This is a genomic window from Salipaludibacillus keqinensis, from assembly GCF_003226325.1.
Lineage (GTDB): Bacteria > Bacillota > Bacilli > Bacillales > Salisediminibacteriaceae > Salipaludibacillus > Salipaludibacillus keqinensis.
In genome coordinates this window covers 807,401-865,071 of sequence record NZ_PDOD01000001.1, presented here as the reverse complement: position 1 = coordinate 865,071, position 57,671 = coordinate 807,401, and the positions used below count along the sequence as shown (strand labels likewise).

60 protein-coding genes, 2 pseudogenes and 1 riboswitch (1 of these 63 cut by a window edge) are annotated in these 57,671 nt (G+C 41.2%); of the genes and pseudogenes, 9 read left to right on the top strand and 53 right to left on the bottom strand.

Features of this window, described 5'->3' with window-relative positions; genetic code table 11:
• Positions 1 to 706, top strand: the 3' portion of a protein-coding gene (gene cobA / locus CR194_RS04480) for a uroporphyrinogen-III C-methyltransferase (RefSeq protein WP_110608422.1). The gene continues 83 nt to the left of window position 1, outside the view; 706 of the gene's 789 nt are visible here — the last part of the coding sequence; its start codon lies off the left edge, out of view; its stop codon occupies positions 704 to 706.
• 80 nt (positions 707 to 786) lie between these two features.
• Here cobA and CR194_RS04475 read toward each other — a convergent pair whose 3' ends face one another.
• The 10 genes from CR194_RS04475 to CR194_RS04430 form a co-directional block, all read right to left on the bottom strand.
• Positions 787 to 1,638, bottom strand: a complete 852-nt coding sequence (locus CR194_RS04475) for an AraC family transcriptional regulator (RefSeq protein ID WP_110608421.1) — start codon at positions 1,636 to 1,638, stop codon at positions 787 to 789.
• 155 nt (positions 1,639 to 1,793) lie between these two features.
• On the bottom strand, positions 1,794 to 2,498 hold the full coding sequence (locus CR194_RS04470) for a DUF5694 domain-containing protein (protein ID WP_146035907.1): 705 nt from the start codon (positions 2,496 to 2,498) through the stop codon (positions 1,794 to 1,796).
• A 69-nt stretch (positions 2,499 to 2,567) separates the two neighbouring features.
• Positions 2,568 to 2,906, bottom strand: a complete 339-nt coding sequence (locus CR194_RS04465; protein WP_110608419.1) for an ASCH domain-containing protein — start codon at positions 2,904 to 2,906, stop codon at positions 2,568 to 2,570.
• Between the two features lie 394 nt (positions 2,907 to 3,300).
• Positions 3,301 to 3,612: a DNA-binding protein gene (locus CR194_RS04460; RefSeq protein WP_110608418.1), complete on the bottom strand. Its 312-nt coding sequence runs from the start codon at positions 3,610 to 3,612 to the stop codon at positions 3,301 to 3,303.
• Positions 3,613 to 3,748: 136 nt separating this feature from the next.
• Positions 3,749 to 4,504, bottom strand: a complete 756-nt coding sequence (locus CR194_RS04455; protein WP_110608417.1) for a phosphotransferase family protein — start codon at positions 4,502 to 4,504, stop codon at positions 3,749 to 3,751.
• Between the two features lie 103 nt (positions 4,505 to 4,607).
• A complete protein-coding gene (locus CR194_RS04450; protein WP_110608416.1) occupies positions 4,608 to 5,069 on the bottom strand; it encodes a GNAT family N-acetyltransferase in 462 nt (153 codons plus the stop codon).
• A gap of 41 nt (positions 5,070 to 5,110) precedes the next feature.
• Complete coding sequence (locus tag CR194_RS04445) at positions 5,111 to 6,373, bottom strand: MFS transporter (protein WP_110608415.1); 1,263 nt, start codon at positions 6,371 to 6,373, stop codon at positions 5,111 to 5,113.
• Positions 6,370 to 6,858 carry an ArsR/SmtB family transcription factor gene (locus CR194_RS04440; RefSeq protein WP_110608414.1) on the bottom strand — a complete coding sequence of 163 codons (489 nt, stop codon included), beginning with the start codon at positions 6,856 to 6,858 and terminating at the stop codon, positions 6,370 to 6,372. The genes CR194_RS04445 and CR194_RS04440 overlap by 4 nt, the downstream gene beginning before the upstream one ends.
• A 169-nt stretch (positions 6,859 to 7,027) precedes the next feature.
• On the bottom strand, positions 7,028 to 7,897 hold the full coding sequence (locus tag CR194_RS04435) for a DMT family transporter (protein ID WP_110608413.1): 870 nt from the start codon (positions 7,895 to 7,897) through the stop codon (positions 7,028 to 7,030).
• A gap of 362 nt (positions 7,898 to 8,259) precedes the next feature.
• The gene (locus CR194_RS04430; RefSeq protein ID WP_110608412.1) at positions 8,260 to 9,129 is read right to left on the bottom strand and encodes a DMT family transporter; all 870 of its coding nucleotides are present in this window, start codon (positions 9,127 to 9,129) and stop codon (positions 8,260 to 8,262) included.
• 384 nt (positions 9,130 to 9,513) lie between these two features.
• On the opposite strand from CR194_RS04430, the gene CR194_RS04425 reads away from it, so the two are divergent.
• A complete protein-coding gene (locus tag CR194_RS04425) occupies positions 9,514 to 9,999 on the top strand; it encodes a GNAT family N-acetyltransferase (protein WP_110608411.1) in 486 nt (161 codons plus the stop codon).
• A 218-nt stretch (positions 10,000 to 10,217) separates the two neighbouring features.
• Here CR194_RS04425 and CR194_RS04420 read toward each other — a convergent pair whose 3' ends face one another.
• The 9 genes from CR194_RS04420 to CR194_RS04375 all read right to left on the bottom strand — a co-directional run bounded on the left by CR194_RS04420 (position 10,218) and on the right by CR194_RS04375 (position 14,967).
• A complete protein-coding gene (locus CR194_RS04420) occupies positions 10,218 to 10,409 on the bottom strand; it encodes a hypothetical protein (protein ID WP_110608410.1) in 192 nt (63 codons plus the stop codon).
• Positions 10,387 to 10,611 carry a DnaB-like helicase N-terminal domain-containing protein gene (locus CR194_RS04415; RefSeq protein WP_110608409.1) on the bottom strand — a complete coding sequence of 75 codons (225 nt, stop codon included), beginning with the start codon at positions 10,609 to 10,611 and terminating at the stop codon, positions 10,387 to 10,389. The genes CR194_RS04420 and CR194_RS04415 overlap by 23 nt, the downstream gene beginning before the upstream one ends.
• Complete coding sequence (locus tag CR194_RS04410) at positions 10,589 to 10,870, bottom strand: hypothetical protein (RefSeq protein ID WP_110608408.1); 282 nt, start codon at positions 10,868 to 10,870, stop codon at positions 10,589 to 10,591. The genes CR194_RS04415 and CR194_RS04410 overlap by 23 nt, the downstream gene beginning before the upstream one ends.
• Entirely contained in the window at positions 10,867 to 11,736 is an 870-nt protein-coding gene (locus CR194_RS04405; protein ID WP_158282165.1) for a conserved phage C-terminal domain-containing protein, read from the bottom strand. The genes CR194_RS04410 and CR194_RS04405 overlap by 4 nt, the downstream gene beginning before the upstream one ends.
• A gap of 719 nt (positions 11,737 to 12,455) precedes the next feature.
• Positions 12,456 to 12,791: a hypothetical protein gene (locus CR194_RS04400; RefSeq protein ID WP_110608406.1), complete on the bottom strand. Its 336-nt coding sequence runs from the start codon at positions 12,789 to 12,791 to the stop codon at positions 12,456 to 12,458.
• 163 nt (positions 12,792 to 12,954) lie between these two features.
• Positions 12,955 to 13,275 carry a hypothetical protein gene (locus CR194_RS04395; RefSeq protein WP_233254222.1) on the bottom strand — a complete coding sequence of 107 codons (321 nt, stop codon included), beginning with the start codon at positions 13,273 to 13,275 and terminating at the stop codon, positions 12,955 to 12,957.
• A gap of 108 nt (positions 13,276 to 13,383) precedes the next feature.
• Positions 13,384 to 13,698, bottom strand: coding sequence for an inner-membrane translocator (locus CR194_RS04390; protein WP_110608405.1), 315 nt, complete (start codon positions 13,696 to 13,698; stop codon positions 13,384 to 13,386).
• A gap of 17 nt (positions 13,699 to 13,715) precedes the next feature.
• Positions 13,716 to 14,138 (bottom strand): hypothetical protein, encoded by a 423-nt coding sequence (locus CR194_RS04385; RefSeq protein WP_110608404.1) that lies wholly within the window; start codon positions 14,136 to 14,138, stop codon positions 13,716 to 13,718.
• A gap of 511 nt (positions 14,139 to 14,649) precedes the next feature.
• Positions 14,650 to 14,967, bottom strand: coding sequence for a hypothetical protein (locus CR194_RS04375; RefSeq protein WP_110608402.1), 318 nt, complete (start codon positions 14,965 to 14,967; stop codon positions 14,650 to 14,652).
• Between the two features lie 578 nt (positions 14,968 to 15,545).
• Between CR194_RS04375 and CR194_RS04370 the strand changes: the two genes are divergently transcribed.
• Positions 15,546 to 15,818: a DUF3243 domain-containing protein gene (locus CR194_RS04370; RefSeq protein WP_110608973.1), complete on the top strand. Its 273-nt coding sequence runs from the start codon at positions 15,546 to 15,548 to the stop codon at positions 15,816 to 15,818.
• A gap of 130 nt (positions 15,819 to 15,948) precedes the next feature.
• Here CR194_RS04370 and CR194_RS04365 read toward each other — a convergent pair whose 3' ends face one another.
• The 10 genes and pseudogenes from CR194_RS04365 to CR194_RS04320 form a co-directional block, all read right to left on the bottom strand.
• Positions 15,949 to 16,356, bottom strand: coding sequence for an NUDIX hydrolase (locus CR194_RS04365; protein WP_110608401.1), 408 nt, complete (start codon positions 16,354 to 16,356; stop codon positions 15,949 to 15,951).
• A gap of 16 nt (positions 16,357 to 16,372) precedes the next feature.
• The gene (locus CR194_RS04360) at positions 16,373 to 16,690 is read right to left on the bottom strand and encodes a YfjL-like protein (RefSeq protein WP_110608400.1); all 318 of its coding nucleotides are present in this window, start codon (positions 16,688 to 16,690) and stop codon (positions 16,373 to 16,375) included.
• A 352-nt stretch (positions 16,691 to 17,042) separates the two neighbouring features.
• Positions 17,043 to 17,936 carry a macrolide 2'-phosphotransferase gene (locus tag CR194_RS04355; protein WP_110608399.1) on the bottom strand — a complete coding sequence of 298 codons (894 nt, stop codon included), beginning with the start codon at positions 17,934 to 17,936 and terminating at the stop codon, positions 17,043 to 17,045.
• 453 nt (positions 17,937 to 18,389) lie between these two features.
• Positions 18,390 to 19,286: an alpha/beta hydrolase family protein gene (locus tag CR194_RS04350; RefSeq protein WP_110608398.1), complete on the bottom strand. Its 897-nt coding sequence runs from the start codon at positions 19,284 to 19,286 to the stop codon at positions 18,390 to 18,392.
• Positions 19,287 to 19,480: 194 nt separating this feature from the next.
• Positions 19,481 to 19,882: a DUF4181 domain-containing protein gene (locus tag CR194_RS04345; protein WP_110608397.1), complete on the bottom strand. Its 402-nt coding sequence runs from the start codon at positions 19,880 to 19,882 to the stop codon at positions 19,481 to 19,483.
• A gap of 166 nt (positions 19,883 to 20,048) precedes the next feature.
• A pseudogene (locus CR194_RS04340) lies at positions 20,049 to 20,553 on the bottom strand (GNAT family N-acetyltransferase).
• 75 nt (positions 20,554 to 20,628) lie between these two features.
• The gene (locus CR194_RS04335) at positions 20,629 to 21,018 is read right to left on the bottom strand and encodes a hypothetical protein (RefSeq protein ID WP_110608396.1); all 390 of its coding nucleotides are present in this window, start codon (positions 21,016 to 21,018) and stop codon (positions 20,629 to 20,631) included.
• A 270-nt stretch (positions 21,019 to 21,288) separates the two neighbouring features.
• Positions 21,289 to 21,597 (bottom strand): hypothetical protein, encoded by a 309-nt coding sequence (locus tag CR194_RS04330; RefSeq protein WP_110608395.1) that lies wholly within the window; start codon positions 21,595 to 21,597, stop codon positions 21,289 to 21,291.
• 246 nt (positions 21,598 to 21,843) lie between these two features.
• On the bottom strand, positions 21,844 to 22,053 hold the full coding sequence (locus CR194_RS04325; protein ID WP_110608394.1) for a hypothetical protein: 210 nt from the start codon (positions 22,051 to 22,053) through the stop codon (positions 21,844 to 21,846).
• A 142-nt stretch (positions 22,054 to 22,195) separates the two neighbouring features.
• A pseudogene (locus CR194_RS04320) lies at positions 22,196 to 22,318 on the bottom strand (short-chain dehydrogenase); the annotation flags it as partial.
• Between the two features lie 132 nt (positions 22,319 to 22,450).
• Here CR194_RS04320 and CR194_RS04315 point away from each other — a divergent pair.
• Positions 22,451 to 23,155, top strand: a complete 705-nt coding sequence (locus tag CR194_RS04315; RefSeq protein ID WP_110608972.1) for a DUF1287 domain-containing protein — start codon at positions 22,451 to 22,453, stop codon at positions 23,153 to 23,155.
• A gap of 604 nt (positions 23,156 to 23,759) precedes the next feature.
• Here the strand turns inward: CR194_RS04315 and CR194_RS04310 are convergent.
• The 20 genes from CR194_RS04310 to CR194_RS04215 all read right to left on the bottom strand — a co-directional run bounded on the left by CR194_RS04310 (position 23,760) and on the right by CR194_RS04215 (position 48,103).
• On the bottom strand, positions 23,760 to 25,373 hold the full coding sequence (locus CR194_RS04310) for an ABC1 kinase family protein (RefSeq protein ID WP_110608393.1): 1,614 nt from the start codon (positions 25,371 to 25,373) through the stop codon (positions 23,760 to 23,762).
• A 283-nt stretch (positions 25,374 to 25,656) separates the two neighbouring features.
• The gene (locus CR194_RS04305; RefSeq protein WP_110608392.1) at positions 25,657 to 26,946 is read right to left on the bottom strand and encodes a pyridoxal-phosphate-dependent aminotransferase family protein; all 1,290 of its coding nucleotides are present in this window, start codon (positions 26,944 to 26,946) and stop codon (positions 25,657 to 25,659) included.
• Between the two features lie 19 nt (positions 26,947 to 26,965).
• Positions 26,966 to 28,216 (bottom strand): Zn-dependent hydrolase, encoded by a 1,251-nt coding sequence (locus CR194_RS04300; protein WP_233254221.1) that lies wholly within the window; start codon positions 28,214 to 28,216, stop codon positions 26,966 to 26,968.
• Positions 28,217 to 28,446: 230 nt separating this feature from the next.
• Positions 28,447 to 29,253, bottom strand: a complete 807-nt coding sequence (locus CR194_RS04295) for a creatininase family protein (protein WP_110608390.1) — start codon at positions 29,251 to 29,253, stop codon at positions 28,447 to 28,449.
• A 154-nt stretch (positions 29,254 to 29,407) separates the two neighbouring features.
• The gene (locus tag CR194_RS04290; protein WP_110608389.1) at positions 29,408 to 30,469 is read right to left on the bottom strand and encodes an ABC transporter substrate-binding protein; all 1,062 of its coding nucleotides are present in this window, start codon (positions 30,467 to 30,469) and stop codon (positions 29,408 to 29,410) included.
• A gap of 28 nt (positions 30,470 to 30,497) precedes the next feature.
• Positions 30,498 to 31,802 (bottom strand): amidohydrolase family protein, encoded by a 1,305-nt coding sequence (locus CR194_RS04285; protein WP_233254220.1) that lies wholly within the window; start codon positions 31,800 to 31,802, stop codon positions 30,498 to 30,500.
• A 20-nt stretch (positions 31,803 to 31,822) separates the two neighbouring features.
• Positions 31,823 to 32,680 carry an ABC transporter permease gene (locus CR194_RS04280; RefSeq protein WP_110608388.1) on the bottom strand — a complete coding sequence of 286 codons (858 nt, stop codon included), beginning with the start codon at positions 32,678 to 32,680 and terminating at the stop codon, positions 31,823 to 31,825.
• Between the two features lie 109 nt (positions 32,681 to 32,789).
• Complete coding sequence (locus CR194_RS04275; protein ID WP_110608387.1) at positions 32,790 to 34,121, bottom strand: FAD-binding oxidoreductase; 1,332 nt, start codon at positions 34,119 to 34,121, stop codon at positions 32,790 to 32,792.
• Positions 34,122 to 34,136: 15 nt separating this feature from the next.
• Positions 34,137 to 34,907 (bottom strand): ABC transporter ATP-binding protein, encoded by a 771-nt coding sequence (locus CR194_RS04270; RefSeq protein WP_110608386.1) that lies wholly within the window; start codon positions 34,905 to 34,907, stop codon positions 34,137 to 34,139.
• A 26-nt stretch (positions 34,908 to 34,933) separates the two neighbouring features.
• Positions 34,934 to 36,184 carry an amidohydrolase family protein gene (locus CR194_RS04265; protein ID WP_110608385.1) on the bottom strand — a complete coding sequence of 417 codons (1,251 nt, stop codon included), beginning with the start codon at positions 36,182 to 36,184 and terminating at the stop codon, positions 34,934 to 34,936.
• A gap of 45 nt (positions 36,185 to 36,229) precedes the next feature.
• The gene (gene uraH / locus CR194_RS04260) at positions 36,230 to 36,592 is read right to left on the bottom strand and encodes a hydroxyisourate hydrolase (RefSeq protein WP_110608384.1); all 363 of its coding nucleotides are present in this window, start codon (positions 36,590 to 36,592) and stop codon (positions 36,230 to 36,232) included.
• 1 nt (position 36,593) lies between these two features.
• On the bottom strand, positions 36,594 to 37,571 hold the full coding sequence (pucL, locus tag CR194_RS04255) for a factor-independent urate hydroxylase (protein ID WP_233254219.1): 978 nt from the start codon (positions 37,569 to 37,571) through the stop codon (positions 36,594 to 36,596).
• A 30-nt stretch (positions 37,572 to 37,601) separates the two neighbouring features.
• Positions 37,602 to 38,120, bottom strand: coding sequence for a 2-oxo-4-hydroxy-4-carboxy-5-ureidoimidazoline decarboxylase (gene uraD, locus CR194_RS04250; protein WP_110608383.1), 519 nt, complete (start codon positions 38,118 to 38,120; stop codon positions 37,602 to 37,604).
• A 477-nt stretch (positions 38,121 to 38,597) separates the two neighbouring features.
• Positions 38,598 to 39,935, bottom strand: a complete 1,338-nt coding sequence (locus CR194_RS04245; RefSeq protein WP_110608382.1) for a 5'-deoxyadenosine deaminase — start codon at positions 39,933 to 39,935, stop codon at positions 38,598 to 38,600.
• 677 nt (positions 39,936 to 40,612) lie between these two features.
• A riboswitch (purine riboswitch) is annotated at positions 40,613 to 40,712 on the bottom strand.
• Between the two features lie 38 nt (positions 40,713 to 40,750).
• The gene (locus CR194_RS04240) at positions 40,751 to 41,368 is read right to left on the bottom strand and encodes a nucleotidyltransferase family protein (protein ID WP_110608381.1); all 618 of its coding nucleotides are present in this window, start codon (positions 41,366 to 41,368) and stop codon (positions 40,751 to 40,753) included.
• Positions 41,369 to 41,413: 45 nt separating this feature from the next.
• Complete coding sequence (locus CR194_RS04235) at positions 41,414 to 42,490, bottom strand: XdhC family protein (RefSeq protein WP_110608380.1); 1,077 nt, start codon at positions 42,488 to 42,490, stop codon at positions 41,414 to 41,416.
• A gap of 96 nt (positions 42,491 to 42,586) precedes the next feature.
• A complete protein-coding gene (locus CR194_RS04230; protein WP_110608379.1) occupies positions 42,587 to 43,084 on the bottom strand; it encodes a 2Fe-2S iron-sulfur cluster-binding protein in 498 nt (165 codons plus the stop codon).
• Positions 43,081 to 45,393, bottom strand: a complete 2,313-nt coding sequence (pucD, locus tag CR194_RS04225) for a xanthine dehydrogenase subunit D (RefSeq protein WP_110608378.1) — start codon at positions 45,391 to 45,393, stop codon at positions 43,081 to 43,083. The genes CR194_RS04230 and pucD overlap by 4 nt, the downstream gene beginning before the upstream one ends.
• Positions 45,380 to 46,270, bottom strand: coding sequence for an FAD binding domain-containing protein (locus tag CR194_RS04220; RefSeq protein WP_110608377.1), 891 nt, complete (start codon positions 46,268 to 46,270; stop codon positions 45,380 to 45,382). The genes pucD and CR194_RS04220 overlap by 14 nt, the downstream gene beginning before the upstream one ends.
• Positions 46,271 to 46,456: 186 nt before the next feature.
• Entirely contained in the window at positions 46,457 to 48,103 is a 1,647-nt protein-coding gene (locus CR194_RS04215) for a PucR family transcriptional regulator (protein WP_110608376.1), read from the bottom strand.
• A gap of 220 nt (positions 48,104 to 48,323) precedes the next feature.
• Between CR194_RS04215 and allB the strand changes: the two genes are divergently transcribed.
• From allB to CR194_RS04195, 4 genes are all read left to right on the top strand, one after another.
• Positions 48,324 to 49,700, top strand: coding sequence for an allantoinase AllB (gene allB, locus CR194_RS04210; RefSeq protein WP_110608375.1), 1,377 nt, complete (start codon positions 48,324 to 48,326; stop codon positions 49,698 to 49,700).
• 32 nt (positions 49,701 to 49,732) lie between these two features.
• Complete coding sequence (locus CR194_RS04205) at positions 49,733 to 50,914, top strand: amidase (RefSeq protein ID WP_110608374.1); 1,182 nt, start codon at positions 49,733 to 49,735, stop codon at positions 50,912 to 50,914.
• Entirely contained in the window at positions 50,911 to 51,777 is an 867-nt protein-coding gene (locus CR194_RS04200) for a fumarylacetoacetate hydrolase family protein (protein WP_110608373.1), read from the top strand. Before CR194_RS04205 ends, CR194_RS04200 begins: the two co-directional genes overlap by 4 nt.
• Before the next feature lie 227 nt (positions 51,778 to 52,004).
• Positions 52,005 to 52,862: an esterase/lipase family protein gene (locus tag CR194_RS04195; protein WP_110608372.1), complete on the top strand. Its 858-nt coding sequence runs from the start codon at positions 52,005 to 52,007 to the stop codon at positions 52,860 to 52,862.
• A gap of 72 nt (positions 52,863 to 52,934) precedes the next feature.
• Here the strand turns inward: CR194_RS04195 and CR194_RS04190 are convergent, their stop codons facing one another.
• From CR194_RS04190 to CR194_RS04175, 4 genes are all read right to left on the bottom strand, one after another.
• Positions 52,935 to 54,671, bottom strand: coding sequence for a methyl-accepting chemotaxis protein (locus tag CR194_RS04190; protein ID WP_233254218.1), 1,737 nt, complete (start codon positions 54,669 to 54,671; stop codon positions 52,935 to 52,937).
• Positions 54,672 to 55,267: 596 nt separating this feature from the next.
• Positions 55,268 to 55,501, bottom strand: a complete 234-nt coding sequence (locus CR194_RS04185) for a hypothetical protein (protein WP_110608370.1) — start codon at positions 55,499 to 55,501, stop codon at positions 55,268 to 55,270.
• A gap of 140 nt (positions 55,502 to 55,641) precedes the next feature.
• Positions 55,642 to 56,292, bottom strand: a complete 651-nt coding sequence (locus tag CR194_RS04180) for a cell wall hydrolase (protein ID WP_110608369.1) — start codon at positions 56,290 to 56,292, stop codon at positions 55,642 to 55,644.
• Between the two features lie 23 nt (positions 56,293 to 56,315).
• Complete coding sequence (locus CR194_RS04175) at positions 56,316 to 56,957, bottom strand: CAP domain-containing protein (protein WP_110608368.1); 642 nt, start codon at positions 56,955 to 56,957, stop codon at positions 56,316 to 56,318.
• Positions 56,958 to 57,372: 415 nt separating this feature from the next.
• On the opposite strand from CR194_RS04175, the gene CR194_RS04170 reads away from it, so the two are divergent.
• Positions 57,373 to 57,570, top strand: a complete 198-nt coding sequence (locus CR194_RS04170) for a hypothetical protein (protein WP_110608367.1) — start codon at positions 57,373 to 57,375, stop codon at positions 57,568 to 57,570.
• Positions 57,571 to 57,671: the final 101 nt, after the last annotated feature.

Below are 57,671 nucleotides of genomic sequence, written 5' to 3'. Positions count from 1 at the left end.
GAAACAAGCGGACGTGATTGTTTACGACAGACTGGTAAATAAAGACCTGCTTGACTATGCCAAACCGCTCGTTGAACTGATCTATTGCGGCAAATTGCCTAACCGTCATATCATTCCTCAAGAGCAGATTAACGACATTCTCGTTCACCATGCGCTTAAAGGGAAAACCGTAGTTCGTTTAAAAGGGGGCGACCCTGCTATTTTTGGGAGAGTAGGTGAAGAAGCTTCCTGCTGTGCAGAAAAACATATCTCTTTTGAAATGATTCCTGGTATTACTTCCGGTATGGCTGCGCCTCTATTTGCCGGAATTCCATTGACACACCGTGACTTCAGTTCATCATGTGCGTTTATTACTGGTCATAAACGCACAGACATAGACCGCCCCGATATAGAATGGGAAAAACTTGCAACCTCAGTTGACACGTTGGTTTTTTATATGGGTGTTGGTAACATAAACATGATACAAGAGGAACTTATGAAACATGGACGATCTCCAGAAACACCAGTGGCACTGGTCCGCTGGGGAACGACGAGCAATCAAGAAACACTGACGGGTACTCTCACCACCATCGCCGAAGATGTGGAGCGAGCTGAATTCAAGTCTCCTGCTGTCATTGTCGTAGGAAACGTAGTAAAGTTAAGGGAAAAACTGGCTTGGTTTGAGGAGAAAAAACAAGAAGAGTTCCCCTTAGCACAAGTAAAATAAGAGGATATAAGGTTATCATCATGTCCGGTACAGGCACCATATACGAAGTTAAGGGCAGAGATCCCCCTCCGCCCGTCAGATTATTTTACCGGAATCCATACTTCTGAATACAGATCCTTACTGAATGGATCATCTTGAGTGTACTTCTCAAAGTCCGCTGTGCCTGCGTGCTCGTAGGCACTTGATGGGAACCATTCTGAAAAGATCTGTTCCCAAGCGTTTTGCATAGCATCTGGCATAGGTCCGTGCACTTCAAATACTGCCCATTTTGAAGCAGGAATGGTTATTTCTTCATACTCTTCCGGTGTTGCCCCATTGTATTCGGTTGCGACCCAGTAGTCTATTTTCTCATTTCCTTTGTCGAGGCAAATGCCAAGAACCCCATCGATTTTTCCGTTATTCAATCTAAAAAGTTGATCGGATGTACCATTTTCATTTACCTCTCCCCACAGTTTAGGGATCTCATTGCTGTGAGAGTTATTCACAACGGAGAACTCTTTATGAATCCCCACTGCGGTAAATGACTCCCTCTCCTCAATTCTGTACTTCATCGCCTTTTCCCCTTTCAAGGTGACATGGATTTTCAGCGGGTTGTAACAGGCAAGCCTGGCACCTGGATTTCGTGCTTCCTTTGGGCTGATGCCATGTTGTTTCCGAAACGCTTTAGAAAAGGATTCAGGCGTTTCATATCCGTACTTCATAGCTACCTCAATGACCTTTGCACTACCCTTGGTAAGTTCCTCAGCGGCAAGGGTTAATCTGCGCCTGCGAATATATTCTCCTATCGACATCCCTGTCAGAACCGCAAACCCTTTTTGAAGGTGCGCCGATGAAAAATGGGCAGCTTTGGCTGCTTCATCAACGGATACAGCCGCTGGTAATTGGTCCTCAATATAGTCAATCGTCTTTCTTAACGACTCAACCCACGTCATGTTGTCACCTCCTAAGACCGATTATAATCGACAGATCCCTTGTCTTCCTTTCATATCTGAACTGATTAGGACTGGTTTTAAATTATTAATTTCAACGAACACTCTCCATTTGTTTAACTGTATAACTTCACATTTTCCGTCATTACAGCTATGAATTATAAATAATTATCTAATTTGATAACTTCAACTTGTCTACTTTCAGTTAAAAACTGACTAACCAAGTGAACGTGTGCACATCCAATCAATAACAAAATTCGTTCATCATGTTTGTCGATTAGTTTGAGGATGTTGTTGAATATAATAAGATTTCTCTGGTACCACCACCTGACCCATTCTATCCCTACGTAATCAGTACCTTCACCAATTTGAGCTACGGTTAAATATAACTCGTGTTCTACTTGTATTCTCTCTTTATTGTTAAGATTTTTTAACACTTCTAAAATAGAAAATCCTTTTATTTTTGGCTCTATTTTCGGTATGTAACATTTGGTGATTAAATCATACATTTCTGTTTGATTTGTTTTTGCCCACTCTAGAACTTCGCCTATACTTCTACTACCTATATTATCCATCCAATCAACTGCGTATATCTTCTGATGATCTAGTGCTTCACCTATTCTAAATCCTAATTGGTCAACCTCATTTGATGTTAACTTAAAATTATTATTCCTATACTCATCATACCTTTTATTAAGAGCATCTTCGTTTACCTTTTCTATTTCTACAGCAACCTTTGTTGGTTTGTAATTCACTAATTTCTCAACAACTTCTAATACTTCTTTTTGTTTATTCTTCGCTAACATATCACCTGCATTTGCTTGAATCGTATCTGGTGAACTACCAAAATGGAAGAGTTCCAACGATTAAAACTTTAGGTTTCACTTCTTTCATTTATAATCCCCTCTGTAACTAGCAAAGTACCAATTGGTTTAATTTTTTATTGTAATTGCTAATGTTCCCCATCTTTTTTCTTGATCTGGTGTATATATTTCAAATGTTCCATCTATCATTTCTTGCATTGTCCAACCTTCACAATCAAAATCTAGAAAAGAAATATCCTCATACATCGCTTGAAACGTTTCATATATCTTAAGGTTAGTTACTTGAACTTGGATCGTTTCATCTTGTTGAGGAACTTTTATAAATTCAATGAAATCTCCAACATCTATCTTTCTTCTCTTTTCATCATTTAAGCGAATTTCAACCTTTTTCTTACCTTCTTTAATCGAATCAAAATACTCGCCATATAAGCCCATATGATGGATCAATTGTGTTTCACCTCTATGTATGTTCATCAATTTAAACGTTATCTTATTATGTTAAACTCCACGGTAGCAGCCCCAAATGAGCAAAAATATATTTAATTTGTAGAATAAGGCAATCGCTTACAATAAGTATAAAAAATATAATTTATTCTTTTTTACTTTTCACAAACTGAATAAGCCAATATAAAGCGATCCAAGGTAATATATATCGAGTTGACCACTCAATGGTACTAACCATAATATAAAAAGCATTGTAACCCATTGAATTTAAAATAATATATAACACTACTAATCCTGTTATTCCATATACATAACGCAATATCTCCCCTCCTAATAATCCTAAATTCCCATTAGCCCTACAACAGAGGCTACACCACCTGCACGACTCCGAATTTTATTAGATTTTGGACCTTTCCTTCCCGATCTCCTCTACCCATTCAAGTAGTCTCTTTTTAGGATAATAGACATTGGAGTTAATCACGATGTGGGGAATATCAGGGTGATCCTTCGTCAGTTGCTGTGCGTCTTTTTGGTCAATTCCCAGAATATCATGGACATATTTTTCATGAACAAGTCCCATGTCACCATATCCAGACCACACTTCAACCATGCTTTTGCCGTTCGGATTTTTAAAATTCTTCAATCCGTCACCAATAAAATAGGCGGCAACAGCCAGTCCGGCTGCGAGCCAGAAAAAGTCTAGTTCCATTGTTAATTCCCCTTTTTTTCAATGTATTTTATTTTCCATTTTAACATAAATAACCAGATTTCTCGTTGTGAGTTCGTGAAAATCGAGCGGAGTTTGTCGATTCACTTTTAATGTATACAATTCCTCGTGATCAATTTCATACTGTACTATCGTTATTAATAATCTTCATAAGTCGTTCAGAATTCTCCGTAGAGACACTTTCAGATAATCTTGCTCCAGCAATCACTGGAGCCCATTGAAAAACGTCTGACTTTGAAACCCCGCTTTTTTCACAATAAAGTCGTAAGTACATATCCGCTAATTCAGTTGAGAGGTGGGAATATAAAAGATAGGTTCGATAGACATCAGCACAGATATCTCCTGCACTCGAATCAACCCAATCGATCACTACCACTTCATCCCCTGTCTTAATTAAATTAAATATATGAAAGTCTCCATGACAGAGCCTACTCTCGTAAGAAAGTGATTCCAATTTCTTTACCAAATCAGACTTTTGATTTTTATCGAATTCATTCACAGACTCTATTTGACGTAATAATTTATCATGCATTGGTTCGATTGCTTCCGGATTAGGATTTATGCTATGAATCTTCAATTGCACGTCGACTGACATATTCAAAAAATATTCTGTTTGGTCTTTCTCCTTGGCCATTAAATCTCCTAATGTTTCTCCCTTAAAATATTCCATTATGATTGCTTGTTTTCCGTTTATGTTGGTAACATCTAAAATCTCAGGTACAGGAAGTCCACATGAATAAGCATACTTTTGTTTATTTGCTTCTTTTATAGATTCCGTGTCTGGCAAAAAATCGTTAAATAGTTTAACAATTTTGTTGTCGGAAAGATAAATTTTTGCCGTATTTCCTTTTGCTATTGGTTTACCTAAATTCATGGAGTTCTCTCCCTAGTAAGAAAATATATAATATTAGTAACATCCTCGTTCACTTTAATTAAAGTTACAGCTTCCTTCACTAACGTTCTCAATTGGTTAAGTATTACAGTTTCAATTTCAACCCTTCATGCGTTGCCTTGAAACCTAGTTTTTCGTAAAATCTCAAAGCATCTGGACGCTCTTTATCTGTTGTAAGTTGTATTAAGTGGCAGCCACGTTCTTTGGCACGTTGAATTCCCCATTTGATGAGTTTCGTGCCAACGCCTTTACTGCGAGAAGAGGAAGTTGTTCTTACACCTTCAATGGTAGCTCTCCAACCACCCTGATGTGTTATATATGGAGTAAAGGTGATTTGTTGAACACCGATAATTTCCTCTCCTTGACATGCGACGACCAATTCATTGTTTGGATCAGATTCAATCGCTTGAAAGGCTTTTAAGTAACTATCTGGAAGTGGGTGCTCATACTTCTCCCTCTTCCTTCCCAAAACATCATCCGCAAGCATCTTAACGATTTGATCCAAATCTTGTTCCGTTGCCATTCTAAACTGAATGTCTTGTTCCATATAAACACTCCCCTTTTTTAACGCACTGTTCATTGATCTAACTAACTAGCCTCACTGTGCTTAAATAGATTCACATGATTAATATCTGGTAGTTTACGTAAGACAGAATTACTTAACCATAATAGACTGAAAATCATCATGGATATACCACAGATCAGGACAGGGATTTCTGGTGAGAGTATTTCACCTAAAAAACCTCCTAATAAAGCGCCTACAGGCATTCCAAGAGATGCAGCACTAGTTATCAAAGTGACGACTCTTCCTATATATACTGTCTCCACCTGTTGCTGTATGGTTGAAAAAACAAGGATGTTTAGGATCCCAATTGAAATGGCCCCTGTACAAAACAAAATCATGGAGGCGACTAATGGTAAAATGGCGGTGCCCATCCACATCACACCTGTACCAATAAACATAATAATGACTAGTTTGCCAAAATTAATGTGTTTAAGTTTAGGAGAAATCATTGTACCAATCATTACCCCTAACGACATGGCTGCTAAATAAAAGCCATACACAGCTTCTACACCATTCCCTTTTATTAAGGAGAAGGCAGGTAAATTTGTGGTCATGATAATCAGAGCTATGTTAATAAAGACGATTGAAGCAATCATTTTAGGAATTAATGAATGTCTAACATAGGTAAAACCAGCTTTAAGATCTTCAAAATAATAAGTAGCGGCCGATCCAATCGTTTGAGGTTTATCTCTGGACATTTCCGGTTGTTCGAAATTGAAAAATGAATACGAAATGGTTACCAATACTAAACAGACTGCAGTAATCAGTATAGCCGGAACCGTACCAATGAACGTAATGATAATTCCCGCTCCTGCAATAAAAACAATATCCATGGACTCACGAATCGTTTGTATATATGAATTCGCTTCAACCACATGATCTTTCCCTACGATGATTGGTAATATAGTGGATTCGATTGGATACGTGTATTGTGTTAATAGCGCGGTGATAAACAGCAAGATAATGACATACCAAACATGTAATCCAACCGTGTAGTGTAATAACGGGATGGTAAATAAAATACTCGCTTTTACGAGGTTGCTATAAACCAACCCACTTTTATACTTTGCATAATTAGCTAGTGGAGCTATTAAAAAAGCGAGTGTACTTGCTGAAGTGATCGCAAAAAAAGCAAATCCCGAATAAAGAACACTTCCACTTAAGTTAAAAACAAGCAACATGGCCGCGACTGAGTAAATTCCACTCCCCAACCCATTAGTAAAAACACCTGTTAATAAGATTAAAAAATTTCTTTCTAACACAAATGGTTTTATTTTATTTGTCATTCTCCCTCCTCCTCATTGGATTCTTTAATAAGAAATTCTATAAGATAAGGTGATTGTTCCTCATGATCCTTTTCTTTAAAAGATAAATCACCATATTTAAAGAAAAGGTCCTCGATTTCTTCACTTAACTGGTCCATCAGTTTTTTAGACAAATACACATTTGCAGATAGACCATCAACGTGTCCTGCTGGAGGCACTTTTTCTGGATTCTTAAACAGCATAGCCTTGGCTTTGTAGTATTTCTCTACAATTCCTTTTTCCGTATCAACCCGTTCAACTTCTAGAATATCGTGTTTTAAAAGCTGTTGGATATGATAGTAAACAGTCCCGGGGTTTTTTCCCACTACATCGGCGGCTTGTTTCGGTGTCATCGGTTTTTCGTAAAGCATAGCGATCAACCTTGAACGTAAAGGATTCGATAACACTTTCTGTTGATCCCAATTAACCTCCATCACTTCGCGTCTGTTTTTATTTTTCCGTTCCATACAATCACCTTTCTTCATTTGTATTTGCAAATCGATTTGTAATTATAAATTAGTGTATGATTTAACTATACGATTTGGAAACCCAAATCGCAAGTGTTATTTAAAAAAAGGTGCCTGACCCCAGTGTAGTAGCTCGTTAACGCATTGGGGGTCAGGCACCTAAAACTATTTATTTGACCTTCTTAACAGTAAGAACGGTGATCGTAAGCAAGATGACGAACATTCCTAGAAGTTCAATGAGGGTTAAATGATCTCCGAGAAGGAAAACACCGAATAATGAAGCTGTGACCAGCTCTACCATCGCAACCATCCAAGCAGTGGTCGGAGCGACTTTCCGAATACCAATGACATAAAAAATAAACGAAATGCCAGCTCCCACAATCCCCAATAGAAGAAACCATCCTAGGTCGCCTGAGGTTATCACGTTGGCTGCTTCCTCATTGTCCGCAAGAAATAGAAGGATGAGACAAAATGTAAAAAAGGAGATAGTTAAGGTGGCAGGCGGCTTGCCTATATATGAAGCATTTTTAAAGCCAAATATAAACAAAGCATAGCAAAGCCCGGCACCAAGGCCTGTTGCCGCCCCAAGAAAGTTCACTGAAACCGTTTCAGGGTTGTAAACACCTGTAAGAAGCGAAATTCCAATGAGCACTCCGACAACACACCCCCATTTAAACCAAGACGAACGCTCTATTCGTAATAAAAAGGCGATTAATAGGACGAACACAGGGGCGGTGTACATTAAAGTAGCGGCAACGGCAACGCTAGAGGCTTCAATACTTAGAAAATAAAAAGTGAAATTTCCAGCGACCCCTATTCCTGCCAATATTGACCACATAAATAACTGTTTAGAGACGATCCAGTTTTGTTTAAAGCGCAAGAGAAACCATGTGAGAAAACATATAAACCCAACAGCCCCTCGGTAAAGGGAAATAACAATAGGATCCCAGCCTTTGTTCATTAAAATACCGCCAATTCCTCCACTAATGCCCCAGCATATAGCGGCTAACAAAATTAAGCCTATACCCGCAAATTTCATAAGTACCTCCTGATGATAAGTCATCGTGCAATGTTTTCATCTAGCCATCGACAACCTAATGCCACCACATTAAAGTAAATTCACGGGCTAAATACTTCTCTTTCCTCTCCCCCATAAATATATGAGAGAGGAAAGGAATTATTTGGGATTCCTTTCATTTATTACTATCAAACTTACATTTTTTCAAATGGAACAAAAAAACAGGTTTCATTTTGAAACTGTGTGAAAAAGACATTCCTTAGCTCCTTCACAAGAGTGAACCGAATCGCTACTAAAAAAAGAACCCTCTTTTTATAAGCAAAAAGAGGGTTCCTTTGTAAGCACGTGGTATAAACTTTCCTTAAATCAGTGAATCGCAATAATTATTTTCCTTGCTTTACACTAAGAACGGTGACAGTCATTAAAATAAGGCCCATTCCAAGATATTGAATCATGTCCAGCTGGTCTCCGAGAAGTAGAAGCCCAAATAATGAAGCTGTGACAGGCTCTACCATCGCAACCATCGATGCAGTGGTCGGCGCAGTTTTTCGAATCCCAATCACATAAAAAATAAAGGAGATTCCAGCCCCCACGAGTCCTAATAGCACAAACCATCCTATGTCACTTGAAGTCAGAACACTGACTGTTTCCTCACTATCTGCAAGGAAAATAAGAACTAGACAGAATGCAAAAAAAGCGATGGTTAAGACGGTCTGCGGCTTACCAATGGAAGAGGATTTTTTAAACCCAAATATAAATAGCGCATAACACAGCCCTGCAGAGAGTCCTGCCGCTGCGCCAAAGAAACTCACTGAAAGCTCATCAGTGTTGTAGGCACCTGTAAGCAGGATGATTCCCATGAGTACACCGAAAATGCATCCCCATTTAAACCATGACGAACGTTCTATTTTTAATATAAAAGAGATGAGAAGCACGAACACAGGAGCGGTGTACATCAAAGTAGCCGCAACCGCAACGCTAGAAGCTTCGATACTTAGATAATAAAAAGAGAAATTCCCTGCGACTCCAATCCCCGCCAATAGGGACCACAGGAATAATCGTAGGGAGAAGTTCCAGTTTTCTCTAAAACGCAAGAGAAACCAAGTAAAAAAACATATAAATCCAATAGCCCCTCGGTAAAGGGAAATCACTATAGGATCCCAACCCTTGTCCATTAAAATATCGCCAATTCCTCCACTAATGCCCCAGAATATAGCAGCTAATATAACTAAGCCTACACCCGCATATTTCATAAGTACCTCCAAAAGATAAGTCATCTTGCAATTTTTGATCCAGTCATTGGAAACCTAACGAGACCAAATAACGTAAATTCACGGGCTAAGCAGTTCTCTTTACGCTCTTAATCAAACAGTTGTGACATGGATACTACTTGGCATTCCTTTTATATCTCACACATAAACTTACATTTATTCATAGAAGTTTGAAAGAATGTGTGCCTTTGTGGGCCTTGTATAAGAGCGCCACAAATCTCGTGCGGAGCGCAACATATTATGGGGGGAGCGCCACAAATCTCGCGACTTATTCTAGATTCACAACTATTTCCCTTAGTCCTTCTGGTAAAATGATTAATAAAGCATTTTTTTCCTACTCAGTGAAATGATGAACGGAGTGAACCAATGGAAGATTTAAAGATCTACCCTGTGGACTCATCGAACTGGCGACAAGTCGTTTCTTTAAAAATGGATGAGAGCCAGGAATCATTTATTGAAAGCAATGAAATTTCCCTGCTGGAATCGATCTACGATACGGAAAATCAGTGGACATGCTACGGCTTGTTTTTCAAAGATGAAGCTGTTGGGTTTATGATGATCGGGGCAGAAAACAAAGAAGAACAGTACATTTGGCTGGACCGGTTCATGATTGACCGAGCCTATCAAGGGAAAGGGTTAGGAAGCGCATTTATCCCTGTTGTGAAAAATTTCATTTTCAATCATTATGATGTAAATGAAATCGTCTTAAGTGTCACTAAAGATAATCTGCATGGGAAAGCCTTTTATGAGAAGCACGGATTTAAAAATACTGGCCTCATCGATCCGGAATTTGATGAAGAGATTTTCACTTATGAAAAAAAAGGAGAGGGATACCTGAATAGGTCTAGATAACTTTTTTTCTGTTTCGCCTTTCGTTCCTCCTTTTGAAAATAAAAATTACTCAACACAAAACTAAGTATAAGTAGGTTCATTACAGGGATTTCAAACATTGTTGTTTCCTCATTTCGGACATTAACACCTTATTATAATAGTAATCTATTTAAATAACTTCTTGAAGTTATCTCCAGCAATGATAACCTCTAGAGGTTATTACAAATAGTAAACATCTGTTATTCCCATCGACCTTCTAAGAAGGCTTTAATACTTTCCCTGCTATAGTAATCGGTTTTCTGTATGAAGCTTTCCGCCGTTTGTCTAAGTTGGTTCTTCTGCCACGTGTGAATGATGATTTGCTCGTAATTTTTAATTCCGGAAGCAGAAGGTACGGCAGCCATCCATTCACCTACGTTCACCTGGCTCATGTACCTGGCCCCCAGTCGATCGAACAGCGTTGGCCGGTTGATCTCCTCGCCGTCGTTGAATCGTGATCATCGCTTGAAAAATCGGTCCGAACTCATAAGAAAACTGATTCGGCTTCACTTTTAGTTCGTTGACTAACGATGATTCAAGCAAGAGACACCCAAGCAGCATTTTCTCCGCTTCATGATTGTATCGGTCCCCCACTGGCCTCCGCCTCCCATTTATCAATTTGACTTAGACCGAATTTCTTCCGCTCCGGACGTGGCTTTTCATACAAATCGTAGATGAGCGGCGGATACTTGTTACTCACTGCATACTCATCCAGACGGGCAACCACCTCTTCATACGCCTGCGATTCCAACAGACGATGCCAAGATTTCGCCATGTCTTTGTCCAAGTTCAACCTCTCCGGAAAAAATCGATCAATCTCTTTTAATAATAAGGCTGTTTCTTTTAACGTCATGATTCATCCAACCCCTCTAGAAAGGCATCAAATTCAGACTTTCTATTCGTAGGCTCAGGCTCATTCAAGTACGCTTCAAATTTCGTTCCAAATAAGGTTTCTGGTCGTAAATATTTGTTCATTTCAGGGACGTCCAACCACTGCGTTGTTTTCTGATCAATCACTTTCTTGAAATCTTCTAGACGATGTTTTTCAAGCCACCTCGTTCGGATCATCCTGTTCGTTTCTCGCACCGAATCTTTGAATTTCTTACCCGTCTGTTCGTTCAAATAGTCAATGATTTCTGCATAAGGGATCTTTTCTGCAAGGGTGGTATCGCCCATCTCGTCGTCTGATTTCTCTTGTTTAGGTTTCGTGGCATCTACATTTTTCAAGTGTATATCTTGATCGCCATTTGCTTCTTGACGCTTGTCCTCGACCGTACTTTTTTCTTCAGTAGTTGTTTCAGAGAAAGTTGGGACTTCCACTTTATAGCCTTGTAACTGCAAGCCGAGCTTGTTGAGATCCCTCTGAATATTCACTAAGCTAACTCTGTATTGCTTCGTTTTATCCCACTTAATCTTCGGATTGCTTCGCTCGTTTAACCAACCTGCTTCAACAAGCTTAATTAAGCAACGTCTAATCAACGTTTCGGACCAGAGTGTGAATGTTTCTTTCGACAGATCTGCGGCCTTTTTGTAAAACCATCCCTCAGTCAATTCTAGTCTCGAGTTTTGGTCTCTCATTTTCTCTTCCTCTATGTACGCATCAACGTCTCTAACCCGTTGGGACCAATAAATCATTTGATTCAAGATGAGTGCTAATTTATAGTCTCCCGTCAGCAAAAACAGCTCTTCTCTAATCACCGAACATTTATATTGATTCATTCTGTGCATCCTCCTTTTTTTGTCTCTCTAAGAAATAAGTACACTCCTTCGACGAAAAAGGAGGAGACGTTTTGAAATATTTTTAGAGGTTGGTTGGAATACTTCTCTTGTTTCGTTGACCTTGTGGTGAGAATGGCTAAGCTCAAGATTTTCGTTGGAGGACGTTTCGAGGAAATGGGGATGAACTTATCTGCTATTTTTTTCAAAAGTAATGTTCACGTTTGTTGTTAGAAAATACTTTTACTAGAGTTCTCGCAGTGATCTTAATCTTTTGAGTCTTGTAAAAATTTATTCAAAAAAGAAAGAGAAAAAAAGGCGAGCGCGAATGCGTAAAGGGTCTTTGGTTTATTTTCTGTTAGTAATCTCTGAAGTACTCTCTGGTAATGCTCCAACCGTGCGAACCTTTGAACACGATCGCTCATGCTACGAACGGACCAACAGATGGTGCGAACCGTCCAGGTGTTGCTTCGAATTCAATACTAGAATCCTGGTAGTTTTCCCAAAAAAACATCTTACCTCCAAACAGCTGAAGGTAAGATGGTTTATAAATTTAGAAGATTCTCATTCAATAGAAGCAGCCGGATTAGTTCTTCCTCTCCAAAATCAAATAATCTCTCGTTTTAACTGTCTTTACATCGAACCTTTAACCCTCGCCTCCTTTTTAGCGATCCAAGTTCAGTAACAGTTTGTTCCAAGAAGCATCCCGCAAGTTGGAAATCCTACCCCGCATAGTGGGAAATGATCTGATAGATTGCTAAGCAAAATCCTAGAATACTCGCTTTCATTTTGGAAGGATGATAACTTTTACCTAACAACAAATATGAGAAAACAGCGATAAATCCTATGGGAATCCATAACTCAAAGAGACCTTCTTCCGTATTCCACGAGGCCATCGGAGCTGCGTAAGTACTTATTAGAAAGTAAAAGAAAACTTTATACCCACCAGTCTCTAACTGCTTGCTCCACCTTACTAAAAAGAAGATCATCACTATTAAAGCCATTGTAATATGCAAAGGCGGGAGAAAAATGCCAAAGTTCCCAAATTCAAATTCCATCCTATAAAGTCCTCCCTTTTTCTGAAATTCTTACGGATACTCCCTTAGTTTTATGTTGCGCTCCGCTCCAGATGTGTGGCGCTATCTATTTTTTTTTGCGTTCAGCACGTGCTTATCTTTCAAATCTTATCCGTAAAGTTTAGTACAAGTGATCACAATGACATTAGTCCTCATCATGACCGATAATTTGAAAACCACCTTGAAAAGTTATAATATCGACTTTTTCCCCGTTTTTCTCAAATGTTTTCAACCCGCCCATTTGGTCAATTTCTTTCCAACCTCTAAGGGTGATTTGCTGAAGGTATAACCTATTCATCCCTCTATAACGATATGAAATGCTCTGCTCAGAATGAAATTCTTCTACTTTAGCATAGAGTGGAACTGGAAAGTCATTAACTTCTGAAGTCTTTAATCCGCCGAACCCGACTCCTATAGCTAAAATGACAATCGCCGTCAAAACCAAGATGATTGATTTCTTTTTCACTAAGTGCTCCCCCTCATTTGTTTTTGACGAAGAATTTGCTAATCGTTTCCGGTATGACGGCGACACCTTCATACACTAAAGTCACTGCTTACTAATTATGTAAAGAGATTAAGTTCCTTTTGTAATGAAAGTTGTGATGATCCATCTGATGATTCCAATTCCCAGAATGAGCAAGCCATTACCTAATGCGAGAAACCCTAAAAGTGCTCCGCCGTATCCCGCACCTTCACCAGTCCCACCAGCACTCCAATCATAAAAATATAAAAGGGACGCTCCGCTTAAATAACCAAGAACAGGAGCAAGCAGCATCATCATGATGCCTGCGATCATTAGGTTTAATTTTCCTTTTCCAAATAGAATAAAGATCATGATCTTAAGTGAAATTAGGACTAAGAAGAATAAAATTAAAATTAGACTATCCATAACCACTCTCCTTATAATTAAACGGTATAACGAACATTCCAGCTTTTTGGAAATGCGAATTTGTTAGCATACGCATAACGAATCAACTGGCCATGATGCTGAACCTCATGCTCTAACAAGTCCATTACCAGATTCATGTTTATTTCTGAAGAACTTTCCTGAAGGAACCTCTCTATATCTGACTGAGTTTCTTCCAGCTTGCTCACAATTAATGGTTTGTTATGACTCTCAAGGAGACTACACTTAAAGCCAGCCCACTCTCCGATCTTCAAGGCTTCCAAGTAACTTTCTCTCGCACCGACTATACAATAAGCTTGTTCACCTATCGTATTCGATGGGACGTCTGAAATTTTCAATTTTAGATCCTCTTCGCTGATATGATTAAAAAAATCTTTTGTCAGATTTAATGTCTTTATTAGTCTTTCTTTTAGTACATCCATGTTTCGTTCCTCCCATGTATAAAGCTGATTATAATAAAAAAACAGAACTTTCCTAAAATAGAAAGTTCTGTTTTTTGTTTAATCAATTAAATGTAGCTCTGTAATCAAAGTTTTTCAAAAAGCTCTATCAATCAACAATCGCACCCTCTTGGTGACTAATCTTCTTGTATCTCAACCTCTGGTTTTTCCTTTTTATAACGTTTATAGAAAAATAACGATATGAATAGGCTGGCGATAAAAGGTCCGATCTGAACTGCGCTAGGGAGTAGGATAGAGAGTAATAGAAAAGAAACACATACAAATAACATCACTAACGATAAAATGAGATTTGGACTGGTCAATTTCACACCTCCACTATGAACCCTGTTATTTTTAACGCAGCAACTGCCAGATCACAGTAATTAGAAACCCTTTAGAAACTACATCGAAAGGAACGAAAAGAGGCTATTTTTAAAAGATAATACTTTAGTTCAAGTATACACTAAATTACAGATTATAGGATAATAGCTATTTACGAATACCCCTCTTCTTGTTTGCTATAAATTTCATAAGCAACATATCCAAGTAAAAACCCTATTCCAGGCCCCCAGCCAATGGCAGACACCATGGATATTGGAAAAAATAAGCTGAGGAGGATAGCAACAATACAACCAATCATCATTCCGAATGGGATTGAACTATCTAATATCATTTGAGCGCCTTCTGTTTTTTTCTTACCAAGGGTGCCCTTGTTATATTTATGTTTCATTCTAAAAATCACAAATATGACAATCGCACCTACTATAACAAGGGGATATAGAGCACCAGCAATGTCCAAGAACGTACTCATGTTTGAATCTCCTCCCTCCGTTTCTTTATAGGTTCATTCCGAAAATTAGAGCTTAAACTATTTGACCATAAACGCGCTTAAACCATCTTGTTTATTATGTGTTTTTAGATATTTTAATTGTATCATAACCTTCTAAATTTTCTGATAAACTTTTATTACTCAACACTTTAACTTTAAAAGTAACTCACACAAGCCCCCAACGAGCAATTCATGCTATCCCTTTCTTACCCACCATTTTTACATAACATATGCATTTGTTTATTCGTTTAAAACGGTATCAAAATAAGCCGTATTCAAAAATGACAATAATCTGCATCGTCCCCATCCTTTTTCAACCTGGGAATGATCGTGTCTAATGTCCATCTATTCATCTCCTCACTTCGTTGTATTAAGCTAAAAAATCCATTAACTTTGATTCACATTGATCATTTCCCTATACATAATTTACAAAAAAGTTATACAATTTTCCTGATTATTGTTTATATAGTTGAAATAGGGGGAAGTGCCAGAATATAACTTACTAGGAGGGATTTATTGTGGCAGATCCAAAGCAACAAGCTGAAGACAAACTTGAAAATATGTCTCAAGATAAGAAGCAAGATATTTTAGATAGTTTCGACGAGTTCCAAAACTATTTAAATGATAAGATTCAAAAAGGTGAAAAACTAGGTTTAAGTGAAGACCAACTGGCCAAAGGGGCAGAACGTGTGGCAGAGTACCTTAAAAACCACGAAGAGCCTAAAAATACTGAAGAAAAACTTCTTCAAGAAATGTGGAAAGTCAGCGATGACGATGAGAAGCACAAAATGGCTCATACTCTCGTGAAACTTGCAAAAAAAGAAGGCAATTAAATTAGAGGTCACCGTGTAAATCGTGCCTTAATTTTGAAGAAACCCACACTTTTTCTAAAAGTGCTGGGTTCTTTTTTTACGTATCACCAAACTCTATGATCATTGAGTTCTCATAGACTACCATTTTCAATCAGAATGTAATACAAAAGGGGTGTAGTTGCTCATTTAAACAACAATCAATTCTCTGACTGAAATTTTTCCAAGTGACCATTTCCAGTGCCTTTTCAACAGGAAAATAACCTACTTCTAAACTCTCAGAACTTATTGAGCATGCTCCACCTACAGGCTTACCTAAAAACAACGTATTACATATGGAATCCTCTACATTTTGGAAGATGCCGCAAAACTTAATGATTTCAATATCTATACCTGACTCTTCTTTCGTTTCTCTTATGGCATCATCCGTCAGCGACTCACCCTCTTCAACTTGCCCTCCAGGTAGTTCCCAACCTCTTTCAGGTCCTTTGATGAGCAAAATTTCCTTTTTGTCATTGAGCACAATGGTTGCTGCTGACACGATATGTTTTGGTGGTATCATAAATAGCCCTCTTTCTTTACGATGAACTAGGTTCTTCTCGATCACTTAGAGGTCTGTACGTTTCATCTATTTCATGATTCCTTAACTGCCCTATGTAAAATAAATAATCAGGGCGCTCTTTCGGATAGACCCAGGCATGATAAGTCCCATTAGTGAAAAAGTCATAATAAATGTCGTCTACTACAAATTCTTCATCATATTTCTCTTCAAGATACTCTACGAACTCCTGACTGGCGTTGCTCTTGCCTCCAGGAGGTCCGTGGTAAAACACATATGTAAAAAAGAGTGCCCCACTAATGACAATAGACGAAATGATCCAAAAAGCTTTGAACATGTGAATCCTCCTGAGGGAAAGTATATAACATAAATTTTACCTAGTTAGAAGTGGATTATTTAGAGGATGAAGAGGTTTCAGTTATCTATATATGAATACATTGGTACACGCTTCGGGTAGGATCATTGAATTAATAAAAAATTGCATTAATGTATGTAAATCTCTAATCGCCTACTTATACGTTGGTTTTTATAAATACTTAATTTGGAATTATATGTTAATATTTAAGGTGAAGTATTTTAAATTAGTTAATGGTGCCAGATCTCAAGAGTAACCGCAGGGACGGTTCTTTTGGTTAGCTACTCCTTTGAACCGCAAGAACCGTCCCTGTAGTTACCTTTACCTGGTTTCACTAGCTTTTAGCAAGCATACTCTTAGCTGCCTCGTGCATTTCTTTTAGACCTGATGCTTGAGCGTATTCGGCAACCGTGATGCCGCTTGTTGTTAGAAGTTCTTCAATATGCTCTTCCATCCTTGGCCACGTTGTACCCCCAGCATTGTCATAAGCATCAATCAATTTTTTCAGTCCGTCGCTACCAAATAATAATTGGTAGGACAAGAAATCTACAGATACATCACCAATGCCCACTTCTGTCCAGTCAATGAAGCCCGTCACGTGATTGTTCTTATCAATTAGGGTGTGACCTGGGTGTAGGTCTCCATGTTTTACCCCTACTTGTGTGGGCCAAAGAGAGTCATCTGCCAGCCATGCTTGCCAGCGCTCCCATAAATCCTGGTTCACGTCGTATTGACCTTTCACCCGATCCATTCTTTGTTTCATAACGGCTCTTAACTCACTCGCACCAACAACTTCTACACCGGTATTTTTGAGTGCATCGGGAGGTATGGCGTGTAGATCTGCCAGAGCTTCACCTAAAGATTCGTAATAAGTGGCAGGAACCTTCTCTTTATTAAAACGCCACACATAGTCTTGCTTCTCAACATCGATCGTCGCTGCTGGAGCTCCACTAAGTTGCTTGTAAGCAATGAGGTCTTCGGAAAAGATCGACCATTCAGGAACTTGGAAGTTTACATAGGTCTTCAAAATATCTAACGCTTTCTTCTCTTGTTGGGCATGTCTCATAGACTCTGGCCTCCGTGCCATCCTCAGTATCCATTTATCGCCCCTTTGATCTTCAGCATAGGCGACTTGAAAGTCAACGCCAGACTCATTGATTTTGATCGACTCTTCTAAGACGTCTAGTCCTCGGCTATATGCTAATTGTTTTACTTTATGTGTATTCATGGGTAGATCCTCCTCATGGTCATTTCATTTTTTTCTAGCACAAAAAAACAGACAGGCCTCTGTCTGCGGTTATGAGTAAACAAGGATGGCGCAAGACTCCCGTTGCATGTATGCCTAAAGACGCGCGAAAAAAAGACACATTTCCATCTGCCTGTCTTCAAGTAAAAAAGTATAGACTTCTCCGTTGAAGATAATTAAAAATGTGCAGACGACTCCCCTTTACTCTGCTTAATGAAAACAGAGCCTTTGAACATATTCAGTTACTTGTTGTTCAAAGATTGCTGCCGAAGTCTCCCTGAAAGCATCATTTTTAACAACCCTCCTTGTGATAATATAAGTAAACTATACTTTAATTTTACGTTGATATCAATTAAGAAGTTCATGAACCTTATAGCAGCTGAGTAGCCACAGACCAGAGGTTTCCTGCATAGTCTTTGAAGGTTCCTCTTCTTCCTAAACCTCTTCCCGTGTCCATCTGGTAAAATTCCGGATCAGCTTTGCCAATTCTGGACTTGGCTTTGATTCTATCTCATCCCATGACTGGTATTTTTCCGACTTGGCAAAGCCGTGGTTCACTCCTGGTGCTATCATTATTTTATGAGGAACCTTGACTCTTGATAGTAATTCGCGGGCTAAGGGTTCATTTTTCTCCAAAGGCACCAAATTATCATTCCCAGCAAACGCCAAATAAGTGGGAACCTTTATGTGAGAAATGGTATCTCTCGCATCGTAATCAAGAATGTAACTTAAGTAGCCTAATTTCCAGACTTTGGAGATCGTTTTATAAGAAGTAAGGTAACTTTTATACAAGGGAAGGATCCATTTCGCTAAACGGCGGTAGCCTCTCATAATCAAGTCCGTTTCCATGTTATCTGTCATTTGTTCTATCACACTATAGGCAGGCCCGGCGATGCTGAGGGAAGATTTAATGAGATCCTGATGATGGGATGCAAGCAGTTGAACGATCCACCCTCCCTGACTATGACCTACCACACTGATCTGATTGGCCAAAATGTCAGTGCGTTGCCTCATAGACTTCAACACATCGGCCATGTCATCTGCTCTATCGTAAAAACTCTGTTTTTTCCAATTCCCATCCGAACGACCAGCTCCGCGCTTATCAACTAACAGCATCGCGAATCCTTCTTCAAGACAAATATCTACAAGCGTGCGACAAAAATAGAAATTTTCCTCTTGCCAATCAAGTTCGTATGTTGACCCTCCAGACCCTGTCACGAAAACAATTAACGGATACGACGCAAGTCCCTCCGGCTTAAATAAATGACCACTCAAAGTCATCCCGTCTGACATTTTTAGTTCTACTGCTTCCGCCTGCTCCAGTCCAATCATTGACTTTTCTCCTTACTAGGGGTCTCCTTACCAGGGGGACGGTTCTTCCGTTTGCTCTGAGTTTCTTCATCCCCCATAACCTATATATAAATTTTTAGAATTAGAGTGTTTCATGCATAGGGAAACCGAATAAGGTTGTGAGTGGTTCTCTGATTTAACCAAATCCGAACCACAAGAACTCCTCTGGTCACCTTCTATGCATATTGTTCAACCATCACGATCATTGCGTAAAGAGACAAAATCACCACTACAAGTTCAACTACTGTAATGATCGCTTGCTTAGGTATTTGGGTATGTTTCCATTGGAAGTAAGCATCCACCAAATGATGCGCCGCGACTTGTATCATAAGTCCAAGAAAAATAATATGGTATGGATAGTCATAATAGGTCACAGCCGTTAGCAATCCTATCGTAATAAGAGCAGACCCAATCTTAATGCTCCAATCGATTTTTCTATGTAAATTGTTAACACGATAGTCGATGAAAAAATGTTTGTACTTTTTTGGTAAATCAAGTGATTTTCTTAAAAAGACTCGTGCTAGTGTGATAAGAGCATACATAACTAATAATGCTATGACTAGTTGAATCTCAATCATGGTGAACCTCCAAAATGTGGTTTAGGTAACCAGGGGGACAGTTCCTCCGGTTACCCTGAGTCACAAATATCCCCCTAAACTATGTTTAAATCCGCCTTAGTAAAAACGAAAAAAGTTTATTAGATAGGCAAAAGACTAAACCCAATTCTAACCACAAGAACCGCCCCTATGGTCTGGTCCATTCATAATAAACAAACCTTAACTTGTTGCCATTCATTTCAATTTCTTCATCACTTGTTGATATACGCTCAAATTCGTTTTTCTCCAAGATTTTCTGTGAGGCTATGTTGTTCGTCGTTGTCTTCGCTGAAATTTGATGAATATCTTGCTGTTCTTAACAACAGCTTTAATGCTTTACTTGCTATTCCTTTCCCAGTATATGCCTCTCCCACTCTGTAACCGAGATAACCCAAATACCTAGATTTATCTATATCTACTAAGTTCATCCGTCCAAGAATGAAACCATTTTCATTCTTAATTAAATAATAATATGATTGCCCTTTAGTTTGTTCATCCAGTAAGGCTTCGTTCCGTATTTTAAAGGTTTCAAAATCATAATAATCTTTCCCACGACTTGGGACCATTTTTTCAAAAAAATCTCTGTTTTCAAGTTCAAATTCATACAGCTTCTCAGCATCGGCTCGTTGTAATTTTTCCAATGAGATTTCCATCATCGTTTCCTCTCAAATGATTTGTTAAATTTCCGTTCAATTTGCTATAACATTAAAGGGCTCGCATGCTAAACATCAAGCCTCATTCAGTTCTCTACGCTTTAAAAATCGGTTGCTCATTTTACTTAACAAACGAAGAATGAAATAAATGATGAGGTAATTAACCACAAATCCAACTAAGTTAAAACTTAAGTACCCAAAGCTAGTAGAATAATCCACCCATTGAGTAGGAAACCCATAAGAACGGATACTACCATCGACATAAACACCTATTACAGGTACAAACGCAAATCCTACCGTCATCACATAACTAATGAATGGTAGACTTTTATATAGCTTCATGTCTTTTCCAAATACATAGACACCGGCGATGCCAATTCCTAGTGCAATGAAAATAGTAGGAATTAGAAACCTAAGCTCTAATAGATTGTAAGTTCCATTGCTAAAAATAGCCAGAATGATCAAAACACTAACAACATAGAATACTTTAAGTTTATTATTTTTATTCTAATCCCACCCAACTTTTAAGAATTTATAACCAAGGGGACGGTTCTCCCGGTTATCCTGAGTCACATTAATCCCTCATAACCTATGTTCAAATTTGCTAAGAAAAACTTCCACCATTCTTTAGAAAAAGTTTGCTCCCTTTCATACATAGAACCTTATAAAGGTTATAAAATTTCCAATAAACTTAACCCCCTTCAAGCCACAAGAACCGTCCCTCTGGTCACGTGGTCAACGATCCTTCCGATCCTCTAGAAATAAATAAACGAAGAAATTAACAAAAGACAATCCCACAACAACAAAAAACATATAAAAGGACGCTGGATCTCCCGCTAAGTTATACTCGTCGGCAATATATCCGATCGAAATAAGGGTTAAAGCAGATACGCTTGAGGCCATAAACGATATGAATATAACTGTAAATAAATTTACGAACTTCTTTCTCTGAAAAATGATAATGAACAATAATGCAATCAAAAACACAATAAAGGCTATAAGAATAGGTCTTATAAAAATCAAATCTGGAACTTGATATTCCATTTGCCACCTCTCACTCCTAGGTATAATTGATGTGTTTAGTTGAGCTACGCCACTTTGATCATTTACATTCAAGGTTTCACCATTCACACTAATGACCGATTTTCCTAGTTTAATTTTAACATTAATTACCTTTTACTTGGATAAAAACAGCCAAATTCTTGAAACTCTTATCATTTGTTATATGCTCCAAACAAAAATAAAAGGACTCCTTAAATCGGAATCCTGTTAGCTACTGTGTATATATTCTCATTCATCTTTTGCAACATTCATAGAAAACAACGCCATCATAAATATGATTAAAAACCCTATAGAAGAAACCACTGTGAGTAGTTGAGCGACAATCGAATCACTGGTTAGAAAAACATAGATATTAAAAACAATAAACATTGATATGATCACTATTGGAATGATTAAATTCTTCTTTTTACGGGGATTCATTAACGAGACCTTTTTCATCACTCGCACCTCCTAAACTCTAACAACTATAGTGTAACATAATTGTTTCTTTACACTATAGGAGCTCAGTAGGCTCATAAATTTCATCGCTATTTGCCTCTAAATGTCTTATAAAATAAGCATCTTCCAATCTTGTCTCATTCAATAGTTTCTTCATTCGTTCAAGATTTCGAGCAATGATGGACACGTGATAGTCGTTTTCTACTAACCAAAGGGACACCTTTGAAAGCATCCCAGTTCCACCTACTACCAATGCGTGCTTCATTACATATCACCCTTTCAAGCTATGCAAATTTCTTTCGCTCAGAAAAAATAAGCTAGATTACATCTCCATTTTGACATATAATCCACTTAATAGTTGGAAAAAATTTCAATGAATTCGAGGGGGATACCTATGATGAAACGTAAAAGAGTCCGCTATATTTTTCCAGTCTTCCTATCTATCCTTCTCGTATTCTTGTTCTTCTTCAAAGATGGCATTGTCTTTGATTCTTTAGGCATTCATGTGGAACTACCTTTTGGAAAAACGGTTGAAGTGCCAGATACGTATTCCTTAGAAGACGGAAATCAAAATGGGATTTCCGATCCAATTGATATCGTCCACGCTGCCAGGCAAGAAGCCGAACAGAGAACTACTTATAAAAGCGCCTACTATGCAGGTGGATATCCCCCGGAAGACGAAGGAGTATGTACGGATGTGATCTGGCGAGGACTGATGGGTGCCGGGATCTCTCTTAAAGAGTTGATGGATGAGGATATACAAGCAAACACCGATTTGTATCCAAGAGTGAATGGGAACCCAGACCATAATATAGATTTTCGTCGGGTGCCCAATCAATATGTATATTTTGAGCGTTTTGCAGAGTCGTTAACGAAAGAATTAATCCCAGGAGACATCGAGAACCTTAAAGAGTGGCAACCTGGTGATATCGTTGTTTATTTGGATGGATTCCACCACGTCGGTATTATTTCAGATCAACGTGCGAAAGACGGTACGCCTTATTTAATCCACAACACACGCCCTTTTGCAGCGGAAATCAAATTAACGTCCATCAGTACCCCCATTGCCGGTCACTACCGATGGGACTACGCCTCTCAGTGATAGATAAGATACTGCGAAGATCAGCTGACAATCGTTAGCTGATTTTAAAATCGTTCTGTCAATTAAAACCAGCGACGTTCAGACTTCGCTCCGGACGCTGAACGTCGGCAACTTCAGCGTTTAGCGACGTTCAGACTTCGCTCACAACGCTGAACGTCGACAACTTCAGCGTTTAGCGACGTTCAGACTTCACTCCAACGCTGAACGTCGACAACTTCAGAGATTAGCGACGTTCAGACTTCGCTCCGGACACTGAACGTCGACAACTTCAGAGATTGGCGACGTTCAGACTCTGCTCACAACGCTGAACGTCGACAACTTCAGAGATTGGCGACGTTCAGACTTCGCTCCGGACACTGAACGTCGACAACTTCAGAGATTGGCGACGTTCAGACTCTGCTCACAACGCTGAACGTCGGCAACTTCAGCGTTTAGCGACGTTCAGACTTCACTCCGGCCACTGAACGTCGACAACTTCAGAGTTTAGCGACGTTCAGACTTCGCTCCGGCCACTGAACGTCGGCAACTTCAGAGTTTAGCGACGTTCAGACTTCGCTCCGGACGCTGAACGTCGACAACTCCCGAGATCAAGTTTTTATAAATGTCACTTACCATGCATGTATTTCATCCATTTTTTTACCTTCACACTAAAAATGAAATATCCTATACTAGAAACGATTGTCAGGCCTATGGACATCTGTAAAATCAGCTGATGCGATGTATAAAGACCTCCGCCTAGTCCGATCAATCCTAGTAAGCTTAAACTAAAAAATTTAGTTTTATTATTCTCATAAATCGTAAATTGAAACTGTCTTCGCTGCTCTTTTTCCTTTAAGTCCTCCAGTTTTTCAGGTAACTTAAGAAATTCAGTAAAAGAGTGAATCGTTTTAAATAAAGGGTGTGACTGCAGCCAATACCACACAAAGGACCATTTGTTATTCCCTTGTTCGGACAGCCACTCCATAAACACAGGCCTGAGAATTTCATTGAATTCATCTGCAGGTACTAACCGGCGAACCATCCCTTCCATGGTGACGAATGAACGCCCTAGAAATACAAACTTCGTTGGTACTTGAATAGGGAGCGCTTGGATCATATCATTCAGCTCTAATTTCACCTGCATCAGGTCCATTTCTTTCAGTTGTGACGTCTGGAAAGACATCAGCTCAGCTAACAATTTTTCGATCGTTTTTGGATCGGCTTCCGGAAGCAGAAAACCAAGGTCGGTTAAGCATTCTACGCCTTTTGCATAGTTTTTCGATAGGACACTCTCAATGAGCTCTTGAAAATAGGCGGCATCCTTTTTAGTCATTTCCCCTACCATCCCAAAGTCCAGCAAAATGACCTTTCCTTCGTTTGAAACGAGCACATTCCCGGAGTGAGGATCGGCATGAAACTTTCCTGGTTCTAGCCATTGAGGAAGAAACAGTTGAATGAGCTTTTGTGACAGCTCTTTAGGACTAATCCCCGCTTCCGTTAATCCCTTGTCATCTGTTAGCCTAATACCTTCCATCCATTCCATCACAAGCACCTTTGACGTACTGATGTCGGCATACACTTTTGGAATTTCCACAAACTCTTGCTTCTTGAACCGCTCTTGAAAAAACAGCAAATTGTCCTTTTCACGAGTAAAATCAAGTTCTTGTTCAATCACATGCTTTAGCTCTTCATATAACAGTTTGAGATTGATGAACCTTTTTGGAATAGGCGCAAAATGATTAGCAAACCAAATAATGATTTTTAACGTACGGAAATCGGTTTGGATGATCGATTCAATATTGGGTCGCAGAACCTTGATCGCCACCCCTTCCCCATCATTTAAAACACCTTTATACACTTCTCCAATAGAGGCAGAGGCAACGGCTTTTTTTTCAATAGTTTGAAGGTGCTGTTCAAGTGGCCCATTCCATTCCCCTTCAATCAATGCTTCTATCTCTTTCCATTCCGACGGAGGGACTTGATCGGTTAAATCTTGTATTTGATGGATGAACCCATTGGGCAGGATGTCTGAACGGATGCTTAGCAACTGTCCAATTTTAATGAGAAGTCCTTCAAGCTCAAATGCTGTTTCTCGAAACCTTTTACCTATTTTTGCCCACAGTTTTTCCCAATCGGCCTCAGATTTCTTGCTGATTTTGTACCAATAAATTTGTATAAATATAACAAAAGCCATGGAAAGCACCTTTGACATCCGCTTCAACTTACTATTAGAAGTCATCTCGCACCACTCTTTTCTTTTCAACTTTTGGGCAAAATTATCCCGAGGAGTCGCAAAGGAAACTTGAGCTATGTCACCACTAATTGAAAACCTTCCTCTTAGCTGAAGTATACCACTGTGTCAGCACTTCAGTAAGTTCCTTTTATATACTCGTGCTGCTAGTCGTGCTAACTATAACTACATTCCATTCCAACTATTAAAAACCCCCATGAAAGCTCACACCTTCATGCAGGTTCAAAAATCTAATTTCTATTGTGTATCTTACGTTAAAAGAAGTACTCCCTTACTTAGCTGTGACCTCGTGATTAGGTTTCGCCGCTTCCTCATACACATCCATCGCCGCTTGTACACCAGAACCGACATATAATTTCGCGCCGTGACGGAGAAGCACCGCTTCAAAGGCACCTAAAGTAAGTAAGATATTTCGTTTCTGACAGCTATATCCCATCGTACCGATCCGCCAAATCTTGCCGTGCAGAGGACCGAACGAGCTGGCAATCTCGATACCAAATTCCTCAAGTAGCATGGCTCTCACGGAGTCTCCGTGAATATTGGCGGGAATATTTACACAGGTCACTGTTGGCAACTTGCTCGCAGGATCGCCGAACAGTGAAAGACCCATCGCTTCTAGTCCAGCTACTAGCGCTTTTTCATTGAGCCGATGACGATCAAACCTTGCTGGCAAACCTTCTTGCAAGATGACTCGAAGCCCCTCATACAAACCATAAATCATGGAAGTCGCTTCTGTATGATGGTTTAACCTTGCTGGGCTCCAATAATCTTGCAGTTGGCTCAGATCCAAGTAATTACTGCGAATGCGCCTTCCGATACCCCCGGATCGACCACCTTGGGGAGACATCCCACCTTTATTTTCTCCCGGAGGAATTAATCCTTTTTCAATGGATTTACGCTCGTTCAATATCTGTTCAATACGATCGTTATAAGTAAGTGGTGCTAAACCAGAGGGAACAGATAAGCATTTTTGTGTACCGGTGATCAGGCCATCGATGTTCCATTCGTCTGTTTTCACATCGGTTCCTCCGACGGTAGCGACAGCATCGACAATGAGCAACATGTCCAGATCCCGGCAAGCTTGGCCGATGTCCTTTAACGGCTGCATCCGCCCAGTAGATGTATCACCATGAACCATCGCAACAACTTTAGGCTTCACACGTTCCATTTCTGCAATAACCTGTGCAGGTTCAAACACCTTTCCCCATTCACATGCCATGAGGTGAACTTCTGCACCGCTCCGTTCAGCAATTTCTGTAAGTAAATAACCAAACCTTCCGAAGCACGGGATCAACACGCGATCCCCTTCTTCAATGACACTGCAAAGCATGGCTTCAATGCCTGCTCGGGAAGTCCCATCAACGGGAAATGCCCAATGATTGTCTGTTTGAAGTACTTTACGCAACGAAACCATCGTGTCGTTCATAATCTGAGTGAACCCAGGATCGAACTGGCCTAAAATGGACGAAGACATGGCCTTTAGGACACTCGGTTCTGCTTCCACAGGACCCGGGGTCATGATCGTTCGAGGCGGAATATGGAGTATAGGTGGTTGTGACATGGTGTTGCCTCCTTTTTGTTCATTTCGCAAGCTTAATTAATGATTGAAAGAGTACCTCTGTCCCAGCGGCACAATCCCCTTTGCTCGTCCATTCTTTCGGATTATGACTGATGCCATCTTTCGACCGGACGAAAATCATACCCATATTAGTCAACTTAGACATAATGAGTGAGTCATGCCCCGCTCCACATGGCAACTTAGCTACCGGAAACTGCAATTCTTGAAAAGATTCTTCCAATATCTTTACTATTTCAGGTGAACAAGAAGCTGGATCGACTTCTTTTTTCACTTCAATAGTCCAGGTTATCCCTCGTTTTTCACTAGCTTTTGCAACGGACAAGTACACATCTTTTACCATCAATTGTCGCTCATGGCTATCAACGTGACGAAGATCAACGGTGAAAACCGCCTTCCCCGGGATAATATTCACGCCTCCTGGTTCTACCTTTAACGATCCTACGGTTCCAACTCCCTGATGAGAAATCGCTGTCTTTTCTACGTCAAGCATGACCTCTGCCATCACTAAGGAAGCATCTTTTCTCATGTTCATCGGTGTCGCTCCCGCATGATCGGCACTCCCTTCTAACTGAACTTCCAACCAGACGGGGCCTTGGATATCTGTGACAATACCCACAGACAAGTCCATCTCTTCTAGCACTTTCCCTTGTTCGATATGCATTTCAATATACGCTTTCATTTCTTCTGGTTTACGCACTGCTTCTTTATATTTAGTCGGATCGAGTTTCGCCTTGATAAAGGCTTCCCGGTAAGAGATGCCATTCTGATCTGTTAGTTCAAAGGCGTCTTCTTTTAAAACACCGGCCATGGCCTTGCTTCCGATGTAGCCTGTTCCAAATCTGGAACCTTCTTCGTCGGTAAAGGAAATGACCTCAATCGAATGAGTTAACGTTACATTCGCTTCTTTCATGGAGCGAACGGCTTCAATAGCCCCGAGAACGCCTAGAGCACCATCAAATCCGCCACCATGATTCACAGTATCCGTATGGGACCCAACGATCACCGATGGGGCTAGAGGATCTGTCCCATTTAATTTCCCGATCACATTTCCTACAGCGTCCATTCGAACCTCAAGTCCCACTTCTTTCATTAATTGAATTACATACTGTTTTGCTTCCAGTTCTTCTTCACTTAGTGAGAGTCTCGTGATCCCTTGGTCTCTATTCGGACTGGCACCAATTTCAGCCAACTCCATTAAAGTTTGCCAAAGCCTTTGTTCATTGATGTTCGACGTCTTGATCAATATAGACACCCCTTCCGTGTTTTCTCTCAGTCTCTTTCTATGATTCATCCTATTTCTGACACTTCAATAATCGTATTGTATGATTTTGGAGGAAAAAATTCATTATGAACATGAACCAATAATCAGGCTTATTATTGTACAAAGTAACTAAAATAGAGCTTCTCATTTTCCTGCCCATGTAAGAGCCATTAGACAAGAGAGAAGCTCTATTTCTTCTATGGGCAGTTGCCCTTGATTCTCTATTTTTCGAGTAAATGGCTAATCTCAAATGTGGCCATTTCCTCTAAGGCTTCTGCCATCTCTTCCGCTGATCGCAGCAACACGATCTCCCCTTTTTCAGCAGTGGCTTTCGTGGCGTCTCCCGCCGTGCCGCCTTTAGAGAGGTCATTGATTTTCCAAGCGACACGAACCTTGTTTTTCAAGCTCAAGTAAGCATGATCCTTTATGGGTGGAAATTCTGACGTTCGTAACTCTTCATGCACCCAAGAAGGTTTTACTGCCATCACCATCGATGTTTCCACATCTCCCCCATGAATGCCCCATTCCAATTCTTCTTCCGTAAAAATGTCGCCTATGTTTGAAGATCCCGAGGAGGTGATAAACACCATCATGTCCGTTTCTATATGAATTTCTCGTGCCACCATATTTAATAAATCAACATTGCCACCATGAGAATTGTACAAGACCAATCTTCGGAACCCGCTCCTCGATAAACTTCTAGCAATATCAAGAATGATCCCTTGCAAATGAGTGGATGACAACGAAATCGTTCCTGGAAAATCCACATGCTCATTGCTTTTTCCATAAGATAAAGGGGGGATGAGCCAAATGTTGCTATCTGGCGCTACATGCTCCATCGTTTTCGTAATCGATGCTTCCGAAATCAACGAATCTGTCATGAGCGGGAGATGGGATCCATGCTGTTCCACCGCCCCTATAGGTAAAATAATCAACGCATCCTCTTTATTCAACTCTTCCACTTCTTTATATGATAGTCTCGGTAAGAATTTCTCTTCCCAAGCTTTCCCTTCAAAACGAGTAAACAAGCGAACCCTCTCCTTTTATGAAAAACTACTAAGCTATTTTTTTACAGTAAGTGTTCATAGATGATCCAATTCTTTCTTTGTGAACTTACCTGACACAACAATGTTCCTCTATAGATGGACGAAGGAGAAATCTTCTCCTTCGTCCCTTTTCCTCCTATTGTTCAGGTAAGAACTCCGTCGTGAACGCTTCGGTTACGTCCAACTCTTCATTCAACAACTCCAAATCAAGCAAGATCTCCATTAAATTCTGCCAATGATCTTCCGTCATGTAGCCTACACCATGTTCTTCCGCTTCATATCCATACACGAGAGGCTGCAAGGCTTCTGCACTGTATTCCAGTTGCTCCGTTGACATCTCTGGATTATATTCTTGAATAAACGGAATGACTTCTTCATGGTTATCTTTGTAGAAGTTCCAGCCTTCAATAGACGCTTCCACATACGCTTGAACGACTTCCGGCTGTTCTTCAATCATTTGTTCTGTCGTAAAGAGTAAGTTCCCATACACTTCAAATCCAGACTCCCCATTTAGAAGCCAATCTACTTCTACACCCTCGTTTGCTAGATTAAAAGGTTCTGAAGTCATGTAAGATTGAGAGACAGCTTCTTCATTTTCCATGAACATGGTGCTGTCGCCCGTATACGAATATTCATTTACATCAAGATCAAATTCAGATTTCATATATTCAAAAAATCCAGCTCCTGGTGATACATAGACATCGCGGCCATTTAAGTCTGTGAACTCCTCAATGTCTTGTCCTTCATGGAACATGAGAGCTTGCGGGCTTTGTTGGAAAATACCAGCAATAGCCACGAGAGGAATCCCATCATTTCTTGCCATCAAGATTTCATCCGTCGATCCCATCCCGAAATCCACTTGACCTGAAGCAACAAGCTGAGTATTCGAAACGCCACCACCGCCAGCTTGGATCGTCATATCCAACCCTGCATCTTCATAAAATCCTTGCATATGAGCGGCGAATTGACCGCCTTGTTCAGCCTGAGCGTACCAGTTCGTTAATTGCTCCACTTCAATTAAATCTTCCGTGGTTGAATCATTGCTTCCCTCTTCAGTATTGTTAACTTCATCCGCTTCTGCAGTAGCACCCTCATTCTCATCATTTCCACAAGCCGCCACCGAAACCGAAGTCAGAATAATCAGACTAGCAACTCCATACCTCTTCCACTTTACAGCCTGTCCTCTTAAAAAACTCATGTTTAGTACCCCTCTCTCCCGCTATCTTTTAGTTTGTCACTTCTTGTCCAGTCTTCCAACTTTGCATTTGCTTCGTAATACATACCCAAGCACTGTTGCGATACACCCACCTGCCCACTGGCGTCCAGGAGAAAAGCTCGTTCACCGTCGTCGCGTCAAAGATGGTAAAACTCACCGGATTCCCTTCCTTCATGCCATACTTGTCTAATCCCATTAGTTCTGCAGGAATTTCTGTCACCATTCTTAAGGTCATGAGCTTATCTGCCTCACTATTCATGTGAGCAGCGTAAGTAGACAGTCTGCCTATTTCGACTAAGTCTCCTTTTCCAAAGGGGTGGAAGGGATCTTGAATATTGTCGCTAGCTACAGCGGTCTTCACACCTGCTCCCGTTAACTCCTTCACTCGAGTCACACCTCTTCTGATCAACCCTTTGTCGTTTCTCCCTTGCAAATACATGTTGGCTCCCGGCAACGTAATCACATTCAACTTCGCCTCAGAGATATTAGCGATCGTCTCGTCTGCTTTCTCTTGACTCATCGCCGCAAGGGAACATAAATGACCTACATTAACCTTTCCCTGAAAGCCAAACTGAATCGTTTGCCTAGCAATTTCATTCACCGTTTCTATGCTTGGATCATCACTCTCATCAGAATGGAGATCGATCGGTTTTCCCATTTTTTCAGCCATTTGAAAGGTTTGCAGGATAGATTCTTTCGGTTGATCTGACAGATGAGGAGCTCCCCCAATGCCATCTAAGCCTTCTCTTAAACCTAGTTCAAGAATCTCCTTCCCCCTTGCCGACAATTGCGTCAAGTCACACATCGGAAAAAATTGCAGATCCGCCATAGGTTTCATTTCTTCTTTCACTTCCAAGGCTGCCTCAATCGTTCGCTGAGCGATTTCTCCTCCATCACTCATATTAAAATCCAAATGAGACCGAAGAGCTGAAGTGCCAAACGACACCGCATGGTTCACCGTCTTCTTCATTCTCTCTTTGATCACTTCTTTAGAAAAATCAGGTGAAGCTTGTTTGAAATTTTGAATCGCTTCTAACAAGGTACCGGATTCATTCCCAATGGAATCAATCGTGTAGGCTTTGTCTAGGTGAACATGAGCATCAATCAATCCAGGTAAAACCATTTTGGCCTTGGCATCATATTTCATTTCCATGGCATCACAATCCGATTTTTCCTCGATACTCATAAAGGAATTATCATGAATATAATGATCTTGAGTGGTGATTGACGTCCAAATCCCTTGTGAAGCTTTAAGAGTCATTAGTTTATATGTGTTTAGTAATGGGATGCTGGCGTTAATGATATGCAGGTCCACGAAAATCCTCCTGTCGTTGCTTATTGTTGGTCCATTTCTGATTCGTGCCAAGAGCTTAATAGGAGCTTCGATATATAATTGATAATGAGAAAGAAGCCAATGCCAAGGACCGATGCAGCGAGTCCACAGGCAAACAAGTATGCTGTTTGAATATTCGAAGCAGCAACCGTGATCGCATAGCCTAGTCCACCTCGGCCACCACCGATCCCTGCGATATATTCTCCTGCTATGACACCTATTGTGGCTAAAGTACAAGAGATTTTCAGTCCTGCTACGATATAAGGTAAGGCCGCAGGAAGCCGTAATCGCCACATCGTTTGAAATTTAGACGCATTGTATAAAGAAAACAGATTACGCAAGTTACTATCCGTTGAATTGAGACCGACCAATGTATTCGAGAGCATCGGGAAGAATCCAATCAAAAAGGCAATAATAACGATCGCATTCGTTCCTGCTCCAAACCAAATCACAATGATCGGGGCAATGGCGATAATCGGGATCGTTTGCAATAACACTACGTAAGGATAGAGAGCTTTCTCAATCACTTTAGACGATGCAAGTAATACAGCCCCAGATATTCCTAATACGACACTCATAATGAATCCCATTAACGCCGATGAGATGGTGACGAACATGGCTCCCAACAAGTTCTCACTGTTGGCGACTGCGGCAAGATAGATGTCACTCGGTGCTGGTAAAATGTAATGAGCTATGCCAGTCGCCCGGCAAAATAGCTCCCACCCTCCTACGAAAACGACAAAAACGAGAATCGGCAACGACACTTTTTTCAACAATGAGAACAAAATGGTTTGTATATCAAAGGACCATTTCTTTTCTTTGATTAGCGAGGTGGACAAAGCGGGATTTTTCATAGACATGCTATTCACTCCTTCTATTTGGATCGCGTTTCCTCATTTCATTCTGATCGTTCAAGTTTTCCAGATAGCTTCTTCTATTCAAAGGGTTTTATTCAACTACTTTTAAGAGTTACTTCAATGCCATACTTAATTTTCCGGGATTCAACAAATCTAATGGATCGTTTATTTTCTTCTTCTCTAAAATTTTCTCGAAATAACCGTTTTTATCTCTTGGAAGTAAAAAAGTATGAGGATCATTCACACTCACTCCGATTGATTCCAGATAATCAATGATTTCATACAGCCTCTCTTTGCTTTTATACTGAATAATTGGCAATGACCCAAGTCGTATTTCTCCATTTGCAAGCATCCACTCCACGTGGATAAACACCTCCCTAGGAAATTTATTCTTAATATTCTGAATTTGATCGAGATAATGAGAATTAGAAAAACCACACTGTAAGTACGTTAATTCAGGGTCATATTTCAACGCCCAAAGCGTCGTATGATTCCAGGTAAAGTCGGATAAGCCCATCTGTTTGTGATAAGCTTCTGCATCAATCACATGGACGATGCTTCCTTGAAATTCATCGGCCAATCCTTTAATCTCTTCTAAATTCTCCTCTTCTACTTCTAATAACGCGACAGACGACCCTTCCTCGTAATAGTTCAATAATGGGGTGAAATAGGAAGAAATGGGCGGTTCTGCTCCGCTGACTAACCTCTTTTTAATAGTAGGATCCTTAGATAATTTCTCCGTGAATAGCAACATATTTTCCATATCAGCAAATTGAACAATGACTTGCTCCCACTCTGTTTTTGGTGCGGTTCGCATTTTCAGTTGGGTCATGATCCCACTTGTCCCGTAATTATGAATGTAGGCGTCTAACTCTTCACCTGAAACGACCAATCTTCTCGGTTTTGCTTCAAGGGTATAAATCACCGCTTCAATGATATTGCCATCCCATACGCTTCCCCACGTGATAGAGCCGATGCCACCGCTTCCTCCTGAAAAAAAGCCTCCGGCAGTTGCCTTTACGTACGTACTAGGATAAATACAAAGTTCCTGTCCCTTTTCCCGCAGCTCTTTTTCTAGTCTGCCTAATTTGACCCCACATTGAACATCAGCATATCCTTCACCCACTTCAATGATGGTGTTTAATTGGCTTAAATCGAGAAGGATACCGCCTTCAAGGGGAACTGCTTGTCCGTAATTCCCTGTTCCTGCTCCTCTCGTCGTAATGGGAATTCTTCGCTCGTAAGCAAAACTTAGGATTTGTGCTACCTCTTCTTCGGTCGATGGTTTACACACACCATCCGCTACCTTGTTCTTTAGTTCTGCATCTAACACGGGAGAGTACCAAAAATAATCCTTAGAAAGCTTGTCCCTCGTCTTCTCATCTACAAGAAACACCTTTTCTCCTACTAACTCTTCCATGTCTTTTTTCCATTCTACTAGCATACCCATCTCTCCCTTCTAATGATCTAACACTTTGGATACGTCCCCGACTAATTCACCAAACTCCGGTGTTGTTCTAAATTGATCCCCTCTTGGATATGCGTACGGCACTTCTATATTCGACGAGATTTTCCCTGGACCAGGTGTCATAACGGCGACCTTAGAGGATAAATAAACAGCTTCAAAGACGTTATGCGTAATAAATAGGACGGTCATGCTGCTGTCCTTTTGCCAAATATTCAATAATTCTTCTTGCAAAGATTGTCTTGTAATTTCATCCAACGCTCCAAAAGGTTCATCCATTAAGAGTAACCTCGGTCGTGTCACAAGCGCTCTAGCAATGGATACTCTCATTTTCATGCCACCTGACAATTCCCTTGGAAGCATGGTGGTCGTATGAGCCAAGCCAACTAATTCCAACACTCGTTCTGCTTCTGCATACCGTTCCTTTTTAGACACGCCCTTTAACTGCAATGGCAATGCCACATTGTCTCTCACGTTTTTCCAAGGTAGGAGTGTATGATCTTGGAACACAAAAGCCACTTCGTTTTGTTTTCTCGCTTCATCAGGAGAATGTCCGAAGATTTCTAACTCCCCATTCGTATGATCTTCTAGACCAGTAATCATCTTAAAGATGGTTGATTTCCCGCATCCTGATGGACCGACAAAACAAATGAATTCTCCTTCCTTAATTTCAAGATTGACATCTTTTACTGCCGTTGTTCCATTAGGGAAAATTTTACTTAAACCACTCATATTCACTAACACATTTTTCGTCTTTACAGTCATGCCGATCACCTCATTACACTTGGATTTTAAGTAGAGCAATAACGCTCGTGAAACATCTTTGTTTTCTCTGGAACGGTTTCCGCTAAAAGCTGGCCGTTTCGAATGACATATCGAGGCGACACACCTCTTCTAATCAAATCGTGGGTATTCGTTGCTTCAAAGAGAAGGAAATTTGCGTGATCACCCGTATTCAAGCCGTATTTCTTGAGTCCCAACACCTTTGCCGCATGATAGGTAATCATATTCAATCCAACTTGAAAGTCCTTCGTTCCTGTCATATGGGCGAGATGTAGCAGCATATGCACCGCCGTGAGCATCGACCCGTTGCCTAAGGGATAGAAGGGACTCATAAAATCATCATGGGCACACGCCACGTTGATTCCTTTGGCATGTAAGTCTTTTACTCGAGTAATCCCTCTCCCTTTTGGATAGGGAGCTTGCTTCCCCTGCATGACCGAATTAATTAAGGGGCAGGTGACGACATTCATTTTTGACTGGGCGATCGTATTCAAGAGCTTCGATACGTAAGCTTCTTGATAATAGTTCATCGCATTGGCATGGCTCACTGTGACTCTGTCGTGTAGGCCCGTATCAATAGCCAAAGATGCCACCGTTTCGATAAATTTAGAATCAGGGTCATCCGTTTCGTCACAGAAAATATGGACAAACGTTTGATGTTGCTCAGCTAACTCAAAACATAGGTTGAGTGATTCCAAGCCCTTCTCTCTCGTATGTTCTAAGTGGGGCACAGCACTAACGCCGTCCACCCCATAAGAGAAGGCTTGTTTAAGCAGATCCACTCCCCTTTCAGAAGACATCAACCCATTTTGCGGAAAAGCGATTAGTTGAAGTTCTGCTATGTTAGAAACTTCTTCTTTCACTTTTACCAAGGCCTTTAATCCTGTAAGTTCAGGTGAAGAGACATCCACCATGACTCTGAAATGAAGAACTCCCTTTGATGCCATTTCATAGATCACTTTTTTCGCCCGATCGATCACATCCTCTTCTGTCATGGATTGCTGATACTCGTTCCACAATTGAATGCCTTCTAATAATGTTCCAGAGTGGTTCTCTATTTTTCCAAAGGTGAGGGCTGTATCTAAATGGATGTGCGTCTCAACAAAAGGCGGCACAATCACCATGCCGTCTGCATCAATCACTTGTGTAGCTGGTGAATCACTAGAACCAAGTTCCTCTATTCTCCCGTTCGCGCACGTGACATTAAAGGGCTTCCCTTCTTCAATTGCGCGCACATTTTTTACTAGTAGATCATTCATGCTCATGCCTCCATAGTAGGTAAGTGGTTCGGATATGCAGCTTGATCAACTCCCTCTGTATGTACTGTATCCACCAGGAGCAATCAACAAAGGAACATGAAAATGTTTATGCTTATTCGAGATGCCGAAGCTCACTGGTACCACATTCAAGAACGGTGGTTCATCTTGTTCAACGCCCATCTCATGAAAATAGGCTGCAACGTGAAACAACAATTCATAGCGCCCCGTATCCATCATCTCTTCATCTAATAACGGCTCGTCCAGTCGCCCATCTGAATTGGTCCGTTCCTCACGAAGTTTCTCGTAGTCCCCTGTGATCCCATTGAACTTCCACAATTCGATTCGCAGCCCTTCAGCTGGTTGACCGATGCTTGTATCTAACACGTGAGTTGTCAGTTTCCCAGTCATATTAGTCTTCCTCTCGTTCCAAGTCTTCTGGAGTGACACTAAACCCTTGAAAGCCATAAGGGGGACGGGGATCGGTAAAGACTTTTCCTTCTCCTGAACTTGGAATCTCGTCTAGGATCGTCTCCCATGTTCGATTATTCGATTCGAAAGAGACCTCTTTTAATTGCGGAAACCTTGTGAGAATTCGCTTGCCTATTTCATAAATTAACTTTTGAATCGAGGGAGAATCTACTTGATGAAAAATGGTTTGGGCTATGTCTTTCACTTGTTCTGCACAAACATATTTTGTTGGATCGTCACCATAGCCGTCTCCTTCAACATGATATTTCCAATAAATGTTTAAATAAATAAACAACGGCCGATCATACGTTTCTGGTAAAGTGGTAAACTCATCTTTAATGTAGCCGTGAAACGAACTTCCTTTTACTTTTACTAAATGCAACTCTTCGATTCCACTTTGTTGGGATGCCACGTTGTACTCGGCGTCTCCCCGTTCCAATTCCATCGTGGCGGTCGGCTTTTCAAGAATGCCTTCTTTAAAAACTTTGTTACTTCCTTCGCTTCCACTTTCCGTTTCTAACGTAATTTCCTTGAATGGGAACTGACGTCCTGACATTTCAATCGCCTGAATGTGAGAATACTTATTTAGAAACTTTTCACTAACAAAAGCGAGGAATCCCTCCATGGTTGCCCCTTCGTACTCCCCAGCATGGTATAGGATAAAGTTTTTCATTGAGTCTGTTGCGACGATCAACGAATTATCTCCTTCTGTAAAGGAAGAAAGGAAAGCCTCTCCTTTCAATGAAACTTGGATGTCCATCCCTAGAATGATATTACTTCTGCAACTGAAGCTGGATTCCGGTATGTTCTTGATTCCTTCAAGGGGTTTCGCATACGTACGATAAACGAACACATCCCCTTTTCCGTAATACATCGTTCGCTTTGCTGTTGCTGGTTTGTTTGCCATTTTCGACTCCATGTTCTCACGTCCTATCCATAAGTTAATTTGTTATGCTAGATTTGAAGGTGCATGGTCCATCACTAGATCATCTAATCTGAACTTTGCGATTTTACTTACTTCTTGTAAAGCTGTTTCCATTTCACTGTCATACGAATGAGAGTACCTTTTTTGCATTTGTGCCAGAATGTTTTCTTTCGATTGTCCTTTCACGGCCATAATAAACGGAAAGCCGAATTTCTCTGTATAGTTTTTATTTAATTCTGAAAATTTATTGTATTCTTGGGCAGTTAATTGGCTTAATCCAGCGCCTTCTTGTTCTTGCTTTGAGGCGTCTGAGATAGATAGCTTCGTTCCAAGATCAGGGTGGGCTCTTAATAGTGATAATTGTAAAGTAGTCTCTGCTATCATCATTTCATGGACCATCTTGTCATGCATTTCTTCAACACTGACAAAAGGGTGGTGCTTCCAAGAGTGTTGAGCGACCCAAGGTGAATGCTCGAACACAGCGCCGATCGTTGCGGTGAATTCAGGTTTCGTTAAGTCATTGACATCTTGCAAGGAATACATGTTTGGCTGCACCTTCTTTCTTCAATTCTTTGATACTCACATCTTATATAGGAAATAGCCGACGGTCATTGTACATGATTACTAAAAATCTACAAATTCTTTGTATAGAAAAACTAACAAACTGCTAAAATTTGTGATTCCGTTCAAGCCTCGAAAGAACCATGGTCAAAAGGATAAAAGTGGAAAGAAGGAAGCACTAAGAAATTAAAGCGTTTCCATTGGTGCGAAGCTTGCGAGAGGTTTTTTAACAACAGCACCCGTAAGATTATCTGACTGTTCTTCTTTTCCTACTGAGCAAGTCGATTTTACCTGAACATGGAAGTACGAAAAACGATTTTTGAGAAGGTCCCATCTATTGAAACTTCCTTAAGGCACCTGGATGAGACGTCCCTAAACTCCCCTGCTGAATTTGTTTTTTAACCTTGAAAGGAGCGAATAGGTCTAGTCACCTTTGTTTCGCTCCTCCTTTTTCCTCCATTAGGAGATATTTGGTATTCGATGAATCAGACGTCGAATCGATTTATCTGCTTCTTTTAGGACGAGTTGTTTATCGACTGTTTTCATCACTCTGTTTTCCATGATAATCTTTCCGTGAATGATGGTCGTCTCCACATCGGCCCGTGTCGTTGAGTAGACGATGCGAGAAATGGTATCTACATCATAGGAAGGATATATATGAAAATCGTTTAAATTTAAAATGATGAGATCCGCCTTTTTGCCGACTTCTAAACTTCCGATCTCGTTTTCCATCCCCATTGCTTTCGCTCCATCAATCGTCGCCATTCTAAATACGGTCTTGGCGTCCATCGCAGTCGGTCCGTATTGAGGCTTGTGAATAAGAGCAGCCATTCTCATTTCGTTTAACATATCCAAATTATTATTGCACGGCGCACCATCAGCTCCAAGACTAACGCAGACGTGAGCATCCAATAAACTTGGTATTTCCGCAAACCCTGAGGCAAGTTTCATGTTGGATCCTGGACAATGGGTGACATTGACTCGTTTTTGTTGAATGATCCGTTTTTCAGCTTCATTTAACCAGACGCAGTGCGCGAGGATTAACCGCTCATTTGCTAGACCGAGGTGATCCAAATATTCTACGTTTCTCATTCCAGTCTCTCTTTCTACTATCTCAATTTCCCCTTTGTTTTCCGAAGCGTGAGTGTGAACGTGGACTTGATGTTTTTCTGACAATGCGCTTACTTCTCTTAATAGTTCCTCTGTACAGGAAACGACAAATCTTGGCGAGAAGGCGTAGTTGATTCTTCCTCCCCCTTTTCGATGCCATTTCTCCATCAAATCCACACTTTGCTGAATGGACTCGGTCGTTTCTTCTTGGAGCCTCTTTGGTACTTCGTTTCCTTTGTCCATCATCACCTTTCCAGATAACGCCCTCATGCCCGTTTGTTCAATTGCTTGAAACGCAAAGTCCGTATGGTGGACGGTTTCCATATCGACAATCGATGTGGTGCCGCTTTGAATTAACTCGCCTAGACCGAGAAGGGCCGAATAATAAATTGATTCTTCGTCATGAGCAGCCTCTAACGGCCATATTCGCTTTTTCAACCAATCCATCAGTTCCAAATCATCTCCTTTTCCTCGAAAAATCGTCTGGCAAAGGTGAATATGCGTTTGAATAAATCCAGGCGTCACGACGCGATTTGTCGCATCAATAACTTTTTCCGCCTCTGGATAGTGCAGATGAGTTCCCATATCTTTGATCGTATCTCTCTCAATATAAATGTCACCGATAAACTGATCATCTTGCGCATTCATCGTAATAATTTCAGCATTTTTTATCAATATCGTTGTCATATGATCTACTCCTCTCTCATGTTAACTACGTTCACCTTTCTCGCTCTCTCTGTTCGTCGCCAACCTCTCATGTTAGCGACGTTCAGCTCTGCCTCTCCTTCTGAACGTCGCTAATCTCTCATGTTGCCGACGTTTAGCGTTGCCTCTCCTTCTGAACGTCGCTAATCTCTCATGTTAGAGACGTTCAGCGCTGCCTCTCCTTCTGAACGTCGCTAATCTCTCATGTTGCCGACGTTTAGCGTTGCCTCTCCTTCTGAACGTCGCTAATCTCTCATGTTAGCGACGTTCAGCGCTGCCTCTCCTTCTGAACGTCGCTAATCTCTCATGTTGCCGACGTTCAGCGCTGCCTCTCCTTCTGAACGTCGCTAATCTCTCATGTTAACGACGTTTAGCGTTGCCTCTCCTTCTGAACGTCGCTAATCTCTCATGTTGCCGACGTTCAGCGCTGCCTCTCCTTCTGAACGTCGCTAATCTCTCATGTTAGCGACGTTCAGCGCTGCCTCTCCTTCTGAACGTCGCCAATCTCTCATGTTAGCGACGTTCACCTTCACGCTCTCTCTTTGGTCGTCGCTAATCTCTCTTGTTAACGACGTTCACTCTTTCCACTCTCTCTATTCGTCGCCAATCTCTCATGTTAACGACGTTCACCTTCATAAAACATAAAAAACTACGAAGAAGGCGCACTGCACCTTCTTCGTAGTTAGGAATTTGCGGTACCTAATAGAAACCCTCAAACCGTATTATTGAGGTTATACGAAAAAATGGCTTATTTCATTGTTCCTATAGTAAATGGAAATCAATGACTTCTTCAACAACTACGTGAGATAATGGGACATCCTTTTTGCTTTTTCATAATCTGCCGGAGTATCAATATCGATGGTAATCAAGGGGTCTTCGATTTCACACGAATGTTGGACAACGGACTTCATCAGCTGGCGTCCCCCTTGATCCGTGATTTTTGATAATGGCAAAGCATCGATGTTCCCCCATACTACTGGATGCCCTGGTGTTTCTTTGTAAAAGGGCCGCAACACGAAAGGGTCTTGTCCTTGGTTGTATTTAATCGCTTTACTATGAATGGCAGAAATGGTTCTCTTCTGAATAAAAGGCTGATCTCCAAGAAACACCATCACAGTAGATGTTCGATTCATAAGATTTTTCATCCCCAAAGCAAAGGAAGTCCCTTGTCCTTTGTCATAGTCTTCGTTCGTGATCCATCTCAATCTAGATGAAGTGACACCCACATGGGATTTCACTCCTTCCTCCTCATGACCAGTCACAACGAGTACGTCTTCAAATGGATAGGCTAGAACGTGACGAATCGTCCATTCTAAAAGGGAAGAATGATTGAGCTTTAACAGCTGCTTAGGCGTTCCCATCCGAGAAGACGTTCCCGCAGCTAATATCAAAGCCCCCACTGAATTTTTTGTCATCGTTAGTCACTCATTTCTGTTCTCTACACTTCGTACGTCTTTCTGTTAAATAACGGCGAGCTGATCGCCTTTTACGAACTTTCTCTTATTCCGAGTGGCAATAAGTTCCGCTAGAATACTGATGCTTATTTCTTCCGCTCCTTCTGCATGGATATCCAACCCGATGGGGGAAGAGACCCATTTAGGAACCGCCGCCCCATCAAGGAGTTTCACGGTTCTTCGTTTCGGACCAAGAACGCCTAAATAAGCTAATTCTTCTTTTTTTGGCAAAAGATTGCGCATGATAAATCGATCTCTTTCAAAGCTGTGAGTCATAATTAACACATAACTGTTATTTTTTAATGCCTTCTCTTGCAAAAATTTCTCCGGGTGCTCACATATCCATTCACTAGCACTAGGAAAGTTCTCTTTCGTACAACGGCTTTGTCTAGGGTCAATCACAATCGTTGAAAAGTGATACTCGGCAAGCTTTTTCACGAGGGGCTCCACATCCCGACCTGCCCCGAAAAGGTAGAGTGTATCCACCGGATCAAACACTTCAGCAATATAGGTCGAGTTTTCTGGACCCCATTCAAATGAAGTAAATGCCTCCCCTGTCTTTTGGAAATGTTTGAACATTTCCCCACTCGCTTCCTCTCCCCCGAACAAGAATGGAGGCTCTAATAGCGCCTTCCCGTTCTCTTGAAAAAAATAGACCGATCCTTTCTCTATTCCATCGACCGCTTTGATCGTCACAACGCTATGACCTTCTTCTAGTTCTTTAAACACTCGTTCCCAACCGGCTTTTTTCGTTTCTTCTGTCCATTGCATCCGTTCTAAATACACGTAAACCTTTCCATTGCAGCCGGCACCTTGTCCCCATCCTAGATCATCCTCACTTCTTAAATCATAAGAAATCGTTTGAGGAACGTTGGAGTTTAACACTTCTTTCACTCGAAAGGATAAATCCTCTTCCACACAGCCTCCACTGACCATGCCATACTCTTCACCCGTTTCTGAAAAAAGCATTTTGGCCCCAACATGTCGATAAGCAGACCCATCAACTCGTATGACAGTGGCAAGGACAAATCGTTGTTCTGGATGCTTTCTCATCGTATATAGATATTGATGCATCTCTTTCATCGAATTCTTACCCCCTCAAGTAAATCTATTTTCCTGCTAATGAAACCCACCACTTCACTTCGAAAGTTTGTTTTCAGAACACAACCGCTAATCCCTCTAACCCTCACTAAGTTTCCTTAACACGCGATTGATGCCTCCGTATCCTGTACAGCGGCAAATGTTCCCGGATATGCTTTCTTTCATTTCCTCGTAGGTCGGTTTTTCTTTTTCCTTTAGCAATCCTTTTAGGGACATGACCATGCCAGGTGTGCAATAGCCGCACTGTAATGCGCCCTCTTCAAGAAAGAGTTTTTGCACAGGATCCAAGCTTTCCCCGTTCATTCCTTCAATCGTTTCCACATCTTTTCCTTCGCATTGATAGGCCATTGTCAGGCAGGAATTGGATGGTTTTCCGTCAATTAAGACCATGCAAGCTCCGCATCGCCCGATTTCACAGCCAATTTTTGTGCCTGGCAAATCGAGATCTGTTCTTAATAGATCAACGAGTCTTCGCGATGAAGCTGTCTGTATTTTCGTTTCTACGCCATTCAGTGAGAAGACAAAGGATGGATGTCTTGTTTCTACCGAGCTAAGCTCTGTTTTTGTTCCACTCATACGCGCTCCCTCCCCTTTTTTCTTTCCTCTTTATCCATCGGGAAAGGTTCGTCCCATACGTTCAAAATTGTTTCTGGATTTACTGGTAATTTGGTGACCCATTTTCCTGTGGCTTGTTTGATGGCAGAAACAATCGCTGGCGCTAAGGCAACAGAACCTATTTCACCCACACCCCTCGGTCCGTGTACATCCCCTTCAGGCAGCTCTTCCACAGCTTCTACATGTTGAATTTCCGGAACATCTGCGATCGTAGGTACTAAATACGTATCAAAATTCTTCGTCACATAGTTCCCATTTTCCATGAGGGCGTCTTCGATGATCGTAAAACCAAGGGCCATAATGCTTCCACCTTCAATTTGTCCTAAATAACCTAGAGGGTTCACTACTTCTCCAGCTGCCACTACGTGATCAATCCCCGTGACGCGAATCATGCCTGTCAACATGTTCACTTCTACTTCCGCAATCACCGAAGTAGACCCATACAAGTAATGGCCCCCTATGACGGGATCAGGAGTTACAGGAAAATCAAATTCCGTTGAACACTTCAAAGGTTCCGTGCAACTGGCAGCAAGCTCTTGAAAGGTGAGGACGAATTCTCTTCCCTCGCCCTGTTTAGCTTCTTTCCAGATCCCGTTTTTCCCAGTCTGCAATTGCTCCACAGGCTCCCCTGTAAGCTCATTCACCTTAAAAAATAATTTATCTAGAAAAGGTCGCTTCATATTTTGTAAAGCTCTCCAGACCATGTTCGTCGTTCGAGACGCGGTAGAAGAACCCGAAGGAGGAACAAGAGCCGTATCTCCAATAATGATTTCCAGATCTTCCACGTCACAGTTAAAGTGGTCAAGAAGCATAATCTCTAACGTACCTAACAATCCTTGGCCAAATTCTTCGTGTCCAAAAGCCACTTCAATTTTGCCTTGTTCATTCAGTCTGATTTGACCACCTGCCGGATCAGGAATCCCGTAACCTAACCCGGAACCATGCATAGCCAAGGACATTCCTTTTCCTGTTACGATCCAGGGCTCATCAACTGAAGGGGGATGCTCAGTTTTTTTATATAAAGGGGTTTCTTGAATGGCTTCCCATACTTGGCTTGGTCCATCATTCGGCAAGACTCTTTGCCCCAATGGTCCAAGATCATGAAGCGTCCGAAGATTCCGACTTCTCAGTTCCCACGGATCTACGTTGATTTTTTCTGCTAAGCGATCCATTTGACCTTCTAAGGCAAAAATAACTTGATTTCCACCAAACCCACGAAACTCCCCTGAAATCCCATTATTTGTGTAGACCGCTTTCCCTTTCAGCTCAATATGCGGGATTATATAGCAGCCTATGGCATGCTCCGTGGCGAAATTTAACACAGGACCCCCGAGCGTTGCATAGGCTCCCGTATCTGAGATGATCTCCACTTGATGGGCGATTAGTTTTCCTTTTTGATTCACACCGGACTTCATTCTCACCTTCATTGGGTGTCGCTTTAGCCCTGCGATGACTGATTCTTTCCTTGAATAGTGCATTTTGACCGGTTTTCCTGAGCTCAGGGCGAGCAAGGCACCGAACGGTTGAACATTCAGTTCATCTTTTCCACCGAACGATCCGCCAATGGGACTGGATACGACACGGATGTCATCAGCGGGAATGCCTAATATGCGTGCTAACTGCATTTGGTCCTTGTACCCGTGCTGAGTAGGGGAGTACACCGTTAACTTCCCATGTTTCTCAGGGACAAAGATCCCACCCTCGGTTTCCATGAACGCGTGCATTTGCCGCGGTGTTTCATAGGTCTCTTCCACAATCGCGTGGCAAAGATTAAAGGCTTTTTGAACATCACCTTTTGAATAACTCGTCTCGTGCAATATATTTCCCTCTGCGTGTAACAAGGGCGCATCAGAGCTTAGCGCTTTTTCTGGGGTATCCAGCACGGGCAGTTCCTCATACTCGAACTCAATGAGCTCCAATGCTCTCTCGGCAATCTCATTCGTTTCAGCCGCTACAGCTGCAATCGCATCTCCTTCATAGCGGATGAGGTCTTCGCAAAACACCGGCTGATTGGGTTCGGCAATGCCAAAGCCGTTTAAACCTGGAACATCCTTAGACGTCAACACGCTGACGACACCGGGAAGTTCCTTTGCTTTTGACGTATCTACAGAAAGAAGCCTAGCATGCGGCACGCCGCTTCTTAGAACTCTTCCAATCAGTTTTCCTGGGGACGTCATATCCGTTAAATAGCGGAGCTCCCCCGTCACTTTTGCTTGTCCATCTGGTCGAATCCGCCACGGACGACTGTTCGTTTGCTCATTCAAGTGCATGGTTGCTCCCTCCAATTCGATATAATTCACTTACAATGAGATTGCCGGCGACTTTTCGTTTATACGCTGCTGACCCGAAAGCGTCGTCTATAGGCTTGTAGTCTTGTTGAACTTGTCTAAGTACGTTATATAATAATTCACTAGAATATTCGTTGTTAATTATTTTCACTTCAGTATTCGGCAATCTGATTGGTACGACATTTCCTCCACCGACAGACAAACTCACGTGAGAAAATATGCCTTCTCCTTTTCTATAACACCCTGTACCTGCGACCGTTACGAGCGACGGAATGAAACTTTCTCTTCGACCGACTTTCGTATAAAACGCAAACTCGTAATGTTCACCTTTACTTTTATCAGTTGGAATATGAATAGAAACTAAAATGTCACGAACCTCATCTTGATTCAACAACCACTCCTCGATCGATTGATATACAAGTTCGTCCCCATTAAACCACATCAATTTAGCATTCAACACGATAAGGGCAGGAATCGCATCGCCCACACATGAAAGAATATTGCCCCCAATCGTTCCTTGATTACGAATGGAAGGTCCAGCAATGTTCTTACATGCTTTGACTAAAACTGGCGCTTTTTCATTTAGTGTGGGGTTGGTGATCATTTCAGCAAGAGTCGTAGACGCTCCGATGACGACTTCCTCTTGGCCTAGTTGACCTTTCAAGCTTATATCTTCTTTCACTTCAGGAACCTTATCAAGACTGATCAGATGTGGAGCCATTTCCTTCGTTCCTGCCTCCCATTGGGTCCGAAGCCACGTTCCACCAGATACAAAACAACATTGATCAGAAAGTTTCGACGAGAGGATCCATGCATCATGTAAATTATCAGGTCTCCACACTTTTTCGTTGGTTATCATGACTTGATCTCCTCTCTATGCTTATTTTCGTCAGTGTAAAGCGTAGAGGAATCCATGTCATTGTTTGAAGTAACTAAAAGAAATGGAACGATTTAGGCATTTGCTATAAAATCACTAACTAAAATAATCACGTAAACTAGCCGTTCATTTTCTCGAAAAATGGCTTGTTCAAAACATAGTTGTTAGTTAAATGATCGCCCTTATGAGTAAGGCCGTTCGTAATTTATGAATATCCTCTGCCTTTTTTAAATCGACATTTAATCGTTCTTCACATTTTCTTATTCGGTAAATGACGGTATTTCGGTGAACGAACAGTTCTTTTGCCGTGTCAGCGATCTGACAGTTCTTCTCGATGTACACCGACAATGTTTCAATCAAGTCTTGCTCATCTTTGCGATCAGATTCGGCGAGTGATTTTAATGAAGATACATAAAAATCCCTTAATTTTTGCGGAGCGACCGTCCGAAGTAATTCCGTTACTCCTTTTGTATTACAGTTTTGTACAAACTGCTTCTTTCTCGACCGGAACCCGGACCTTAAAGCATCTAACGACTCCTGGTATGAGTTCGGGACATGAAGGAGTTGTTCGGCAATGTTTCCGATCCCAAACGACATCGATATGAACAAGTTTTCGTGAATCTCCCCTTGAACTTTTTTTATTTTCTCCATGACTTGCTGTTCAGGATCTTCCGTAAACCCTTCTGTCCCAACTAAAATGATATAGAGGTCACCTTTCGTAAAAATAATGTGATTCTTGAAGTAATAACGAAGCCAGACCTCCATTTGTTCATAAATAGAATCTTTGTACATTTGCATATGAGATTCTGATATGTCCAATAACCCGCTATAAAGATCTTCGTCCTTATCCAATTTACTGGAGATACATATATAATGATGGTTGCTTTTTAAGTTGTAGAATTTGCCGCGCTTAGCAATGTCTTTTTCAGATGAATAGTTGCCCTCAACAAAGTCAGTAAGAAATTCATTTTTAAGAATTCGGGCATTTTGCTCGACCGCGTGAATTTTCATCAATTCGAAAGAGGTGACATTTGCTGCTTGTTCTATTGCTAGGACACTCGCGGAGGTTTCTTCAGGAATCTCTTTAAAAACAATCAAATACCCTTTCTGATAAACATTCGTTTGTACTGGAAACACCGTGGCCATCTGTCTCTCTTTTATATGAGGAAATTGAATCTTTAATAGCAGCTTCTCCTGTGAGGTAATGTCCCGAACTTTCAACTCTTCATTGATTTGATAGGCAATCTCATAATAAAAATCTTCGCCATACTTTTTCGAGGCTGCAATCGTCTCTAGCCGGTGATTCATTAATACAACTGGCGATTGGATTACTTTCGCTAACCGGTCAATGACCTCATAAAGCCCCTTTCCAGAAATGATAATATCTGAAAATTTCCTGTGAATATCCAACGCATAATGAAGCTCCTCGGTCCGTTCCTCTAGAATCAGTTTCAAAGATTCATTGACGACCTCTCCTAACGAGGGCTCGACGGGAAGTTCGATAATTGGAAAATCTAGCTCGTTAGCTAAAGCGATCACATCCGCTGGAATCACTTTTAAAAATCGCTGTATTTTCAATCCTAATCCTGCACACCCTTGCTTTGCCATCTTCTCCACAAGCTCCAATAAAGCTTCTGGGCGATTTTTGATCGAATAGGCTGTTGTCAAAAGAAGTTGGTTTTCCTTTAAAAAATCTATGATATCGGGGGCATCCATCATATTGACAGACTGCACGTCCCTTTTTAATCCTTCATGACCAGAAATGACTGCCGCTCCGTTGAAAATGGATTTCTCCAAAAGGGTTTCAAGTTTCATGATTTGCCACCTCCATTACCTAACATCTCTTACTAACCATATAGTTAAATAGTCAGAATAAAAAGAAACCTGTTAAAAAACTTTACAAAGAAATTACATTTTTTAGCGTTATCATCCAAAATAAATCATAGGATCATTGGTTTTTCGCCTAGATAGTTAGATATATCGTCTAAATGATAAAGAACATTGGCATGAATCAAAGAAGTAAGGGGAGACAGTCATGAGAAAACGTTTGATCAACGGTCAAGTTTTTGACGGAGAACAATTTCTACCGAAAGAGATTGTCATAGAAAATGGCATCATACAATCTATTGAAGACCCTCATCATGCTGAAAGAGACCATCCGGTTTTATTGGATGTTAAAGGAGCGATGGTCCTACCAGGGTTTATTGACCCTCATGTGCATTTCAATGATCCCGGGAGAGCAGATTGGGAAGGATTCCCTACTGGTAGTTCTGGCGCTGCGGCAGGTGGGATCACCACCGTATTCGATATGCCGCTGAACAGTCACCCGTCTGCGAACACTTCCACCGTGCTAAACAAGAAAAAACAAGCTTTGCAAGGTCGCTCTTATACGAATTACGGTCTTTGGGCAGGGATGACTGCCGATGTGGTTGATCATGAAAAGGAACTGGAAGCGATGATCGATTGCGGTGTGGTTGGATTTAAAGGGTTCATGTCAGACAGTGGCATCGATGATTTTAAACGCCTCAATCGATCCGCCCTCTTCCAAGCGATGAAGTTCTGTGCCCAGTCTAATAGTCTGTTAGCCCTTCACGCAGAATGGGAAGAAACACTTTCCCGATCTAGCTATTTGCAAAAACAATCTCCACGATCATTTTTAGATAGCAGACCGGTGAAGGCGGAAATGGATGCGGTAAAGCTAGCTATGGAAGCAGCGGCTAAATATGGAACGAAGGTACATATTGTTCACGTTAGCCACCCTGACGTTGTAGATATCATTCAAACTGCAAAAAAATCAGGGGTCGACGCGACATTGGAAACCTGTCCACACTACTTGCTTTTCAACGAAGAGGATTTCATTCGTGAAGGACCGTTATTAAAATGCGCTCCCCCAGTAAGAGATTCAGAAAGTGTGGAAGGACTGTGGGATCGTATTGGAGCTGGACAAATCGATTTCATTAGCTCAGATCATTCTCCTTGTCCACCTTCTATGAAACTTGCAGGCGTTAAAGATATTCGTGATTCATGGGGAGGAATTCAAAGCGTTCAGTTTGGCACGACCGCTTTTTTAAGCGAAGCAAAAAAACGAGGATTATCGCTATCGAATGTCCTCCCTCTTCTCACATCGAATATTTCTAAGAGGTTTCCTCCTCTTCAAACCCAGGGAGAAATCAAAGTGGGGATGGAAGCTCATTTCGCTATCTATGAGCCCGCTCAAGTAACCTTGATCGAAAAACAAGATATTCTTTTCCGCCACAATTATTCTCCCTATGTGGGTAAACAAATAGAAGGAAGGATTTCTCATACGATCGTCCACGGAGAAGTTGTTTTTGATCGTCCATTCGGCATGATCGGTCCCTTTGTCGGTAGAGATATTTGCGCCGAACACTCCCGCTCATTTGATCACCTATAACCGTTCAATTTATTCTTTAGGAGGTTTCACATATGTCAAATACATTTCACGCTTTTTCAGATTTCAATGTAGTCAAAGAACCGATCGAGGAAGGACCGTTATCCGGCCTCACCTTCACTGTGAAAGATGTCTTTCACCTAAAGGGGATTAAAAATACAGCAGGAAATCCTGATTGGTACGAAACTCATGAGGCGGCTGAACAAACCGCCCCTGCGATCACTTCCTTGCTTTTAAACGGGGGAAAACTTTCAGGAACCACCATCACTGATGAACTGATGTACAGTCTTCAAGGAGAAAATGCTCACTATGGCACGCCGATAAATCCAACTGATCCAACGCGAATTCCAGGAGGTTCCTCCAGTGGTTCCGCTGTTTCTGTCGCAGCAGAAATAACAGATTTCTCTCTAGGAACAGATACAGGGGGATCCGTGCGCATCCCAGCCGCATACTGCGGACTCTATGGATTTCGCCCCACACACGATCATGTTCCTATCGATCAGGTTATTCCACTAGCCCCCTCCTTTGATACGGTCGGCTGGATGGCAAGAAATTCGAGGACGTTACACGACGTTGGCGAAGTCCTTCTGGGTAAAACAACCAAGCAGACTGGATTTTCGCGAGTGATGGTCAGTCAAGAGGCATGGTCCTTGGCTGATGAAGACACGCAACAGGCCTTAAGCCCGTTTCTTTCAAAACTAGAAATAGAGATGGGCAAACTAGACTGGATTGCTGTTTCCGAAGAGGGTTTGGATGTCTGGGCCAATGCATTCAGACTCATACAAGGGAAGGAAATTTGGGACACTCATGGAACCTGGGTAAAGGCTACTAAACCTCGTTTTGGCCCGGGTATTAAGGATCGATTTCAGATGGCAAGCCAAATCACTTCAAGTGAAGTAGAACCCCAGATCGAACTTCGCAAACGGGTGAAACAGCACTTACTTGACTTGTTGCAAGACGACGGTTTATTGATCATTCCAACAGTCCCTGGTGTCGCTCCAAAGCTTAACCTACCAGACGAAGTTGTGGAAGAACGGCGAAAACGGACACTTCAACTGTCTTGCATCGCCGGCTTAGCAGGATTACCTCAACTGACAATCCCTTTAAAAGAAGAGAGTGGCTTGCCGGTTGGCTTATCGATCATCGCAGGTCCAGGCCAAGACTTGTCATTATTAAAATGGGTAGACGATCTAACATTTAAAGGAGAGAAACGATGAAATTAGCTATGATACACGATCCAAAAACAGAAAAAGAGATCGCTGCCATCGAAACATCAAAGGGGCTTGTTCCCATTCATACAATCAATGAGTTAGAAAACAAACAATGGGCGGTGGATCTATTTACGATGCTTCGAGAAGATCAATGGAAAGATATTACGACTTGGTGGAAAGAAGGTGGGCAGACAAGTCTCGAAACGATGCCGTCTATCCCTTTTGAGCAAGTGAGCTACGCTCCACCTATGAGAACCCCTGGCACCATATGGGGAATCGGATTTAATTATGTAACCGATTTATCACAAAAGGCAGAGCAAAAAGGGAAAGATCCGGTTACCTTTTTGAAACCGACTAGCACGATCATTGGTCTGGAGGAAAACATCGTTCTTCCTTCGTTCTCAAAGAAGACGACGGGCGAAGGTGAAATTGTTATGATTATAGGAAAACGTTGTAAAAATGTTTCCGTGGCCGATGTCCCGGAGGTCATTGCTGGCCTCACAACGGGCATCGATATGACAGAAGCTGACATTCACGCTGCCAATCCGAGATACCTTGCCAGAGCCAAAAGCTTCGATTCTTTTTTCAGTTACGGACCTCAAGTCGTTTCTCTGGACGAGATTGACGACCTTTCAAACCTAACGATCGCAACCGTTCAGAACGAAGAAGTCATACACGAAAACTCAACATCACATCTGATTTACTCTCTCTCTGAAATTGTCGCTCACATTTCCAATGCAACAACATTGCTTCCTGGAGATGTTATCCTTACCGGTACACCCGGCCCTACCGTCCTAAGAAACGGTGATCAACTGGAATGCCGCGTAGATGGATTCGAGAGTTTGAAGAATTCGGTTGTGCAAGGATAAAAAAGTGCCGACCCCCCATTCCATTAACGCATTACTCCATCGGGGGTCAGGCACTGTAATAATTCTTGACAAAATTCTAAATTTTCTATATATTTAGTAATTAAGTTAATAGTTGGCGTGGAGAATTTGAGAAGCTCATTGAATACTGCCTGATAGCCCGGCAGTTCATTTGTGAGCTTTTTTCATGCAAACTATGAATTTTAATTATTTGGGAAGGAGAATTTAATATGCAAAAATATTTTTTTCAAGTCATTTTGGTAATCGCTTTCTTAATCTTATTACCGGGTCATTTGAAAGCGGAAGTTTCTACAGAAGGATTTTTACTTGAACAAGGAACACCTCCTCCGGGAGCAAATCTTGCAACTTGTGAACCAACTTTAGACAAGCCTAACCCGATCGTTCTTGTTCCAGGTACATTTGAGAGAAGTGCGCAAAATTGGCTTACTCTTTCACCTGAGCTTGCTAAGAGAGGATATTGTGTCTATGCAATGAATTACGGATTAACTCATGCGGGACCCTCTACTGGTGATATTGAAGAGTCAGCTCATGAATTAAAAGAGTTTGTAGATAATGTTTTACAATTAACTGGTGCAGACAAAGTAGATATTATTGGGCATAGCCAAGGCGGGATGATGCCAAGACATTACTTGAAGTTTTTAGGTGGAGATAAATTTGTAGAGAATTTGATTGCTTTTGTTCCTTCGAACCATGGAACGACGGGATTTTTTGGTTTAGAACAGATCAATTCGGGAGTTGCTGATATTTCTTCTTGTAAAGCTTGCCAACAACAGCTAGTTGGATCTGAGTTCGTAGAAGAACTGAATAAAGGGAATGAGACACCAGGAAATGTCTCTTATACTGTCATTTCTACAAAAAAAGATCAAGTTGTTATTCCATATACATCTGCATTCCTTAACGGTCCTGAAAAGCAAGTTTCAAATATTACTATTCAAGACTATTACCCATTAAGCATTATTGGTCACCAAGAAATTGTCTATGATCCATTATCATTTTCTTTTGTTTTCGATGCACTAGCACATCAAGGCCCTGCTGACCCTGATCGAGCAGTCAGATGGATTAGATAATAATTTAAAAGAGTGCCTGACCCCCATTCCATTAACGCATTACTGCATCGGGGGTCAGGCACCTCAATCAAACTACAATTTAAACCGTTCGATCTCGCGCTGAAGCTTGTCTGTGATGACGTTCAAGTGTTCCACCGCGGCTGTCATTTCTTCCATGGATGACGTTTGTTCTTCAGACGATGCCGCAACATTCTGCGTATTCGCTGTAATGCTCTCTGCATTCGTAGATATATTCTGCATGTTTTCAGTGACAATGGATGTTTTCGTGTTTATTTCGTTTGAAATGGCAGAAACATCTTCGGATCTGTCAGCAATTCGTTTCGTAGCGCTTGAAATGTTTCCAAATAACTGACCAACCTTCTCGATGTTTTCTTTCCCGACACTGACTTCTTCACGGATTGTCCTCATTTTCGCGACGGAATCGGATGTATCTGTTTGAACTGACGTGACGAGCGAAACGATTTCTTTCGATGAATTGGAGGTTTGTTCAGCTAATTTCCGAACCTCGTCGGCCACAACAGCAAACCCTTTCCCCGCTTCGCCCGCTCTTGCAGCTTCAATGGCTGCATTTAAAGCTAGTAAATTCGTTTGTTCTGAAATGTCATTAATGACGTTCACGATGCTTGTAATTTCATTCGTTTTCGCTTCTAGCCCTACTAATTTCTCTGTATATTCCTTTACAGTTTCGTGAATCGTGTTCATGTCGTTCACGGATACGGTGACGACTTCATTTCCCTCCTTGGCCAAACGATCATTATTGGTTACTTCTTGATTCACGATGGACGCGGCTTTATCAAGCTTTTCTAATTCTATCGCCACTTCTTCAATCGCTGTCATGTTCTCAACAGACAAGGCTGTATTGGAGTCAATTGCATGAGCGAGCTCTTCAATCGAACTTGAAATTTGCTCTGACGTTTTCTCGTTTTCTTGGATGGAAGCCAGAACCTCTTCAGAAAAAGACTGCACTTCCGTTGTGGAATCGGTCACTTGAGTGACGACTTCCCGAAGATGATTTTTCATTCGATTGACACTTTCACCAAGGGAGGCGATTTCATCGCGACCTTTGGATTGAATGTCTGACCCGCGTAAGTCTCCTTCTCCAATCTGAGAGGCTGTTTCATTTACCTTTTGTAACGCTTTGATCACTCGTTTAACCGCTGCATAAATGATAAAGGTAAAGAGCAACAGGAGACCACTTACAGTAATTAAGATGAGGAAAAACATCGTCTGAGTTCCTTCGAAAAATTCGTCTGAATACGCCCCTACGGATAAGTTCCAACCCCACGGTTCAAAATATTCCGCATATAACACCTTTTCTCTCACTTCACCATTTGGTTCATCCCATGCGTAATACATGATCTGCTCATCGGCGTTCTCATTTTTTGCGACGTCAACTATATCTCGAATCACATATTGTCCTTCACTATTTTGCAAATCATAGCCGTCGGCACCTTCCATAAAAGGGTGCATCGCCGCTATATAATCATCATCCCACACAATGGCATAACCTTGGTCACCATAAATATACTTCGTACCGGAAAAGTCTCGGTTCCCTTCGCTATCCATTTCACCTAGTAAAATTTGTTTCGCCAACTCCTGGCCTTGTTCTTCGGTCAGTTCCCCTTGCTCCACTTGCGCATACACGGCTTCAACGATCCCCATAGCACCTTCCGTAATGCTTTGCAAATGATCTTCCCCTGATTCAGCTAAATTCGTTCGGAAACTGTTGTAAAAGACAATGGACAAAACGAGCGCGAATATCGTGAACAACAGAACCGCTGCGAATATAATTTTAGGTGCTAATTTCATGTTTTTTATCTTTGTAACCATTTTATTAATCCCCTTTTTATTTCTCTACGTAATTTGTCAACGATGATTCATTGTTTCTTTTGATGCAGTATTTCCACCTTATTTCATCCACCCTATTCAGATTCTCCAAACTCCCTCCTTCAAAAACAGTCAGACATTCTTACTTGATTATTTATGTAGTGATTCATGCAAGATTTAAACGAAGTCATTTAGAAAATATCGTATAATAATAAGTAAATTGTCATTTAGATAGTTCTTTTATAGTAGTTCTATAGATATATTAAACTGGAATCTATCAATCTTCAATAGCTCATCTTGAATTTTCAGGAAAAAGTGCGAACTTAATAGAATAGTCATAGGAACATTTATTAAACTCCTTACAGGCTAGGTAAGGCTGAACAGAGTGGGCTGGAAACTTAGGTAATACCCTGTTTTTTATGCCTTAGATCCCAATGCCCAATGAACAAAAAAAGTTCCCGCCCCTCAACGCATGAAAGCGTTAAGAGCAGGAACATAACCACTCTAGTTATCCTTAATTAAACGGGCTCTCCTTCTTCATCGATTTATCTCAATTACTGTCCAGCTAGAAAGCCCTTTTAGTCAGGTTTTTTAAACATAAATATATAAAATGCGGTCAGGTTGACCACACCAAAAATAATGATTAGCAACACAAATGAGTTAACGAATAGATTTACGCCAGCTCCTACAACTAAAGCCAGGCCACTGTAAAAGAGGACCGCTGAGGCTTTCCCCGCTTTCAAGTTTTTGTGAAAACTTGCTAAAATCCATACCAATCCTACGACCATAAATAAACTATTAATCCAAATCATGAACCTTGCCTCCCTAAGTACGAAAACACACTGTAATATCACATCTATTCTATCTTACATGATATTGTCTTGCTAAAAAAGGCAAAAAAATACCTGCCCCTTAACGCAGTAACGCATCGGGGGTCAGGTATCTCACCTAGTTATTGTAAAAATTCATGTTCGTCAATCTTTGTTATCACTGTCTTTTCTTCTAACCATCGAGACGTGGCGATGTCTGGATTCCAGAAGAATAATGCATCTTCCACTAGATTTGTTCCTCTTAGAGCTTCATCTACCGCTTCTGCAGTTTTAGCGCTAGGGTTGTTATTGATTGCCCCTGTAGAAACAGGTGTGAACTGTCTGTTCTGCATAATCACTTCACGCACTGTGTCAGGAAAATCACTGCTGTCTACTCGATTCAGCACAACTTCCGCCACGGCAACTTTTCCATTATATTCTTGTCCCATCGTTTCCGCGTGAACTAAACGTTCTAGTAAATCACGGTCAGCGGCGTTTAGTTCTACTCTTGAACTATTGCTGACAGTAGCGCTATTGCTACCTTGATCCCCTACTAGATTAAGAGTCGATCCCGCTAACAAGAAATCGCCTTCCACATCAGGGTTGAATCTGTAAAGGTCGTCCAAACTTACGCCATAACGTTTCCCAATATAGTAAAGGGTATCCCCTTCACTTACGAGGTACTTATCAAATGGCGGGGAATCGAATTTCTGTAAACTTGCCTCTGTAACATTTGCTGCTGTAAAAACAAACATTCCTGCAAATAGTAAACTAGCTAACTTTTTCAACATCATTCAAACCTTTCTTTTCTTAAATATTAGTCTGTGAACAATTGTGTCCACGTATTTTCATAGTGTCCTACACCTATTTTTGAAAAATTACGATTTAATATATTTTCTCTGTGTCCTTGAGAGTTCATCCAAGCATTCACAACCGCTTCCGGGGAACGTTGCCCTTGCGCAATGTTTTCACCGGCCGTTCGGTACTCGACACCATATGTATCAAGCATCTCAAACGGTGAACCATATGTTGGACTTGTGTGGCTAAAGTAATTATTGTCAACCATGTCCTTTGACTTGGCGTGTGCCACGTTCTGAACTTCAGAGCTACTTTCTAGCGGTTGCAATCCGTGATTCGCACGTTCTTCATTCACTAGCCTGACAACCTCTGCTTCAAAACTATCATCAGCCGGTTCAACTTGCTGTTGACCATTGTCTTCTTCTACAAGTCGAATTATTGAACCTACTTGCATGTTATACGGATCAACATCCGAGTTGATTCGTTGCAGTTCGCTAGAATCCAGTCCATAACGCTGAGCAATATAAAAGAAACTATCGCCTTGACTTACTTTGTAAGCTTCAAACGGCGGCTCATCGAAATATTCATACGCCCCTGCGGCTCCAGCATAAATTCCCATCGCTATCGCAACAGATAAAAATGCTGTAACGTACTTCCTCATCTTAAGACCATCCTTTCGTCTGCTAACTTTATTGGATTTTACAGTTATCAACGTTAACCCATATCTCAAAATTTTTAAACCAGTAAATTATTCCAGTAGACCATGGGCCGCAGGAACGGTTCTTCTGGCTAATTAGGATACAAATAAAAGAGTTTGTTTTAGGAGTTTACTACCTTTAGCTTATTAAGTTGGGGTGTCTTCGTCGCCAACTTCCTATGTTGACGACGTTCACAAACCTTCACTCCCGCTGTCCGTCGCTAATCCAATCTTGAAACTCCCAAAATTCCTGAAGAACCTATACTCCTCATATACAACACCAACACGTCTAAAAAGTTTTACCCCATCAATCCTAGGGAACATGAAAACCGACTCACAAAAATCCCAATTTAATTCTACTTACCTAGAGGTGATAGTCATGGAAATACTAGCTATAGCAATCGTAGCCACAGCCTTGGTTATCATGGGAATATTAATCGCAAATATAAAAATATTAACGGCGAAGGAGGCAACTGGTAAAGATAACAATGATATGAATAAAACCAAAAATACTATTTTCATTGGTTTTGGTATATTGGCTGCCTTGTTGCTCGTGGCTTATCTCATATTCGGTTAATCGCCTGTCGCTGCACATTAAAAAACATATAATCTCTACCCTAACATCTAATCCCCACCTATATAAAAACAGCCCGGACAAAAGTCCAGGCTGTCACACAA

Excerpts from the sequence above, each read along its gene's own strand:
- CR194_RS04475 (WP_110608421.1), bottom strand. The coding sequence starts at position 1,638 with ATGACGTGGGTTGAGTCGTTAAGAAAGACGATTGACTATATTGAGGAC.
- CR194_RS04460 (WP_110608418.1), bottom strand. The coding sequence starts at position 3,612 with ATGGAACTAGACTTTTTCTGGCTCGCAGCCGGACTGGCTGTTGCCGCC.
- CR194_RS04455 (WP_110608417.1), bottom strand. The coding sequence starts at position 4,504 with ATGAATTTAGGTAAACCAATAGCAAAAGGAAATACGGCAAAAATTTAT.
- CR194_RS04450 (WP_110608416.1), bottom strand. The coding sequence starts at position 5,069 with ATGGAACAAGACATTCAGTTTAGAATGGCAACGGAACAAGATTTGGAT.
- CR194_RS04445 (WP_110608415.1), bottom strand. The coding sequence starts at position 6,373 with ATGACAAATAAAATAAAACCATTTGTGTTAGAAAGAAATTTTTTAATC.
- CR194_RS04440 (WP_110608414.1), bottom strand. The coding sequence starts at position 6,858 with ATGGAACGGAAAAATAAAAACAGACGCGAAGTGATGGAGGTTAATTGG.
- CR194_RS04435 (WP_110608413.1), bottom strand. The coding sequence starts at position 7,897 with ATGAAATTTGCGGGTATAGGCTTAATTTTGTTAGCCGCTATATGCTGG.
- CR194_RS04430 (WP_110608412.1), bottom strand. The coding sequence starts at position 9,129 with ATGAAATATGCGGGTGTAGGCTTAGTTATATTAGCTGCTATATTCTGG.
- CR194_RS04425 (WP_110608411.1), top strand. The coding sequence starts at position 9,514 with ATGGAAGATTTAAAGATCTACCCTGTGGACTCATCGAACTGGCGACAA.
- CR194_RS04420 (WP_110608410.1), bottom strand. The coding sequence starts at position 10,409 with ATGAGCCAGGTGAACGTAGGTGAATGGATGGCTGCCGTACCTTCTGCT.
- CR194_RS04410 (WP_110608408.1), bottom strand. The coding sequence starts at position 10,870 with ATGACGTTAAAAGAAACAGCCTTATTATTAAAAGAGATTGATCGATTT.
- CR194_RS04405 (WP_158282165.1), bottom strand. The coding sequence starts at position 11,736 with ATGAATCAATATAAATGTTCGGTGATTAGAGAAGAGCTGTTTTTGCTG.
- CR194_RS04400 (WP_110608406.1), bottom strand. The coding sequence starts at position 12,791 with ATGGAATTTGAATTTGGGAACTTTGGCATTTTTCTCCCGCCTTTGCAT.
- CR194_RS04390 (WP_110608405.1), bottom strand. The coding sequence starts at position 13,698 with ATGGATAGTCTAATTTTAATTTTATTCTTCTTAGTCCTAATTTCACTT.
- CR194_RS04385 (WP_110608404.1), bottom strand. The coding sequence starts at position 14,138 with ATGGATGTACTAAAAGAAAGACTAATAAAGACATTAAATCTGACAAAA.
- CR194_RS04375 (WP_110608402.1), bottom strand. The coding sequence starts at position 14,967 with ATGAGTACGTTCTTGGACATTGCTGGTGCTCTATATCCCCTTGTTATA.
- CR194_RS04370 (WP_110608973.1), top strand. The coding sequence starts at position 15,546 with ATGTCTCAAGATAAGAAGCAAGATATTTTAGATAGTTTCGACGAGTTC.
- CR194_RS04365 (WP_110608401.1), bottom strand. The coding sequence starts at position 16,356 with ATGATACCACCAAAACATATCGTGTCAGCAGCAACCATTGTGCTCAAT.
- CR194_RS04360 (WP_110608400.1), bottom strand. The coding sequence starts at position 16,690 with ATGTTCAAAGCTTTTTGGATCATTTCGTCTATTGTCATTAGTGGGGCA.
- CR194_RS04355 (WP_110608399.1), bottom strand. The coding sequence starts at position 17,936 with ATGAATACACATAAAGTAAAACAATTAGCATATAGCCGAGGACTAGAC.
- CR194_RS04350 (WP_110608398.1), bottom strand. The coding sequence starts at position 19,286 with ATGATTGGACTGGAGCAGGCGGAAGCAGTAGAACTAAAAATGTCAGAC.
- CR194_RS04345 (WP_110608397.1), bottom strand. The coding sequence starts at position 19,882 with ATGATTGAGATTCAACTAGTCATAGCATTATTAGTTATGTATGCTCTT.
- CR194_RS04330 (WP_110608395.1), bottom strand. The coding sequence starts at position 21,597 with ATGGAATATCAAGTTCCAGATTTGATTTTTATAAGACCTATTCTTATA.
- CR194_RS04325 (WP_110608394.1), bottom strand. The coding sequence starts at position 22,053 with ATGAAAAAGGTCTCGTTAATGAATCCCCGTAAAAAGAAGAATTTAATC.
- CR194_RS04315 (WP_110608972.1), top strand. The coding sequence starts at position 22,451 with ATGAAACGTAAAAGAGTCCGCTATATTTTTCCAGTCTTCCTATCTATC.
- CR194_RS04310 (WP_110608393.1), bottom strand. The coding sequence starts at position 25,373 with ATGACTTCTAATAGTAAGTTGAAGCGGATGTCAAAGGTGCTTTCCATG.
- CR194_RS04305 (WP_110608392.1), bottom strand. The coding sequence starts at position 26,946 with ATGTCACAACCACCTATACTCCATATTCCGCCTCGAACGATCATGACC.
- CR194_RS04290 (WP_110608389.1), bottom strand. The coding sequence starts at position 30,469 with ATGAGTTTTTTAAGAGGACAGGCTGTAAAGTGGAAGAGGTATGGAGTT.
- CR194_RS04280 (WP_110608388.1), bottom strand. The coding sequence starts at position 32,680 with ATGTCTATGAAAAATCCCGCTTTGTCCACCTCGCTAATCAAAGAAAAG.
- CR194_RS04275 (WP_110608387.1), bottom strand. The coding sequence starts at position 34,121 with ATGCTAGTAGAATGGAAAAAAGACATGGAAGAGTTAGTAGGAGAAAAG.
- CR194_RS04270 (WP_110608386.1), bottom strand. The coding sequence starts at position 34,907 with ATGACTGTAAAGACGAAAAATGTGTTAGTGAATATGAGTGGTTTAAGT.
- CR194_RS04265 (WP_110608385.1), bottom strand. The coding sequence starts at position 36,184 with ATGAATGATCTACTAGTAAAAAATGTGCGCGCAATTGAAGAAGGGAAG.
- uraH (WP_110608384.1), bottom strand. The coding sequence starts at position 36,592 with ATGACTGGGAAACTGACAACTCACGTGTTAGATACAAGCATCGGTCAA.
- pucL (WP_233254219.1), bottom strand. The coding sequence starts at position 37,571 with ATGGAGTCGAAAATGGCAAACAAACCAGCAACAGCAAAGCGAACGATG.
- uraD (WP_110608383.1), bottom strand. The coding sequence starts at position 38,120 with ATGTATTCCTTGCAAGATGTCAATGACTTAACGAAACCTGAATTCACC.
- CR194_RS04245 (WP_110608382.1), bottom strand. The coding sequence starts at position 39,935 with ATGACAACGATATTGATAAAAAATGCTGAAATTATTACGATGAATGCG.
- CR194_RS04240 (WP_110608381.1), bottom strand. The coding sequence starts at position 41,368 with ATGACAAAAAATTCAGTGGGGGCTTTGATATTAGCTGCGGGAACGTCT.
- CR194_RS04235 (WP_110608380.1), bottom strand. The coding sequence starts at position 42,490 with ATGAAAGAGATGCATCAATATCTATATACGATGAGAAAGCATCCAGAA.
- CR194_RS04230 (WP_110608379.1), bottom strand. The coding sequence starts at position 43,084 with ATGAGTGGAACAAAAACAGAGCTTAGCTCGGTAGAAACAAGACATCCA.
- pucD (WP_110608378.1), bottom strand. The coding sequence starts at position 45,393 with ATGCACTTGAATGAGCAAACGAACAGTCGTCCGTGGCGGATTCGACCA.
- CR194_RS04220 (WP_110608377.1), bottom strand. The coding sequence starts at position 46,270 with ATGATAACCAACGAAAAAGTGTGGAGACCTGATAATTTACATGATGCA.
- CR194_RS04215 (WP_110608376.1), bottom strand. The coding sequence starts at position 48,103 with ATGAAACTTGAAACCCTTTTGGAGAAATCCATTTTCAACGGAGCGGCA.
- allB (WP_110608375.1), top strand. The coding sequence starts at position 48,324 with ATGAGAAAACGTTTGATCAACGGTCAAGTTTTTGACGGAGAACAATTT.
- CR194_RS04205 (WP_110608374.1), top strand. The coding sequence starts at position 49,733 with ATGTCAAATACATTTCACGCTTTTTCAGATTTCAATGTAGTCAAAGAA.
- CR194_RS04200 (WP_110608373.1), top strand. The coding sequence starts at position 50,911 with ATGAAATTAGCTATGATACACGATCCAAAAACAGAAAAAGAGATCGCT.
- CR194_RS04195 (WP_110608372.1), top strand. The coding sequence starts at position 52,005 with ATGCAAAAATATTTTTTTCAAGTCATTTTGGTAATCGCTTTCTTAATC.
- CR194_RS04190 (WP_233254218.1), bottom strand. The coding sequence starts at position 54,671 with ATGAAATTAGCACCTAAAATTATATTCGCAGCGGTTCTGTTGTTCACG.
- CR194_RS04185 (WP_110608370.1), bottom strand. The coding sequence starts at position 55,501 with ATGATTTGGATTAATAGTTTATTTATGGTCGTAGGATTGGTATGGATT.
- CR194_RS04180 (WP_110608369.1), bottom strand. The coding sequence starts at position 56,292 with ATGATGTTGAAAAAGTTAGCTAGTTTACTATTTGCAGGAATGTTTGTT.
- CR194_RS04175 (WP_110608368.1), bottom strand. The coding sequence starts at position 56,957 with ATGAGGAAGTACGTTACAGCATTTTTATCTGTTGCGATAGCGATGGGA.
- CR194_RS04170 (WP_110608367.1), top strand. The coding sequence starts at position 57,373 with ATGGAAATACTAGCTATAGCAATCGTAGCCACAGCCTTGGTTATCATG.